General features: G+C 40.9%; 46 protein-coding genes (1 of these 46 only partly in view). 29 read left to right on the forward strand and 17 right to left on the reverse strand.

Annotated features, from left to right (window positions below; translation table 11 throughout):
* From PE36_RS05375 to hppD, 3 genes are all read right to left on the reverse strand, one after another.
* On the reverse strand, positions 1-947 hold the 5' portion of the coding sequence (locus PE36_RS05375) for a fumarylacetoacetate hydrolase family protein (protein ID WP_006030945.1). The gene continues 46 nt to the left of window position 1, outside the view; only the first 947 of its 993 coding nucleotides appear in the window; the start codon lies at positions 945-947; its stop codon lies off the left edge, out of view.
* Between the two features lie 63 nt (positions 948-1010).
* Positions 1011-2135, reverse strand: a complete 1125-nt coding sequence (locus PE36_RS05380) for a homogentisate 1,2-dioxygenase (protein ID WP_006030946.1) — start codon at positions 2133-2135, stop codon at positions 1011-1013.
* 24 nt (positions 2136-2159) lie between these two features.
* Entirely contained in the window at positions 2160-3248 is a 1089-nt protein-coding gene (hppD, locus tag PE36_RS05385) for a 4-hydroxyphenylpyruvate dioxygenase (protein ID WP_006030947.1), read from the reverse strand.
* A 415-nt stretch (positions 3249-3663) separates the two neighbouring features.
* Between hppD and PE36_RS05390 the strand changes: the two genes are divergently transcribed.
* The gene (locus PE36_RS05390) at positions 3664-5541 is read left to right on the forward strand and encodes an RNA-binding domain-containing protein (protein ID WP_006030948.1); all 1878 of its coding nucleotides are present in this window, start codon (positions 3664-3666) and stop codon (positions 5539-5541) included.
* A 68-nt stretch (positions 5542-5609) separates the two neighbouring features.
* Here PE36_RS05390 and PE36_RS05395 read toward each other — a convergent pair whose 3' ends face one another.
* The gene (locus PE36_RS05395; RefSeq protein WP_006030949.1) at positions 5610-6473 is read right to left on the reverse strand and encodes a YicC/YloC family endoribonuclease; all 864 of its coding nucleotides are present in this window, start codon (positions 6471-6473) and stop codon (positions 5610-5612) included.
* Positions 6474-6594: 121 nt separating this feature from the next.
* Between PE36_RS05395 and rph the strand changes: the two genes are divergently transcribed.
* Both rph and pyrE read left to right on the forward strand, forming a co-directional pair.
* Positions 6595-7326, forward strand: a complete 732-nt coding sequence (rph, locus tag PE36_RS05400) for a ribonuclease PH (protein ID WP_006030950.1) — start codon at positions 6595-6597, stop codon at positions 7324-7326.
* 143 nt (positions 7327-7469) lie between these two features.
* A complete protein-coding gene (gene pyrE, locus PE36_RS05405) occupies positions 7470-8111 on the forward strand; it encodes an orotate phosphoribosyltransferase (RefSeq protein ID WP_006030951.1) in 642 nt (213 codons plus the stop codon).
* A gap of 146 nt (positions 8112-8257) precedes the next feature.
* On the opposite strand, the gene slmA is transcribed toward pyrE, so the two are convergent.
* The 3 genes from slmA to coaBC form a co-directional block, all read right to left on the reverse strand.
* Complete coding sequence (gene slmA, locus PE36_RS05410) at positions 8258-8851, reverse strand: nucleoid occlusion factor SlmA (protein WP_006030952.1); 594 nt, start codon at positions 8849-8851, stop codon at positions 8258-8260.
* A 28-nt stretch (positions 8852-8879) separates the two neighbouring features.
* Complete coding sequence (dut, locus tag PE36_RS05415; RefSeq protein ID WP_006030953.1) at positions 8880-9335, reverse strand: dUTP diphosphatase; 456 nt, start codon at positions 9333-9335, stop codon at positions 8880-8882.
* A gap of 93 nt (positions 9336-9428) precedes the next feature.
* Complete coding sequence (gene coaBC, locus PE36_RS05420; RefSeq protein ID WP_006030954.1) at positions 9429-10646, reverse strand: bifunctional phosphopantothenoylcysteine decarboxylase/phosphopantothenate--cysteine ligase CoaBC; 1218 nt, start codon at positions 10644-10646, stop codon at positions 9429-9431.
* Between the two features lie 213 nt (positions 10647-10859).
* Between coaBC and radC the strand changes: the two genes are divergently transcribed.
* From radC to mutM, 5 genes are all read left to right on the forward strand, one after another.
* Positions 10860-11534 (forward strand): DNA repair protein RadC, encoded by a 675-nt coding sequence (radC, locus tag PE36_RS05425; RefSeq protein ID WP_006030955.1) that lies wholly within the window; start codon positions 10860-10862, stop codon positions 11532-11534.
* Positions 11535-11685: 151 nt separating this feature from the next.
* Positions 11686-11922, forward strand: a complete 237-nt coding sequence (gene rpmB, locus PE36_RS05430; RefSeq protein WP_006030956.1) for a 50S ribosomal protein L28 — start codon at positions 11686-11688, stop codon at positions 11920-11922.
* An 11-nt stretch (positions 11923-11933) separates the two neighbouring features.
* A complete protein-coding gene (gene rpmG, locus PE36_RS05435; RefSeq protein WP_006030957.1) occupies positions 11934-12089 on the forward strand; it encodes a 50S ribosomal protein L33 in 156 nt (51 codons plus the stop codon).
* Positions 12090-12242: 153 nt separating this feature from the next.
* Positions 12243-12707: a hypothetical protein gene (locus PE36_RS05440; RefSeq protein ID WP_006030958.1), complete on the forward strand. Its 465-nt coding sequence runs from the start codon at positions 12243-12245 to the stop codon at positions 12705-12707.
* An 85-nt stretch (positions 12708-12792) separates the two neighbouring features.
* The gene (gene mutM / locus PE36_RS05445; RefSeq protein ID WP_006030959.1) at positions 12793-13605 is read left to right on the forward strand and encodes a bifunctional DNA-formamidopyrimidine glycosylase/DNA-(apurinic or apyrimidinic site) lyase; all 813 of its coding nucleotides are present in this window, start codon (positions 12793-12795) and stop codon (positions 13603-13605) included.
* A 12-nt stretch (positions 13606-13617) separates the two neighbouring features.
* Here mutM and coaD read toward each other — a convergent pair whose 3' ends face one another.
* The 3 genes from coaD to PE36_RS05460 all read right to left on the reverse strand — a co-directional run bounded on the left by coaD (position 13618) and on the right by PE36_RS05460 (position 16248).
* Positions 13618-14112, reverse strand: coding sequence for a pantetheine-phosphate adenylyltransferase (gene coaD / locus PE36_RS05450; RefSeq protein ID WP_006030960.1), 495 nt, complete (start codon positions 14110-14112; stop codon positions 13618-13620).
* Positions 14109-15158, reverse strand: coding sequence for a CDP-glycerol--glycerophosphate glycerophosphotransferase (locus PE36_RS05455; RefSeq protein WP_006030961.1), 1050 nt, complete (start codon positions 15156-15158; stop codon positions 14109-14111). Before PE36_RS05455 ends, coaD begins: the two co-directional genes overlap by 4 nt.
* Positions 15159-15246: 88 nt before the next feature.
* Positions 15247-16248, reverse strand: coding sequence for a glycosyltransferase family 9 protein (locus PE36_RS05460; RefSeq protein ID WP_043993991.1), 1002 nt, complete (start codon positions 16246-16248; stop codon positions 15247-15249).
* Positions 16249-16341: 93 nt separating this feature from the next.
* Here PE36_RS05460 and PE36_RS05465 point away from each other — a divergent pair, with 93 nt between their 5' ends.
* The gene (locus PE36_RS05465; RefSeq protein WP_006030963.1) at positions 16342-17049 is read left to right on the forward strand and encodes a 3-deoxy-D-manno-octulosonic acid kinase; all 708 of its coding nucleotides are present in this window, start codon (positions 16342-16344) and stop codon (positions 17047-17049) included.
* 94 nt (positions 17050-17143) lie between these two features.
* Complete coding sequence (locus PE36_RS05470) at positions 17144-17809, forward strand: TetR/AcrR family transcriptional regulator (protein WP_006030964.1); 666 nt, start codon at positions 17144-17146, stop codon at positions 17807-17809.
* Positions 17810-17900: 91 nt separating this feature from the next.
* Here the strand turns inward: PE36_RS05470 and waaA are convergent, their stop codons facing one another.
* The gene (waaA, locus tag PE36_RS05475; RefSeq protein ID WP_006030965.1) at positions 17901-19208 is read right to left on the reverse strand and encodes a lipid IV(A) 3-deoxy-D-manno-octulosonic acid transferase; all 1308 of its coding nucleotides are present in this window, start codon (positions 19206-19208) and stop codon (positions 17901-17903) included.
* A 133-nt stretch (positions 19209-19341) separates the two neighbouring features.
* Here waaA and glpE point away from each other — a divergent pair, with 133 nt between their 5' ends.
* From glpE to hldE, 3 genes are read left to right on the forward strand one after another with little or no spacing between them, the layout of a single operon-like run.
* A complete protein-coding gene (gene glpE / locus PE36_RS05480) occupies positions 19342-19662 on the forward strand; it encodes a thiosulfate sulfurtransferase GlpE (RefSeq protein WP_006030966.1) in 321 nt (106 codons plus the stop codon).
* A gap of 8 nt (positions 19663-19670) precedes the next feature.
* Complete coding sequence (glpG, locus tag PE36_RS05485) at positions 19671-20519, forward strand: rhomboid family intramembrane serine protease GlpG (RefSeq protein WP_006030967.1); 849 nt, start codon at positions 19671-19673, stop codon at positions 20517-20519.
* A 17-nt stretch (positions 20520-20536) separates the two neighbouring features.
* Positions 20537-21958: a bifunctional D-glycero-beta-D-manno-heptose-7-phosphate kinase/D-glycero-beta-D-manno-heptose 1-phosphate adenylyltransferase HldE gene (gene hldE / locus PE36_RS05490; protein ID WP_006030968.1), complete on the forward strand. Its 1422-nt coding sequence runs from the start codon at positions 20537-20539 to the stop codon at positions 21956-21958.
* 87 nt (positions 21959-22045) lie between these two features.
* Here the strand turns inward: hldE and PE36_RS05495 are convergent, their stop codons facing one another.
* Positions 22046-22444, reverse strand: a complete 399-nt coding sequence (locus tag PE36_RS05495) for a flagellar basal body-associated FliL family protein (protein ID WP_006030969.1) — start codon at positions 22442-22444, stop codon at positions 22046-22048.
* A 173-nt stretch (positions 22445-22617) separates the two neighbouring features.
* On the opposite strand from PE36_RS05495, the gene PE36_RS05500 reads away from it, so the two are divergent.
* Together PE36_RS05500 and ubiA are read left to right on the forward strand one after the other, a co-directional pair.
* Entirely contained in the window at positions 22618-23214 is a 597-nt protein-coding gene (locus tag PE36_RS05500; RefSeq protein WP_006030970.1) for a chorismate lyase, read from the forward strand.
* A 17-nt stretch (positions 23215-23231) separates the two neighbouring features.
* The gene (gene ubiA, locus PE36_RS05505; RefSeq protein ID WP_043993993.1) at positions 23232-24092 is read left to right on the forward strand and encodes a 4-hydroxybenzoate octaprenyltransferase; all 861 of its coding nucleotides are present in this window, start codon (positions 23232-23234) and stop codon (positions 24090-24092) included.
* A gap of 108 nt (positions 24093-24200) precedes the next feature.
* Here the strand turns inward: ubiA and plsB are convergent, their stop codons facing one another.
* The gene (gene plsB / locus PE36_RS05510; RefSeq protein WP_006030972.1) at positions 24201-26636 is read right to left on the reverse strand and encodes a glycerol-3-phosphate 1-O-acyltransferase PlsB; all 2436 of its coding nucleotides are present in this window, start codon (positions 26634-26636) and stop codon (positions 24201-24203) included.
* Between the two features lie 197 nt (positions 26637-26833).
* Between plsB and lexA the strand changes: the two genes are divergently transcribed.
* The 10 genes from lexA to fghA all read left to right on the forward strand — a co-directional run bounded on the left by lexA (position 26834) and on the right by fghA (position 36618).
* Positions 26834-27457 (forward strand): transcriptional repressor LexA, encoded by a 624-nt coding sequence (lexA, locus tag PE36_RS05515; RefSeq protein ID WP_006030973.1) that lies wholly within the window; start codon positions 26834-26836, stop codon positions 27455-27457.
* A gap of 245 nt (positions 27458-27702) precedes the next feature.
* The gene (locus tag PE36_RS05520; protein ID WP_006030974.1) at positions 27703-27990 is read left to right on the forward strand and encodes a lipid asymmetry maintenance protein MlaB; all 288 of its coding nucleotides are present in this window, start codon (positions 27703-27705) and stop codon (positions 27988-27990) included.
* A 9-nt stretch (positions 27991-27999) separates the two neighbouring features.
* Positions 28000-28362 (forward strand): response regulator, encoded by a 363-nt coding sequence (locus PE36_RS05525; RefSeq protein ID WP_006030975.1) that lies wholly within the window; start codon positions 28000-28002, stop codon positions 28360-28362.
* Positions 28363-28364: 2 nt separating this feature from the next.
* Complete coding sequence (locus tag PE36_RS05530) at positions 28365-30413, forward strand: chemotaxis protein CheA (RefSeq protein ID WP_006030976.1); 2049 nt, start codon at positions 28365-28367, stop codon at positions 30411-30413.
* 17 nt (positions 30414-30430) lie between these two features.
* On the forward strand, positions 30431-30967 hold the full coding sequence (locus PE36_RS05535; protein ID WP_006030977.1) for a chemotaxis protein CheW: 537 nt from the start codon (positions 30431-30433) through the stop codon (positions 30965-30967).
* Entirely contained in the window at positions 30960-31808 is an 849-nt protein-coding gene (locus PE36_RS05540) for a protein-glutamate O-methyltransferase CheR (RefSeq protein ID WP_006030978.1), read from the forward strand. The genes PE36_RS05535 and PE36_RS05540 overlap by 8 nt, the downstream gene beginning before the upstream one ends.
* Before the next feature lie 46 nt (positions 31809-31854).
* On the forward strand, positions 31855-32919 hold the full coding sequence (locus PE36_RS05545; RefSeq protein WP_006030979.1) for a chemotaxis response regulator protein-glutamate methylesterase: 1065 nt from the start codon (positions 31855-31857) through the stop codon (positions 32917-32919).
* A complete protein-coding gene (locus tag PE36_RS05550; protein WP_006030980.1) occupies positions 32906-34117 on the forward strand; it encodes a methyl-accepting chemotaxis protein in 1212 nt (403 codons plus the stop codon). Before PE36_RS05545 ends, PE36_RS05550 begins: the two co-directional genes overlap by 14 nt.
* Before the next feature lie 466 nt (positions 34118-34583).
* Positions 34584-35714 (forward strand): S-(hydroxymethyl)glutathione dehydrogenase/class III alcohol dehydrogenase, encoded by a 1131-nt coding sequence (locus PE36_RS05555; RefSeq protein WP_043993995.1) that lies wholly within the window; start codon positions 34584-34586, stop codon positions 35712-35714.
* 58 nt (positions 35715-35772) lie between these two features.
* On the forward strand, positions 35773-36618 hold the full coding sequence (fghA, locus tag PE36_RS05560; protein WP_006030982.1) for an S-formylglutathione hydrolase: 846 nt from the start codon (positions 35773-35775) through the stop codon (positions 36616-36618).
* 58 nt (positions 36619-36676) lie between these two features.
* Here the strand turns inward: fghA and trmL are convergent, their stop codons facing one another.
* Positions 36677-37141, reverse strand: coding sequence for a tRNA (uridine(34)/cytosine(34)/5-carboxymethylaminomethyluridine(34)-2'-O)-methyltransferase TrmL (gene trmL, locus PE36_RS05565; RefSeq protein WP_006030983.1), 465 nt, complete (start codon positions 37139-37141; stop codon positions 36677-36679).
* 79 nt (positions 37142-37220) lie between these two features.
* Here trmL and PE36_RS05570 point away from each other — a divergent pair, with 79 nt between their 5' ends.
* Positions 37221-37457 (forward strand): hypothetical protein, encoded by a 237-nt coding sequence (locus PE36_RS05570; protein ID WP_043993996.1) that lies wholly within the window; start codon positions 37221-37223, stop codon positions 37455-37457.
* Between the two features lie 40 nt (positions 37458-37497).
* On the opposite strand, the gene PE36_RS05575 is transcribed toward PE36_RS05570, so the two are convergent.
* Positions 37498-38790, reverse strand: coding sequence for an ATP-binding protein (locus PE36_RS05575; RefSeq protein WP_006030985.1), 1293 nt, complete (start codon positions 38788-38790; stop codon positions 37498-37500).
* Between the two features lie 104 nt (positions 38791-38894).
* Entirely contained in the window at positions 38895-39578 is a 684-nt protein-coding gene (locus PE36_RS05580; RefSeq protein WP_043994001.1) for a response regulator, read from the reverse strand.
* A gap of 426 nt (positions 39579-40004) precedes the next feature.
* Between PE36_RS05580 and PE36_RS05585 the strand changes: the two genes are divergently transcribed.
* The 3 genes from PE36_RS05585 (at position 40005) to PE36_RS05595 (ending at position 42097) form a co-directional block, all read left to right on the forward strand.
* Positions 40005-40895 (forward strand): cation diffusion facilitator family transporter, encoded by an 891-nt coding sequence (locus PE36_RS05585; RefSeq protein ID WP_006030987.1) that lies wholly within the window; start codon positions 40005-40007, stop codon positions 40893-40895.
* Positions 40896-40932: 37 nt separating this feature from the next.
* Positions 40933-41712 carry a serine O-acetyltransferase gene (gene cysE / locus PE36_RS05590; RefSeq protein ID WP_006030988.1) on the forward strand — a complete coding sequence of 260 codons (780 nt, stop codon included), beginning with the start codon at positions 40933-40935 and terminating at the stop codon, positions 41710-41712.
* 160 nt (positions 41713-41872) lie between these two features.
* Entirely contained in the window at positions 41873-42097 is a 225-nt protein-coding gene (locus tag PE36_RS05595) for a cell division protein ZapB (RefSeq protein ID WP_043994012.1), read from the forward strand.
* A 50-nt stretch (positions 42098-42147) separates the two neighbouring features.
* On the opposite strand, the gene rraA is transcribed toward PE36_RS05595, so the two are convergent.
* Positions 42148-42633 carry a ribonuclease E activity regulator RraA gene (gene rraA, locus PE36_RS05600; RefSeq protein ID WP_006030990.1) on the reverse strand — a complete coding sequence of 162 codons (486 nt, stop codon included), beginning with the start codon at positions 42631-42633 and terminating at the stop codon, positions 42148-42150.
* Between the last annotated feature and the right edge of the window lie 13 nt (positions 42634-42646).

Genomic DNA, 42646 nt, shown 5'->3' on the forward strand with positions numbered 1-42646 from the left:
AAAATGGATCGTCCGGTCTTATCCAGCATTTCAATTTTTACCTTGTCACCCTCTTGGAGAAAGGGTGTGCTGATTTCCCCTGAGGCGATTTTTTCTAACATTCTTTTTTCTGCGATACAGGATGAACCTACTGTGCGATCACAATTAGACACAGTGCCTGAACCGATAATGGTGCCCGCTGTTAAGGTGCGGGTTTTGGCTGCGTGCGCAATTAAGCGCGGGAAATCAAATGTCATATCCGTGCCTGCGTCAGGTTTGCCAAATAAGGTGTCATTGAGATAACTGTATAGCGGTAAATGTAATTTAGCGCCGTCCCAGGCATCGCCGAGTTCATCTGGGGTAACGGCAACGGGAGAGAAGGCGGTGGAGGGTTTACTGTGAAAGAAGCCAAAACCCTTGGCTAATTCATTGGGGATCAAATTACGTAATGATACGTCGTTGACTAAGGTAATTAATAAGATGGCCTGACTGGCCGCGGCGGTGCTTACGCCCAGTTTTACATCACTGGTGATCACGGCTACCTCACCCTCAAAATCCAGCCCCCAATCTGAGTCTAGCAGGGGGATATTGTCTTTAGGACCTAAAAAACTGTCACCACCGCCTTGGTACATTAACGGATCTGACCAAAACGATACTGGCATTTTAGCGCCTCTGGCTTTACGCACTAACTCGACATGATTAACGTAAGCACTGCCATCAGCCCATTGGTATGCTCTGGGCAGTGGCGACTCCAGTTGGCAATGTGAGAACTGAATAATATCGTCTAATGCCCCGTTATTTAATTGCGCATAATGAGCTTGTAACTGGGGTTCGATAGTCGGCCAATTCTCTAACGCCCATTGTAAGTTTTCCGCTATCGATGCAACACACACTGCCGTTTGTAAGTCTTTACTGACGAGATATAAGCAGCCATCTCTAGAACCATTTCGTAATGTTGCTAATTTCATCTCAACCTCTCGCCAATGTGTTCGTTAAGTGTTTTATCTGTTATAAGCGTATTTTTAATAACGTCATTCTTTCCAGCTATCGACATAACCGTGCCATTCCACATCTTGCATCAGGGAGCCAATATCCAGGCCATCGCGAGTATCTATCATCACTGCTACTTCATCTGTTGCTTTGCGCTGAGACTTACAACCTGCGCGATAGGCTTTAGGATGAGGGCCATGAGTAAAACCACAAGGGTGGAAGGTCAACATACCGGGTTCAATATTGTCGCGGCTAAAGAACTCGCCTTGGTGATAAAAGATAACTTCATCAAAGTCATCATTACTGTGGTAAAAGGGCACTTTCAATGCGCCCGGATCGGTTTCTATTGGTCTGGGCACGAAAGTACACACCACAAATCGACTGGTTACAAAAGTGGAATGCGCGGAGGGTGGCAGGTGAAAACGGTGGCTCATTAACGGGCGAATATCTTGCCAGTTGATCCTGACTACCGACACATCGCCATGCCAGCCAACCACATCAAGCGGGTTGAAAGGGTACTCAATAATCGACAGTTCATTAAAACGTTTAAGCACCACTTGCCACGGCTGTTCATCTTGTTGTTGCAGGTAGGCTGCGTCTATTTCTGGGGTATCCAGTACCGCTTGATCAAATATCGCATGCTGGCCGACGATAGTTTTATCAGGTAAACCATAATAATCATTGGTGGCTTCGATCATCAGTAATGTGATGGGTTCGGCAGGTTCTAAGCGCCATAAACAAGAACGTGGAATTAATACGTAATCGCCTTGTTTAACACTCAAATGACCGTAATCACAAAACAATTCGCCGTGGCCTTGATGGATAAATAACAGATCATCCCCGTCAGCATTTCTGACTAAGGTTTGCATGTTTTCGTTACATCGCCAGAAGCGGATCTGACAATAGGCATTATGTAACAGTAATGGCGCATCCCAAGGCGATATTTGCGAGTAGGACAGCTTTAATAGGTTATATGCCCTAGGCCTGTGATTACCTGACCATTCACTCCAGCCTGTCGGTGGATGTTTATGATGCAGGTGTGTTGCGGGTCCATAGAAACCTTCCCGACTGACTTCTCGCTCAAATATACCTTGTTCAGGCAGGTCTGCATGCGCCTGCCGAGAATAGGTGCCTTTGCGTAGTGGAAAGCTGATCCTACGGTTCATATTTTTCCCTCTTGAGCGCTGTGGTTATTTATTTTTTGCCGAAAGCACACCGCGCGCGAGCTGGTCTCTTTCAATGGATTCGAATAAAGCTTGAAAATTACCTTCGCCAAATCCTTCATCGCCTTTACGTTGGATAATTTCGAAGAAGATAGGGCCGATTAAGGTCTTGGTGAAGATTTGCAGTAATAGGACTAATTTGCCAGATTCGATATGACCATCAATGAGAATACGATTTTTTCTTAGTTGCTCAATCGCTTCATGATGACCAGGTAAACGTTCTGTGATCATGTCGTAATAGGTGTCGGGTATATCCAAAAACTCAATACCGCTAGCCCTTAACGTTGAAACAGTCTGATAAATATCATCCGTGCCTAAGGCGATATGTTGGATCCCTTCGCCGTGGTACTCCTGCAAGAATTCTTCAATTTGTGACTTGTTATCGCTGCTTTCATTAATGGGAATGCGCAGATTTCCGCACGGGCTGGTCATGGCGCGGCTGCGCAACCCAGTCATGGTGCCTTTAATATCAAAATAACGGATTTCTCGAAAGTTAAAGATGCGTTCATAAAATTCAGCCCACGGATCCATATGCCCACATTGCACATTGTGAGTGAGGTGGTCGATATAAGTGAGTCCTGCCGATTTAGACTGGTCTTCAGTTTCGCCAGTTAATTGAAATTGTTCCTGATAAAGCCGCTTCCTGACATCATCATCGACCAAATACAGCAGGCTTTCGCCAATACCGTAAATAGCCGGTACACCGAACTCAAGAATTTTACGCTCACACGGTTTGGCTTCACGGTTTAACGCATGTTGATAGGCTTTATTAGCATCGGTGACTTTAAAACCCATGGCACAGGCGGAAGGACCATGTTGCTCAGCAAATTCAGAGGCGAAACCACGACCTTCTGTACTGACTAAAAAGTGGATATCACCTTGTTTGAACCAAGTTAACGGGCGTGTTTTGTGCTGGGCATGAGGATGAAACCCCAACTGTTGGAAAAGCATAGCAAGCTGTTTTGGATCGGGAGACGAGAATTCGACAAATTCGAAGCCTTCGGTCCCCGCAGGATTACTAAACAGCTGTTTAGTATCATCGTACGCGTGGTCCATTTTGACCTCCTTTGCAGACTATCGAGTTGCAAAAAGCCTACAAATTTAAAAGGAACTTAGAAGCTAGTATGGATGATTTATGGTGGTTCTGCTTGAGGGTGGTGCCGAAAAAATCGGATTCAGCTATTTATCAGTCTTTTAGTTATTTATGAGCTGGTATTATTTTTTTCGCTAAAAACAGTTGCTGGTTACGTGTAGATTTCTGTGATTCGAGGTTAGGTGATTATGATGAAATATTAAATGAAAAGCAGTATGATGCATGGTATTCAACTCGATAAATCTAATGGAAACGTATCACTTAATGCCAAATCTTATTTTAAACGAATTATCTGATATCGAGTTATTACAAGAAAGCTGCTAGGTTGAATGCAAGCTTGCTGGTGGCCGAGATGGCTGTGGTGCAGTCCCTGGTGACATGTGGGAAAGCTATAGTGCATTTGCCAATACCCGTGGCGGCGAGATATTACTTGGCATTAAAGAGAAGAAAGGAAAATTTACTCTCGAAGGCATTAAGAACCCTGCGCCTTTAGTTAAAAACATTTGGGATACGGTTAATAACACCAATAAGGTGAGCCATAATTTACTAAATGAAGTCGATGTTTCTGTTATTACGATAGCTGAAAAACAGCTTATTAGAATTTTAGTGCCCCGTGCACCAAGAGAAATTCGTCCAATTTATATTAACGGTAATCCACTCGCGGGCTCTTATGTTAGACGCTATGAAGCCGATCAAAAGTGCTTGCCTGACGCTGTAACTCGTATGATAGCTGAACGCGAAGATGTACGAGATAACCGTATTTTAGAAGGTTATGGCTTAGATGATATCGACGCCGAGTCATTGCGAATATATCGCCAAATGTTTATCGATGCGAAACCACAAGGTCACCCATTTTTAGAACAGGATACAGCGGGCTTTCTACGAAGCATTAAAGCATGGAGAAAAGACCGAAAGACTCAACAAGAAGGTTTAACCTTAGCGGGTTTAGTAATGTTTGGTACTTGGGATGCGATTCAAGACGCCTTGCCTAATTACTTTGTTGATTACCAAGAAAAAGACGACAGCTCACATCGCTGGATTGATAGAGTATTTCCTGATGGTTCTTGGTCGGGTAATATTTTTGATTTCTATCGCAAGACTTTTCGTAAACTGACCGCTGATTTTAAAATAGGTTTTCAGTTGAAAGATGGACAACGCATTGATGATACGCCAGCGCATGAGGCAATTCGTGAAGCCTTGGTTAATATGCTCGCGCACGCTGATTACACCAGTGATAGCTCATTGTTTATAGAGAAACATCCCGACTTTATTGGTTTTCGTAACCCCGGTTTAATGCGCGTTCCGGTTAAAGATGCGATTGCTGGTGGTGATAGCCTTTGTCGTAATCCTGCGATCCATCAAATGTTTCTCAACATTGGTTTAAGTGAAAAAGCAGGCTCGGGCATACCTAAAATTTACAGTAATAGTCGCAGACAGAATTGGCAAATACCTAACCTTTATGAAAAAGACTCGCCAGAACAAACCCTGTTAGAGTTGAGAATGGTTAATTTGGTCTCTGAAGAGATGCACTCTAATTTAATTGAACTCTTTGGAGCTAGTTATAATGCACTTAGCGAGCTAAAACGTTCGATTCTAATCACTGCATCTACCGAGTCTTGGTTTAACCATGAGCGAATTTGCTCGTTAACATCAAAGCACACAAGAGATATCACCTTAGCCCTATCACAACTTGTAAAAGGTGGCTATTTGGCATCTGGTGGTAACCACAAGGGTAAGGTTTACCACCTAAAAGGTGTTGATGTCCCGACACCAGATAATGATGCAGGAAAAGGTATTACATTTGTGTCTTCCCCCGATCTTTCACAATTATCACTGTTTGGTGAAAATGAAGAATTTGATAGCAAAAGCCCGGACCTAAACGTCGAAAGCCCGGACTTTGATAGCAAAAGCCCGGAGCTAAGCTTTGAAAGCCCGGACCTTAATATTGAAAGCCCGGACCTCGACGAAGAAAAACAGCTATGGCAAGAACTACTTGAAATTGCGTCGCCGATTCGAAATGGGTCATATCGAGCCAAACGTAACGATATCGAAAAAGTGATAATTCAACTATGCGAAAAATCTGATCAGAAGTACTTAGGGCTGACTGATATAGCAAAACTATTAGGCCGAAATACGGATACATTAAGAAAAAGTTATCCCAGTCCAATGTTAAAAAATCAGCAATTGACGTTAGCGTATCCAACTAAACCAAATCATCCAAATCAGGGCTATAAGATTAAAAAAGGAAGATCATGATAACAAAAGTGCCACGTAATAACGTGGCATTTCAGTGTGTTGAATTCTATTGGATGCGTATCAAAACATCATTCTATGTTCTGTAACTGCTCACGCATTTGCTCAATTAAAACTTTAAGCTCTACAGCTGACTTAGTAATATCTGTACTAATCGATTTTGAACCTAAGGTATTTGATTCACGATTGAATTCTTGCATCATAAAATCAAGACGACGGCCACAAGCGCCACCTTTTTTAAGAATGCTGTGGGTTTCTGTTACGTGGGCATTTAAGCGATCGATTTCTTCTGCCACATCTAATTTTTGCGCCATTAAAATAAGTTCTTGTTCAACGCGGGTTTCATCAAGTTCGATTTTCGCATCAGCGAATTTCTTTTGAATGCGCTCACGTTGCCATACGATGATCTCTGGCATTTTACTGTGCACAAACGCCGCTTGTTCAGTGATACCGGCTAAACGTTGTTCTAGCATCGCTTGTAGTTTTTCACCTTCTGACGCGCGAGACTCTAAAAATTCAGTCAGGGTTTCGTTGAAAAAGCTTAATAGGTCGGTTGATAACTCGCCCATGTCTTTTTCTTCGGCTTCCATAACGCCAGGCCAGCGTAGAATATCAACCGGGTTTAGTTTGGCTTTACCGGCCTTTTTCGATACCCAGTTTGCGCTTTCAATTAATTTCTCGGCTAATGCTTCATTGAGTTGTAATGCGCCGCTGTTTGCTGAGCTGGCTTCAAAACGCAGGTTACATTCTACTTTGCCGCGTTGTAATTGTTTACGGAAACGCTCACGTAGTACCGCTTCTAAACCACGAAATTGCTCTGGTAATCGGATGTACGTTTCCAGATAACGTTGATTAACCGAACGGATCTCCCATACAGCTGTACCCCAATCGCCTTTAAACTCTTTACGGGCATATGCCGTCATACTATGAATCATGTTAAATCCGTTAATTAAGTAAATTAAGCTAATTATACCTGTAGGTTATTACAACTTGCTATAGCGATAGTTTAGCTTAGCTCATATAATATTGGCCAATCATCATTGAAGAGTCAAAATAATGCGTCCAAGTCAAAGAACATTAGGTCAAGTTCGACCTGTAACAATTACCCGTAACTTCACCGCGAATGCAGAAGGTTCTGTCTTAGTTGAATTCGGTGGTACGAAAGTATTGTGTACTGCGACTGTTGAAAAGGGTGTACCACGTTTCTTAAAAGGCAAAGGCCAAGGTTGGGTGACAGCTGAATACGGCATGTTACCGCGCTCTACGCACAAACGTATGCATCGTGAAGCTGCACGTGGCCAACAAACTGGACGTACGATGGAAATTCAACGCCTGATCGCGCGTTCATTACGTGCTTGTATCGATCTTGAGTCATTAGGTGAACACACAATTATCATCGATTGTGATGTTATTCAAGCTGACGGTGGCACGCGTACGGCTGCTATTACAGGCGCTTGTGTGGCATTGGCGGACGCGATTGAATTTCTGATCCGTAAAGGTAAATTAACTGTCAGCCCAATCAAATTTATGATCGCAGCTGTGTCTGTGGGTATCTATAAAGGTGAAGCGGTTTGCGATTTAGATTACGCAGAAGATTCAGACGCTGAAACAGACATGAACGTAGTGATGACTGAAACCGGTAAATTCATCGAAATTCAAGGTACTGCGGAAGGCGTGCCGTTTAGCCACGAAGAAATGTTAGACATGCTGGCGTTAGCGAAAGATGGTATCGAGATGATCATTATCGAACAAAAGAAAGCACTCGGTGATAGTTTAATTAAAGCGTAAAGCTTGTTAGAATGGCGGCGCTTATCGTTAGCCGCTCACGCTAACAATATTAATTGCCTAATAATATGCCCCATATTATTAGGCTTTTTAGGTGAAGTGGCTTTTAGCCTCTAACATCTAATTAATCATAATAGGGGAAAACGATGAAAGATTACCAACGCGAATTTATTGAGTTTGCTTTAGAAAAAGAAGTGCTTAAGTTTGGTGAGTTCACTCTAAAGTCTGGTCGTACTAGCCCTTATTTCTTCAATGCTGGTTTGTTTAACACGGGTCGTGATTTATCCCGTCTTGGTCGTTTCTATGCCGCTGCTTTAGTTGATTCTGGTATCGAATACGATGTGGTATTTGGTCCTGCCTACAAAGGTATCCCAATTGCGACGACAACTGTTGTGGCGCTGAACGATCATCATGATATTGATGCACCTTATTGCTTTAACCGTAAAGAGAAAAAAGACCACGGTGAAGGTGGTACATTAGTCGGCGCTGCGCTTGAAGGTCGTATTATGCTGGTTGATGACGTGATCACTGCGGGTACAGCAATCCGTGAATCAATGGACATCATCCAAGCCCATAACGCGGAACTTTCGGGTGTGTTAATTGCGCTAGACCGCCAAGAAAAAGGCAAAGGCGAGTTATCTGCAATCCAAGAAATCGAACGTGATTATGGCTGTAAAGTATTATCAATTGTGACATTAGGTGATCTTGTTTCTTTCTTAGCGGATAAGCCAGAAATGCAACAGCATCTTGAGACTGTAAAAACATACCGTGAAAACTACGGTATCTAATCAGCATCTTTAACCGCAAGGTTAGACGTTGTTCGTTAGACATGAGCAGTTATGAATATAGCTGTTATAAAAAATAAAAGGCTACCTCGGTAGCCTTTGTTGTTTTTACACTTTGCAATTGGTATTACACATTAACGTTGTAACGATTAACTTTGTAATAGCTGCTTGTGTAAGAAGTCCCACTGCTGATCAAAGTCTGTGGTTGGTTTTAACGCAAAGCGGGTTCGTACATATTGATTAATACGCCCTTCGGCATACGCCAGTAATAAGTTTGCCAACATACTTTCATCTAAATTAAAGCCAGTGCCGTCACGCATTTTCTTTTCACGTAGCACTTGTTTTAAATGGGTTTCAATCTTGGCGTACAGTATGCTGATCTGCTGGCTAAGACGCTCGTGTTCACCTTGCAGTGCATCGCCAGTCATAATACGGGTGATGCCGGGGTTACGCTCGGTAAAGACCAACAGCAGATGCAGGATGTGATGACAACGAGTAATGGTATCTTTCTCTTCATTTAATATTTGATTAATACCGGCTAATATTGAATCTTCGATAAAGGTAATTAAACCTTCAAACATACGCGCTTTACTTGGGAAGTGGCGATAGAGGGCTGCCTCTGATACGCCGACTTCTTTCGCGAGTTTTGCGGTCGTGATACGCTGACCTGGATGGGTTTCCAGCATATGTGCTAACGCTTGTAAAATCTGTTCTCGACGATTCTTTTTAGTGCTTGTTGACATCTTTTTCATCCTAGAATGGTGTTAACCGTTATTGCTTACCCGAATGGCCAAAGCCACCTTCGCCGCGTTCACTACTATCAAACTCTTCAACTATGATGAGTTCTGCTTGGATCACTGGCACTATCATCATCTGAGCAATACGATCGCCCGGTTGAATAATGAAGCTATCTTGACCGCGATTCCAACATGAGATCATTAACTCACCTTGATAATCGGAATCAATTAAACCCACTAAGTTACCCAATACAATACCGTGTTTATGGCCTAAGCCTGAACGCGGTAAAATGGTTGCTGCCATGCTTGGGTCGGCAATATGAATGGCAATACCCGTTGGGATCAAATGTGTTTCGCCTGGGTTAACCGTTAATGGTTGTGCAAGGCAAGCACGCAGATCTAAACCCGCCGAACCCGGTGTTGCATAACTTGGTAATGGAAATTCGGTACCCACGCGTGGATTTAATATTTTAACTTCTATTTTTTTCATTGTTTGCTTCACTGAATATATCAATTGATGGCTCGACAGTGCCTTGCGTTAGCGCAACACACTGTAAACTTCTGAGTATAATTTTAATTATGGCTAGGTATTCGCATTGAACTGCGTGGCAATTAACTGTAATAACTGTGCTGCCACATCTTGTTTGCTCGCTAATGCAATTTGCGTCATACCTTGGGGCCAGAATACGGTTAATGCGTTGTTTTCGGCATTAAATCCTTGGCCGGATTGTGACACGTCATTTGCGGCGATCATAGCAAGATTTTTACGTTGCATTTTGTCGCGTGCATAATGTTCAACATCTTGTGTTTCTGCAGCAAAACCGACAGTAAAAGGAGAATTTTCGAGCGCTGCCACACTGGCAACGATATCGGGATTTTTGATCATGCGCACGATCATTTCGTCGCTATTGGTTTTTTTGATTTTTTGTTCGGCAATTGTTTCTGGGCGGTAATCTGCTACCGCTGCACACGCAATGAAAATGTCTTGCTGACGAATATCAGACATAACGGCATCGTGCATATCCAGCGCACTGATCACTTTAACCAGATTACATTCGGCAGGTGCGGCTAGTGCCACTGGACCGCTTACGACGGTCACATTGGCGCCGAGTGAACGCGCGGCTTGGGCAAGGGCATAACCCATCTTACCGGAGCTATGATTACTGATATAACGCACCGGATCAATCGCCTCGCGAGTTGGCCCTGCGGTGATCATGACATTTTTACCCGCTAATAATTGCGGTTGTGCTTGTTGGATAAAGTAATCAACAACCGCGGTCACGAGCTCATCTGGATTAACCATTCTACCGGGTCCCACATCACCACAAGCTTGCACGCCTGCGGCTGGGCCCCAAAGCGTTACTTGGCGCTGTTTGAGTGTGGCTAAGTTCGCTTGGGTTGCTGGCGCTTGATACATCACTTGATTCATCGCTGGTGCAATGGCAATCGGTGCTGGCGTCGCTAAGCATAATGTTGAGAGTAAATCATCGGCAATACCGGCGGTCAACTTGGCGATAAAATTAGCGGTTGCGGGCGCGATCAACACTAAGTCTGCCCATTTAGCTAATTCAATGTGGCCCATACCTGCTTCAGCTGCTGGGTCGAGTAAACTATGTGAAACGGGGAATCCAGAGACTGCTTGCAGGGTAAGTGGCGTAATAAACTCTTGCGCCGATTGGGTCATTACGACGCGGACTTGTGCGCCGCGTTCCGTTAATCGACGGGTTAATTCCGCACATTTATAAGCGGCTATGCCACCTGTAATACCGAGCAAAATGCGTTTGTTGGCAATAGCAGTCATTGTGTATTCCACGTTAAAATCTGAAAGGATATTCTAATAACGTAATAACAATACCATAATTAAATTCGCAGATGCTAAGGTTTGTTATTAATTTTATATGCATCATTATCAAATTCATAAGTTTGAACTATTTCACTGTTTTATCATTAACCGCCTCTTTTATTCACCTAATTACTAAGCTAACTGGATGTTATGTTAAATGGTGGGGAACAGATGAAATTAAAAGCATTACCTAGGGATGAAATGCCACGCGAAAAATTGGTTAAATTAGGCGCAACTTCATTATCGGATGCAGAATTGTTGGCGATATTCTTACGCACTGGCATCAAAGGCACCAATGTCGTTGCGCTGGCGAGTAATATATTAGCGGATTTTGGTACCTTGCGAGCGTTACTGGCGGCGAGTGAACATGAGTTCTGCCAAACTAAGGGGCTGGGGGTGGCTAAATATGTGCAATTACAAGCCGTAGTGGAAATGTCACGCCGCTTTTTAGCCGAAAAATTGGAACGGAGTAACGTGTTAACCAGCCCACAAGAAAGTCGAGATTACATCCGCGCTAAATTACGCGATCAGCCTCATGAAGTATTCGCGGTATTATTTTTAGACAATAAGCACCGAGTTATTCGCTTTGAGGAGTTGTTTTATGGCACAATAGACAGTGCTAGTGTTTATCCGAGAGTGGTGGTTAAAAAAGCGTTAGAAAGAAACGCTTCGGCAGTCATTTTTGCCCATAATCATCCCTCTGGCATTGCTGAACCCAGCCATGCCGATCGTATGATCACAGATAAACTTATCTCAGCCTTACAATTAATTGATGTTAAAGTACTCGATCATTTTGTTATAGGCGACAGTGAGATAGCAAGCTTTGCAGAGCGAGGATGGGTGTGAAATTACGATTTTCACTTATCGTTGAAATATAAAAAGCTTGCTCTATGTTTCTATTTACTGTATAAAATGCGGCCTTTAGCACGCGTCTTGGGCGACGGCCAACAAGACGCTGTATATTTGCTCGAGCAAGAAAATATTTGGAGAAGACGACATGTCTAAAGTATGCCAAGTCACTGGTAAAAAACCAGCTGTTGGTAATAACGTTTCTCACGCAAAAAACCGCACACGTCGCCGTTTTTTGCCAAACCTACATACACACCGTTTTTGGGTTGAGAGCGAAAACCGCTTTGTAAAATTACGCCTTACTTGTAAAGGTATGCGTATTATTGATAAAAAGGGTATCGATTCAGTTCTTGCTGAAATGCGTGCCCGTGGTGAGAAGGTTTAAGGAACTCTATTATGCGCGATAAAATTCGTTTGAATTCATCTGCTGGTACTGGTCACTTCTATACCACTACTAAGAACAAAAAAAACATGCCTGAGAAAATGGAGATCAAGAAATTTGATCCTGTAGTTCGCAAGCACGTTATGTACAAAGAAGGTAAAATCAAGTAATCCTTGGTTTTATGTACAGATATTTAAAACTCAGCTTTTGCTGGGTTTTTTTTTGCCTAAAATTCCTTATTCCTCGCTTGCCCAATCCGGCGTTTTCACGTAATTTGCATATACTTATTGAAAAATCCATGACTAGATGGGAAGGATTTGCGCGTGCAGTTATCACGACGAGGTTGGAATAACGTATTAATATTTGCAGTACTGACGATGATGCTGGTATTTCAATATTCAGGCAAAAAAATAGGCGGTGGTGATACTGCTAGTTATTATCAAACTGCGCTACCCCAGAATGCGATCGTATTGTCGATGCAGTTTGATAATATTCAAATTCAACGTGTTGGTAGTCAGTTGGCGACTAAACCAGAACTGGGCTTATCACAGCCGCAATTGCAGCAAATCATTAAAGCGTGGGAAACAGCAACGTTTAAACCTGTGGCTGAGGGTGTTGTCATCGCGAATCTCGCTTATGGTATTAATATTTCCTTCGAATTGGCGAACTTAGCCGAGCCTGTTACGCTGATCTTATATCAAATTAATAGCGGTTATTTGTTACAAAATTGGCAGAGTCAGTTATTGCACATCGATGAGTCTGAATTACAAGTGTTATTACCTCGTTAGTCACCTCGCTAATCGTTTTATATTGTTCTCGATTCTTTAATCGATCTCATTAGTTGATTTAGATTTTTACCTATTGGATGTCACCATGCCTGAATTACCGGAAGTGGAAGTAAGCCGTCAAGGCATTGCCCCTTATCTCGAAAACGCCCAGATCACGCAGATAATTGTGCGTAATGGGCAATTACGTTGGCCAGTGCCAATGGCGTTGCAAGATGCGGTGGGCTGTACTGTGACAAGTGTGCGTCGCCGGGCTAAATATTTATTATTAGAGACAGAAAAAGGCACAATCATCATTCACTTGGGTATGTCTGGTAGTCTAAGAGTGCTTGATTCAAGCGTAGCCGTCGAAAAACATGATCATGTAGACATAGTGTTGAATTCAGGTAAATGTCTTCGCCTGAACGATCCTAGGCGTTTTGGATCGGTGCTGTGGCAAGTCGGAGATGTACTTGAACATAAATTATTAGCCAGTTTAGGACCAGAGCCGTTAACCGATGATTTTACGGCGCAACGTTTGTTTGACCGTTCTCGTTCACGCAAGGTGCCAGTTAAGTCATTTCTGATGGATAACCATATTGTTGTGGGCGTCGGTAATATTTATGCTAATGAAGCGTTATTCTCGGCGGGGATCAATCCGAAACGGGCGGCGGGTAATGTGTCTTTACAACGTTACAAGGTACTTGTTGAAGAAGTTAAGCTGGTATTGGCCAAAGCGATTGCGCAAGGCGGCACCACGTTGAAAGATTTTACCCAGACCGATGGTAAACCCGGTTATTTTGTTCAGGAATTGCAGGTATACGGCAAAGCAGGCAAACCGTGTCCCAAGTGTGGTGAGGAATTAAAAGCGATGAAGATCGGTCAGCGCAACACGATTTATTGTAATCAATGCCAGCGCTAACCTAAGCTTTATTTAACGGGCTATATTTTCTGCAATTTTATCTAAAATGGCCTGGCACACAATGGGATCGACAAACTGAGCCACATCACCGTTGTGAATAGCAACTTCTTTCACCAGTGTTGAAGAGATAAAGGAATTCTCTTCCGATGGTGTTAGGAACACGCTTTCTAAATCAGGACTTAAGCGACGATTCATATTCGCCAGTTGGAATTCGTACTCAAAATCAGATACTGCTCGTAATCCTCGGATCAGTACTGATGCGTTATATTCTTTTGCAAAATCAACTAACAAACCGCTAAATCCGACCACTTCCACATTGTCTAAATGGGCCGTTACGTCTTTGGCTAATTGCACGCGTTCCTTAAGGTCAAAGAAGGGTTTTTTGGTTGCGTTAAAGGCGACCCCAACAATCACGTGGTCAAATAATTTTGCTGCGCGCTCGATTAAATCGGTATGACCATTGGTGACTGGATCAAATGTACCTGGGTAAATTACTTTTACTGTCATGATAGTTTCCAGTATCCTAATTTTTTTCTTAATTTCAGTTGGCGTAATAAATTTAATGGCTTGGTTTTTAATGAGTCAAAAGTGAAATTATCAACTGCATCTAATACTCTGGCACTTGAATTACCATCTGTATACGCATGAATATATTTTATGTAATCATCAATGTGTTGCATGAGCTCATCCGGCTGTTTCAGCGCGTCGATTAACGCCGATTCAATCTGTTCTGGCGAACTTACATTGATGAGGTGCTCTCCTTGCTGGTTACCTTTAAAGGTGACTACTGGTTTTCTCTGTAACAAAAACATTAATAATACCGAGGATGTATCACAAAGCATCACATCGGCACTTTTTAATAATGGGATGACATTATCAGTTTCAATGAAAGTTAAATTTTCACTTTCTAACTGTTTATATTTATTAACAATATCGGCACCCATTTTAGGATGGAATTGCACTAACCAGCGCCATTTTCCTGATTCTGATAATTTTTTTATAGCATCAAAAATATGTGGTGCACAAGAAAATCGAGGGGAAAAGGTTGAACAAAATAATACTGTTGGTCTGTTGTCCTTGTTGCTAATGTAAGGGTTCAATGCTGTATCTGTAGTGAATAATGGGTCTAAAGCAGGCCATCCTGTATCCACTACTTTAAATGTTTTGTATGTTTCTGCCAGTGCATCAAATTGTTTGGTCATGTCTTTGCCATATGAACAATGCAGATCAAAACAACCCCTGACTCGGAAGTGGGTATTTTTTCCTTTCCAATCAAGTTTACCTGCATCAAAACCATGAAATACAGTTACTTTAATACCAGGAATAAAACTAGGAACTACATTACCTGGGACAAATACAGCAAAAGGATTAAAGACTTGTACTGCTTCCACTGTGGTTAACTGTTCTTCATCTGTTGCTAAGTAACTCGCGTTCACATTGGGTTCTAGATACCACTTTACATCACCGCCTCGACGTTGAATTTCGGCTTGTAAAGGTCTTAATATTGCGAAGCTGTAATTTTGGCTAATGTAAAAAAGATATTTTTTTGGCATGATCACATAACTCGTATTCTGATTATTATTTGTGAGTAATCTATAAGGTACAGCTGAATTCTATATTATTCTAATATAAATTTGCTATTTAAAGCCATGTTTGTAAACGAGACTTTACTTGAGCAACCGAAATGTCATCCATTAAATTAGGACCTTTCGCTCGTTGTCCCCATTCACTGTTGGGTAAATGTTGGTGATAGACTTCTGCGACATCGTTAAGGTTATTGTAAGGGCCTGTGCGACCTGGATTGCTGTGCGCATATAATCCAATCACAGGTGTACCAACTGTGGTACTCATGTGTGCAGGGCCGGTATCCGGTGCTAATACCAAGTCGGCATGTTTTAAAATAGCGAGTAATTGTTTTAACGATGTGTCACCAACAAGGTTGTTAATCGGGGCCGTCGCAATCTGAATGATATCTTTAGCAAGTTGTTTTTCGCTGTCTGTTGGGCCGCCACAGATAGATACTTGATAATTATTTTCATGCATATAATTGGCTATTTCAGCATAACCTTTGGTCGACCAATTACGTTCTGCTTTACTTGCTGATGGGCAAATAATAAAATTTTTCTTTTCGTGGCTTAACTGCGAATGCGCCCATAAATTATCTTGGGTTGAAAGCGGGATGTTCCATTGTGGTGGCGCGACTGGGACACCGATTGCTTCGGCAAATGCCATAAATCCATCGAGTACATGCGGTTGTGATTGGGATTTTATTTTATGGTTGGTAAATAACCACTGGCCTTCTTTGGCTCTGGCTTTATCAAAACCCCAGCGCTGTTTGGCTTTAATGCATAAACTCGCTATGCTGGCTCTGAGTGCGACTTGCATATGCAGTAGTATATCAAATTGACGGTTATTTAATTTTTTACGCAGATCTGAATAACCTTTTAAACCCGTTTTTTTATCAAAAATAATGAATTCTACATTGTCGATGTCCCCAACTAACATGGCTTCAATTTTTCCGATAACCCAAGTGATCTTTGCGTTAGGGTATTGTCGCTGAATTGCTTGTACAACAGAAACAGCATGGCAAACATCACCAATTGCGGAAAAACGTAAAATACAGATACTCTGTGGAGGGGTCATATTCATCATTTCTAGTAGTTGAATGTAAAAGGCTATTATGCAAATCGTTTGAGGTAATGTAAAATTTATCGGTGAATTATTTTTGGAGAGCATATGTTAATAAAGACACAAGGCGATCGAGTCTTATTTTTTCAGGATGAATTAAAAGATGAGATCACCCCAGAATATTTTGACGGGGCACATTGGCAACATAACAATGCGATAATTGGATCCGCGTTTGGTCGCGGTATTACCTGGTTTTTTAAAATAAACAATGATGAGTTTGTACTACGCCATTATCACCGTGGTGGCCTTATTGCCAAGTTGATTAAAGATGCCTATGTTTATACTGGACTCAAAAATACCCGTGCATACCAAGAGTTTGTTGTTACGCAGCAACTGGTAGATAAAAATTTACCAGCGCCAAAGCCCGTTGCCGGTCAGGTCATTAAACAAGGGCTGTTTTATCAAGCTGATTTGATTACCGAGATGATCACTGGTGCTAAAGATTTAGTCGCTGTGTTAAAAGAGCGTGCGTTGAGTGATGTTGATTATCAGCAGATTGGTATTATGATCAAACGCTTTCATGATGTTAATTTATGGCACGCTGATTTAAATACCCATAATATTATTCTCGATGGGCAAGGTAAGTGGTGGCTGATCGATTTTGATCGCTGCAAGTTTAAACCTGCTGCAGATACCTGGAAACAAGCCAATCTAGCTCGGCTTAAACGTTCTTTTGTGAAAGAACAAACTAAAGACACTGCGTTCAAATGGCAGTTGTCTGACTGGGATTTGTTAATCGCAGGTTATCAAAGTTGAGCGAATGTTCTAACAATGAGATATTACACTGTGTCATTTCGCACTAAATGTGCGAGTATTAAGAAATCTATTATAAATCAAAGCGGTCATTTCCATGAAAACCAGAGATAAGATCATTCATGCGGCACTTGAGTTGTTTAATGAATGTGGAGAGCGTAATGTCACTACCAATCATATTGCCGCGCATTTAGGCATTAGCCCTGGCAATCTTTATTATCACTTTCGTAATAAAGAAGACATTATTGACTCAATTTTTGATCAGTATGTGAATTATTTAGCTGACCATTTTCAACCTCACAGTGAAGGTGAAGTGACATTGGAAGTGATGATGAGCTATTTAGATTCAATGTTTGAAACGATGTGGCGTTTTCGATTCTTGTATTACAGTTTACCGAGCTTGTTATCTCGAGACCCGAACTTACATAAGAAGTATTTAAAATTTCAAGAAATTTCTGCGCAGCGTGAAGTTGATCTGCTATTTTCTTTACAGAAAAATAATGTGGTCAATATCCAGATGGAAGATCTGGACGAGTTGGCCAATTCAATTAAGGTTGTACTGGTTTCGTGGGTAAGTTATCGCACCACAATCAGTAAAGATGCAAAAGTATATAAGACTGATATTTATCGCGGAATTCTGAAGTCACTCTTTATGATGAAACCCTATTTCACTGAGCAAGCCCTTGTTGATTATAAGCATATGCGTGAATATTATTTACGCTTAGCCACGGCTGAAACAGTTGTCCCTGATATTAATGGTTAATTGTTTTAACGCTAGTAGATAGATGTACAATATGGTTTTTCTTATCGCTAATAATGTTGTCGATTAAGATAAACCATATTGATGATAGCCACTATTTGGTATTGGCTTGATTGATCGTTTGGTTGATGTAATAGGTTAGTGTTTTCATGATCTTGCTTAGTGCGCCTTTGTTCTTCTCCACGACATTATTTGCTTGTTGACCCATCGTTACTGCAATCTCTGGTTGTGACATCAATTCATTTATCTTATTGGCCAATTCAAGCTCATCATCGACGACCGCAACGCCATTACAATCGAGTAATTGCGCCGTTACATCAGCAAAGTTAAAATAACTTGGACCGGTAATACAGGCTTTTGATAGTGCAGCTGGTTCTAATAAGTTATGTCCACCGACTTTATCACCAATTAAACTGCCGCCCATAAAGCAGATATCACTAGCAGCGAGTAGGATCGGCATTTCACCCATACTATCCCCTAAATAAACATCGGTATTGCTTAGGTCATCAGTGGCCTGACTTTGGCTTCGTCGCTGAGTTTTCGGGAACTTACTTAAGCACAGGGTCGCAACATCATCAAAGCGTTCTGGATGGCGAGGCACTAATATTAAAACAGCATTAGTATGTTGCTGTTTTACTTTTTCAAATGCCGCCAGGACTATCTCATCTTCACCTTTATGTGTACTTGAGGCGATGACGACTGGACGTTGTTTGCCAAGTTGTTGGCGCAGTGATAAGCCGTTATTGATGATGCTCTCTGAGAATTGAATATCAAATTTAACGGTACCTGTGACAGAAAGTTGGGATTGGCTTAAGCCTAACGTTTTAAAGCGACGCTGATCATTTTCATCCTGACATAATATATGGGTTAACTTTTGTAATGGTGCTGAAAACAATGACTGAAAACGCTGGTATTTTTGTTGCGATTTTTCAGACAAGCGCGCATTAACCACTATGGTCGGAATACCTTGGTCTTTACAAATAGTCAGCATATTAGGCCATAACTCGGTTTCCATGATTAAACACAGTGCTGGTTTCATACGGCTAATAAACTGCTTTACCGCACAAGGATAATCAGCAGGGAAGTATCTGTGTTCAATATTGCCTGTTAAAGCTGCTACACGCTCTGCACCAGTACTTGTGGTCGTGGTGATAAGCAATGGTAGCGCTGGATACTGCTGTTGCAAGGCGTTGATAATGGGCGTTGCTGCAATCACTTCCCCAACTGACACCGCGTGGATCCAGATTGGTTGCTGTGATTGGGCTAATTCAGGCGCGATACCGACAAACTCTTTCCAACGATCACCAATGGGCGGTTTACCTTTCTTAGTTTTTAACAATAAAGAAAATATCAACGGTGAAGTTGCATAAAGTAGCGTGGTGTAAAGTGAGCGGCTAAGCATCTGGTATTCCCTTCTGTATCAATATGAGCAATGTGATAATATCATCATAAACTAATAGTTCGTTCTTGAATCATTAAATTCAATGTTTAGTGTGGACCTCATCGAACGAAAAAAATTATATTTAAGGTGTAGCATGGATAGTTTTAAGCATATTTCAATTAATGAAGTTCAACAATTAGTCAGCAATAGTACAGGGGTTAAAATTGTCGATATTCGCGACCCTCAATCATTTACAGATGCACATATTGAAGATTCATTACATCTCACTGACTCAGCGTTAGGTAACTTCATGCAGCAAACTGACTTTGATGTGCCTGTTGTGGTGGTTTGTTACCATGGCCGTAGTAGCCAAGGCGCTGCGCAATATTTAGTGGAACAAGGTTTTGAAGACGTGTACAGCATGGACGGCGGGTTTGAAGCTTGGCGTCGAGAATGTGCGTTTGTGACAAAATAGGTAATAGCATGATTGAGATTGGCGTAATTAATAATCCGCGTATGGCGCAGGCTTTTGTGGATTATTTAGCAGTGCAAAAAATTGATGCGAAAGTCGCACAGACAGACGATGGTTTTGCGATTTGTTTACCTGCGATGACCCATGTTGAAGTTGCATCGCAAGAACTTGATTTGTTTTTGGCTGATCCTTACCAAGATAAATACCAAGCGGCCTCTTGGGATGTTGCTGATACGCGTACCGCGAACTTCAGTTATGGCTCGGGTAATATGTTGTCCAACTTTTTGATGCATGCAGGTAAAGTGACCCTCACTATTTTTGCCTTAAGTGTGACTGTTTTTGTGGCGATGTATTTTAGTATGTTGACGCAAAATGAATTTATCTATGCTGCACTGCATTTTCCTTTTGAGTTAAGTGCCAGCTCACTGAGTGAAGTTTGGCGTTTATTTACGCCTGCGATCATGCATTTTTCAGTCTTACACCTGGTATTTAATTTATTATGGTGGTGGTATCTTGGTGGCCAGATTGAAAACAAGCTAGGCAGTAAAAAGTTGTTACTGTTGTTTTTAGTTGCCGCGTTAATACCCAATATCGGTCAGTTTTTATTATCCGGTCCTAATTTTGGTGGTTTATCGGGTGTGGTTTATGCGCTGGTCGGTTATATTTGGTGGACTGGTTGGTTAGCGCCCGCACAAGGTATTCATTTACCTAAACCTTATGTTGGTTTTATGCTGGTTTGGCTGGTATTGGGTTTTTTCCCTATCTTTGGCCTTAATGTTGCGAATGCCGCACATGTACTTGGTTTAATGGTTGGTTGTGGCCAAGCATTTTTAGACCATAAATTTAAATCTTCTAATTAGAAATTATCGAGAGAATAATGGAAATCATTTTACCTGACTTTAACAATGCAAAAATATTAGTCGTTGGCGATGTAATGTTAGATCGTTATTGGACGGGCGATTCGAGTCGTATTTCTCCAGAGGCACCAGTGCCTATTGTTAAAGTGAATAATGTTGAAGATCGTCCTGGTGGAGCCGCTAACGTGGCGCTTAACCTGGCGGCTTTAGGCGCGAGTGCAAAACTTTTAGGCTTGACTGGTAATGATGAAGCTGCACAAGCGCTATGCGGTAAAATGAATGCTGTCGATGTTATTTGTGATTTTTTGCAATTAGATGATTACCCAACGATCACTAAATTACGGGTATTAAGCCGTGGCCAGCAAGTGATTAGATTAGATTTTGAAGAATCTGTTGCGGCGGTGGATACACAACCGCTTGTTGCTAAAACCATCGCTAACTTAGTCGAATATTCTGTGATGATTGTGTCGGACTATAACAAAGGCGCGTTGGTTGAAGTGCAACAAATGATCCAGGCAGCAAAGCAACAAGGCGTTAAAGTTTTTGTTGATCCAAAAGGCTGTGATTTTGAAAAATACCGTGGTGCGACTTTGCTAACGCCAAATTTATCGGAGTTTGAAGCGGTTGTTGGGCATTGTAAGAGTGAACAAGAACTGGTTGAAAAGGGCCGTCAGTTAATTGCGCAACATGATTTTGAAGCATTACTGGTTACGCGTAGTGAAAAGGGCATGACGTTAATTCGTGCAGAGCAAGATGAGTTTCATTTACCTGCATTAGCACAAGAGGTGTATGACGTGACGGGTGCGGGTGATACGGTTATTTCAGTATTAGCTGCGGCGGTATCAGCCGGGTCATCACTCGAAGAAGCTTGCGCATTAGCAAACGCGGGGGCTAGTGTTGTGGTTGCTAAAATTGGTACGTCGACGGTAAGCCCGATTGAATTAGCTAACTCTGTTTACGGTTCTCATGAAAGTGGCTTTGGTGTATTAAGCGAAGAACAGCTAAAGATTGCGGTTAAATCGGCTAAGTTACGTGGCGAAAATATTGTCATGACCAATGGGTGTTTTGATATTCTGCATGCGGGTCACGTGTCTTATTTAAATTCGGCGCGTAAATTAGGCCAACGTTTAATTCTGGCGGTTAATTCCGATGCTTCTGTGCGAGGGTTGAAAGGCTCTGGTCGTCCGATCAATACTTGTGACCGTCGTATGACGGTACTTGCTGCTTTAGGTGCTGTGGATTGGGTTGTTGAATTTACAGAAGAAACACCTGAGCGCTTAATCTCTGAATTACTACCTGATGTATTAGTTAAAGGTGGCGATTACAAAGTGGAAGAGATCGCTGGACATAAACAAGTATTAGCGAATGGTGGCAAGGTTAACATCTTACAATTCGAAGATGGTTGCTCTACGACTGCGATCATTAATGCGATTAAAGGTTAATACGATTAAAGACAATGAGTGACTAGCTGATTGTTGTGACGACGTAAATGGATAAAGGAGTAGGCTACGCGGCGTACTCCTTTTTTATTACATTAATAAATATTTGGTAAATAATAGATTTTCAATAACGGCTTTACCGGTCTCTTGTTTCAGTAAGCTGTTCACTTCATTTTGGATCTCTTTTCTGATCTCTTCTCGACCAGTCAGTGAACGTAAATGCTGAGGTGATTGTTGACCCAATAGTGAAATTATTTTATCTCTGATCAAGGGTTCATGCATTTCAATAATATCCAAACCGTCATTGTCAGCCAGCATAAATTCTACAGAAACACTGATAAAACCAATCTTGTTAGTTTCACTGGTATAGTTAGTAATAATATCGGGTTCTAAACCGAAATAAATATACACAGGTTGGTGATCGTTAGCTGATACGGCGGTGGAGAGTGAAGCTGTGACCATACTTAATAGCCAGAATAATTTATTCATTTACCGTATCCTTAGTAAAATGAGAGATGAAAAAACAAGGTTGTGACTCAGTATACTCATTTTCAATTGATTAATTAAATAAATCAGCCAACAAGTTGCGTCCTTGCTTACAATCTTGAGCTGAATAGCAGATAATTACGCCAGATCTTGTTGTTAAAAAAGTAATTTATACTATGCCTGAAAATATAAATAATAAGCGAATAAGTTCGTTGTCGTTACCAAACTATCCGATTGGCTGTGAGTCTAAATGGCTATGGCCTACCATATTAGAAGATAGACTATCTGCGCGCCTTTATGATTGGTTAGTTGATACTGGTTCACTAACAGCAAGACTGAAACAATATTGTCAGGAATTTACTGTTGAAATATTAACGGAAGGCAATTATCCATTATCTGATGATGAAAAGATAAAATTAAATTTAGTTGAAAATGTCGGCTTTGTGCGTGAAGTATTGTTAAAACTGGACGGTACCCCTTGGGTTTTTGCGCGTAGTGTGATGCCGATTAATATGTTGACCGCGCCTGGTGGTGAATTAGAGAAATTAGGCAACCGTTCATTGGGTAGTGTGTTATTTAGTGCGCCAGATATGCAGCGCAGTGAAATTGAGATTGCTGAGTTTGATGCTCAGAGTAACGTATATGGCTTATCTTGCCAGCTAACGTCAAGCCTGAAAACATCATTATTTGGTCGGCGTTCATGTTTCCTGCTCGGTGGGAAGTCATTACTGGTATCCGAAGTGTTTTTACCTGATGCACTGGCATATAAATAAAAAAGGACGTTAAGTATATGTCGTTCATGACTGTAAAAATGAAAGATTACATCCAGCTTACTCGTGTGGATAAACCAATTGGTACCTTGCTGTTATTGTGGCCTACGTTGTGGGCGCTGTGGATAGCGGCTGAAGGATTACCAAAATTAGATGTATTGCTGGTATTTACCTTGGGTGTGATCTTAATGCGCTCGGCAGGTTGTGTTATCAATGATTTTGCCGATCGACGTGTTGATGCTCATGTAAAACGTACTGAGAATAGACCGATTGCCGCTGGACGTATATCGAGTCGTGCGGCGTTGATATTTTTCTTTGTCTTGACCTTATTGGCATTTTTACTCGTACTCACCATGAATAAATTGACGATAATATTATCGTTTGTGGCAGTGGGTCTTGCCGCGTGTTATCCGTTTATGAAGCGCTATACGCACTTGCCACAAGTGGTATTAGGTATGGCTTTTGGTTGGGCTATTCCGATGGGGTTTGCGGCGCAATTAGATACAGTGCCTAACTATGCATGGTTATTATTTGTCGCTAATATTTTATGGACCGTGGCGTATGACACCTTATATGCCATGGTTGATCGTGATGATGATTTAAAAATTGGTATTAAGTCTACGGCGATATTATTTGCCGAAAATGACAAATTGATTGTCGGTTTATTACAGCTATCAGCATTATTATGCCTTGGTATGCTTGGCTGGATATTAGTATTACCTAGCGTGTATTTTATGGGGTTAACGATAGTCGCTGGCTTGTTTGTTTATCAGCAGAAATTGATTGTTGATCGTGACAGAGAATCTTGTTTTAAGGCGTTTTTACATAATAATTATGTTGGTATGGTTATGTTTGTGAGTCTGTTTTTAAGCTACTTGTAAGCGTTTAATGCATATCATACACAATAACAAAAAAGGAGCTGCAGCTCCTTTTTTGTTATTGGCAATAAGCAATCAAAGATCGCGTTATATCAACGAAATTCCCATCGCTTAGACTTCGCTAGATTGCTGACTCAGCATCACATCCGATATTGTTTGTTTTACTTCGAGGGTTGTTAAACCTCGCACAACATTCGCTAACGAACTGATCTTATCTGCTTTTACTGTACCAGTATCAGACAAGTAATGTAATTCTTGCAGTTTATTGATAAAGATAGCGAATACTTTTTTATCAAAGAACTCTGGCGCACTGACGCCATTAAGCGAGGATAAACGTTCTGCAATCAGCTGGCTGCGATCTTCAAGTTTTGTTCTTTCAATCACTTGGTCATGCTCTAACACGGTCAGTACAATGGCATAACGTTGTAATGTTTCTTGAATACTTGCTGCAAGTAATTTTATCGACATCAGGCGTTCAGTTACAGGTGTGATCACCCCTTCTTGATTACGGATTAAACCTTGTTGTTGCATTTCAGCTAATGTGTCAGAGATACACGTACTCAATTCATCTGCTGCATATTTCAAGAATAGCTCAGCTTGAATTAAGGGGTACAGTTGGCAAACCTTGGCATTAATTTCTTCTATACTAGTTTGCGCTTTCTCTGTCACTATCGCGGCGATTAATGACGGGAGTGCAAACAGGTGTAAAATATTGTTACGGTAGAAAGTTAATAGCACCGCTTGTTCATATGACATAGAGAGCATTTGTCCTAAGCTATCTTCACGTACGGTGAATTTTTTCAGTGCGATCGCTTGATCAAGAATTTCTTCGGCACTGTTTTCCGGCAAGGTACTGAATTCGCTATACGGATTATTACGCAGTAGTTTTAAATAACTATCAATTTGTTTAACTAAAATTTCTCGGCTCAATGCCTTGTGTGGCGCGGCATGTAAAATTAATGCGCAAATAGTTAAGGCGTTTACTGCTGCGGCACTGTTGATATTCACCATTACTTGATTGGCGAGTTCACGGGTTGTTTGGTTTAACCAAGCTGGTTGTTCTTCAACGGGCATATTTATGTCATCACGCCAGTTTTCCACGTGTTTGTTTAAATATTGGTTAAGGTTGATCGGCTCACCAAAGTTAACAAATGCTTGGCCGTAATTTTTAAGTTTTTTGGCGATCCCAAATATTTGGAATACACTTTCTTTTTTCTTATTGGCACCGGATAATTCTTTTACGTAAGTACTAACTTCCATCACGTGATCGTAACCAAGGTATACAGGGACTAACGTAATCGGTCGGCTTTGCTCTTTTAACATCGCTTGTAATGTCATGTTAAGCATACCGGTTTTTGGCGGTAATAAACGTCCGGTACGGCTGCGACCACCCTCAGTAAAGAACTCAACAGAATAACCTTTTGAGAATAATAAGCTGAGGTACTCTCTAAAAATGGTCGCATACAGTTTGTTCCCCTTAAATGTGCGGCGTAAAAAGAATGCACCACCACGACGGAACATTGGCCCCGCAGGGAAGAAGTTAAGGTTAATACCGGCGGCAATATGTGGGGGGATCAAACCTTCATTGTAAATAACGTAAGAAATAAGCAAATAATCCATGTGACTGCGATGACAAGGCATAAAGACAATTTCATGGCCATCGGCGGCCAGTTTACGCACTTGTTCGGCGTTGTTAACCTTGATTCCACTGTAGATCTTATTCCATATCCAGCCTAGAAAATTACTGGTGTTTTTTACAAATTTATAAGAAAAATCACTGACGATTTCATCGATATAATCATTCGCCCGTTTTTCCGCTTTTTGCGCTGAAATATTTTGTTCTTCGATTTCAACTTGGATGGCTTTTTTAACTTCTGGATTACGCAGCAGTTGCTCAAATAGTTGATAACGATTCGGCAGTTTCGGTCCCGATGCGGCTAGTTTTTGACGACTGAAGTGGATCTTGGCGACTCGAATTAATTTTTGCGCAAGTTTTTCATCACTACCATGCTGATCGGCCATGAAACGTAGTGATACGGGTTTATTAAAACGGACTAAGTTGTCTTTGCGGTTAAGGCCAACAATGAGGGTTTTCCGTAAATGACTTGGAGAAATACTGTTCGCTAATGACAGTAGCGGTACTTGACCTTCTTTACCCGGTGCGCGTCCCCAAAATAATGAGACGGGCATTAACTGAATATCAAGGACTTTATCATCTTTGTGTAAGCGTAATAGCTGTTGAAATTCGTTAAAAAATACGTTTTTATCTTTTACTTTGCCAAACAGTGGCGCTGGGTTATCTAAGCAAACATAACTGGGAATGATGACTCCATTCACTTTAATTGGCGTAAGTGGGTCTGGTAAGCCTCGTTCTTTACAGGCACGTTGTAATGCGACCAGATCTGTCATCGATTTAGTTTTCAAAACATAAACAATAGGACGCATTAAATCTAACTTTAGAGCATCAACTGGGTTGTCTGGTACGTATTGAGATTTAACTAAGCCGTTAACGAAACTTCGACTTAACATTGACGGTGTTTGTTGCATAAGTGTTATCATTCTGTTGATTAAAGTGCGAGAGTGCTTACTCCAATAATATCAGATGTGTAGTCATAAATCTGTGTTTAAGCGTCGGCAAGCGATTAATTCATTATTATCCAGATATCCCCACTGCTAATATTGCAAACTTGATATTACTGTATATAATTACAAGAAACTGTATATAAAACCAGTTAGGGTTCATGATGAAAGCATTGACACAAAGACAAGCAGAAGTACTTGAATTAGTTAAACAACATATTAAAAATACCGGTATGCCACCGACCCGAGCTGAAATTGCGAAGGAACTTGGTTTTCGTTCACCTAATGCGGCTGAAGAACATTTAAAAGCATTAGCACGAAAAGGTCATATTGAAATTCTAGCGGGCACCTCACGTGGTCTTCGCTTGTTGGTTAATGCTGAAGACGCCAGCAATGATAAGGGTTTACCTTTAATCGGACAGGTTGCTGCCGGCGAACCAATTTTAGCGCAAGAGCATATTGAAGCGCACTACAATGTCGATCCATCGATGTTCACGCCAAATGCAGATTTTTTATTGCGGGTACGCGGTGAGAGCATGCGTAACATTGGTATTATGGATGGTGATTTATTAGCGGTACATAAAACCAAAAATGTCAGTAAAGGCCAAGTTGTTGTTGCACGTGTTGATGATGAAGTCACCGTGAAACGTTTTGAGCAACAAGGCAATGAAATCTTATTACATCCTGAAAATGATGAAATGAGCACAATACGTGTCGATTTAAATTTCCAAAGCTTTGATATTGAGGGGGTTGCTGTCGGTATTATTCGTAATACAGACTGGATGTAATCACACTTATCTCCGCTACTCTGAGGGTAGATAGTTAATGTTCTCACGACTATCTATCTCTATCTATCTTTTGTCCTCCTGATTATGCTGTAATTTATAGAAAACCATTTCCAATTATGCTCTCAGATCACAGTTCTCTGCATTGCCTGCTTATTTATAAAATCTTTTCCTATACTCAACACGAGTTATAAAATACTTAATGAATTTATTTTCTGCTACGCTAGCGTAAATACAGGATTAGTTTTATGGAACAAAGCCCTATCACCATGGAATTAGGTGAGAAGATCGATATCACCGCGATTGCTACACTTAAGACGACACTTGCTCAGTTACCGATCAATGCGGAACCTCAACTTCTCGATGCCAGTCATGTTACTCATATTGACAGTGCTTCTTGCCAACTTTTTTATGCTTACGCTCAACATCTTGCGATACATAACACAACACTGGTGTTTCTATCGCCATCGGATAAATTTATGGCGGTGGTGAAAGCGTTAGGATTTGACACCGACTTTAATTATGCATCAATGTAAGGATCTGTAATGAAACGAATATTAGCGGTAGATGATTCGGTATCCATTCGTGAAATGGTGCAGTTTACTTTAAAGCAGGCGGGTTACCAGGTTGACTCTGCCGTCGATGGTGTTGATGGGTTAGCAAAAGCTAAAACCGGAAACTTTGATCTTATTATTTCAGATATTAATATGCCACGGATGGACGGCATTAGCTTAATTCGTAAATTACGTAGTGAAAGTGCGTATAAATTTACGCCAATTCTAATGTTAACGACTGAATCGGGTACAGATAAAAAAATGGCAGGAAAATCTGCAGGTGCAACAGGCTGGATAGTGAAACCATTTAATCCAGAAAAACTCATTGCTACTGTCAAAAAAGTATTGAGGTAAGCATGGATATCGATCTTAAACAGTTTCATCAAGTGTTTATTGAAGAGTGTCTAGAAGGACTGGAGGTGATGGAAGCTGAACTGCTAAAGTTAAATCCTGGCTCGGTAGATAGCGAAGTCATTAATACAATTTTTAGAGTCGCTCACTCAATTAAGGGCGGTGCAGGCACATTCGGGTTTCATCAATTAACGGCATTTACTCACGTAGCCGAAACCTTACTTGATGATTTACGCGCAGAAAAACTGACCCTTATCGATGGTCATATTAACCTTTTTTTACAAACTGTAGATTGTTTAAGAGCGTGGATCCAACTGTTAGCGGATGATTCGGAATCAATTCCTGATGCGGCAGAAAGCTTAAAACAGCAATATAATCAATTCTTACAACTCGATGTTAATCAGGACCTATCATCTACGGGTGATGAGCCGCTAGCTAAGCCGCCAGTGATGAAGGGACTCGATGATGGTGATTGGTTGATTCACTTTGTTCCTGGGCAAGATATTTTAAAACAAGGTAACGAGCCGCGTTTAATTTTTGCTGAGTTACAAGATATGGGTGAACTTAAGGTGATGCCTAAATTTGACAATATACCTTCGTGGAATAATTTATCACCTGAAGATATCTATGTAACTTGGGATCTTGAATTAATCAGTCAGGTAAGTGAAGCACAAATAAAAGAAGCCTTTGAGTGGGTCGAAGATGAATCAACCATTATCATTACAACTCCAAGTACGCGAACTCAATCAATAGCAAGTGAGACATTGGCTACTGATAATAAGATGTTAGCAGAGTCGAAACCTTCTCCAGTTACAACAAACAAAATAACGAAGACTAAATCGCCTGAAACGAATTCAATTCGCGTATCCATCGATAAAGTCGATGCTTTAATCAATATGGTTGGTGAACTTGTGATCACGCAAGCAATGTTGGAAGAACTCGGGCAAGACTTTTCTGTTGAAAAACTACCGGAATTAAAAAAAGGACTGACTCAGCTCTCTCAACATACCCGAGAAATGCAAGATAGTGTGATGAAAATTAGGATGTTACCGATTCAATTTGCCTTTAATCGTATTCCCAGAATGGTCCGAGATTTAAGTGCTCAATTAGGTAAAAACGTCGTGCTTAGAATACACGGCGAAGAAACGGAACTGGATAAGATCATGCTGGAAAAGCTCTCTGATCCCATTGTGCATCTTGTTCGTAACGCCTTAGACCATGGCATTGAAACCATTGAAGAGCGGAAACTTGCAGGAAAAAGTGACGTCGCTTACCTTGATATTAATGCTTTCCATCAAGGTGGCGAGATTATTGTTGAGATCCGAGATGATGGCCGAGGGTTAAACAGAGATAAGATCCATGCCAAGGCTATTGAAAAGGGCATCGCGAATAAAGATCAGCGTTATAGTGATAATCAAATCGATGAATTTATATTTTCGCCTGGTTTTTCAACCGTCGAAACGGTGAGTGATATCTCTGGGCGTGGGGTCGGTATGGATGTCGTAAAGCGCAACATTGAATCGCTCGGTGGTGATATTAAAATTGAATCCACGACAGGGGAAGGCAGTTGTTTCTCGATCCGTTTACCGTTGACGCTCTCTATTATGGATGGTCAACTCGTCAAAATCGGCAGTAAAACCTATATATTACCGATCATGTCAATTATTGAATCGTTGCAGTTAAAAGATGGCATGGTGACCAAGTTGGCCGATGATACCGAGGTATTTAAACTCCGGGATGAATTCATCTCTATCATTCGCTTATACAAAGTACTGAATCATAAAACCAATCTCAAGTGTATTACCGATGGTTTATTAGTTGTTGTTGAATGTGGCAATCAAAAATATGGTTTATTGGTTGACGATTTAGCAGCGCAACAACAGGTTGTTATAAAAAATCTAGAAGAAAATTTTATGAAGGTAAGCTGTGTATCCGGCGCTACTATTTTAGGTAATGGCACGGTTGCGTTAATTTTAGATATTGCTGATATTGTAAAACGTGTGACCAATGAACGCCATCAACAGCAAGGTCCGCGTGCACATGTTGCCGCTTAAAATAGGACGGAATAGGTATGGAAAATAATAGGCTGACCGACATCGAGATGGGTGAACAATCCACGCAGTTTTTGACTTTTATAATGGCTGAAGAAGAATATGGTGTGGAAATATTAGATGTACAAGAGATCCGTGGCTGGGAGGCATGTACAGAGATCCCCAATATGCCTGCTTATGTTAAAGGCGTCATTAATTTACGCGGCACGATCGTCCCGATAGTCGATTTACGCCAGAAATTTGGTTTAGAACATATTGAATACAGTGCCATCACTGTCGTGATCGTAGTAAAAGTATTGGTCGATGACAAATCCAAGGTGATGGGACTTGTTGTTGATGCTGTTTCAGATGTACACACTATTGCACATAGTGAGATTAATTTACCGCCACAATTAGGTCCAGATAATGGCCCGAGTGTCATTCGCGGATTGGTCTCAATTAAAGATAAAATGGTGGTGTTATTAAGCTCAAGTTTATTGTTGGATTTAGAGCAATTTCAAGATATTGAAAATATGAATGTGCATAATGCACAGGCATCAATAGTTGCCAATGGTTAGTCTCGTAATACCACGATTAAGTGGCGATATTTTCGGGTTGCTATCAAATAGCCTGATTATGCAGGATGCTGAATTTCAATATCTATCGCAACTGGCTTTTCAAAAATCAGGTATTGTGATCAATGGATCCAAACGCGATATGCTTTATGGCCGAGTCATGAAAAGGATCCGTCATCTGAGATTAAGTGGATTTTCAGCTTACTGTGAGTTATTACAAGATAGTTACACTGGTGAATTGAGCGAATTTATTAATGCGATCACGACGAATTTAACCGCCTTCTTTCGTGAAGAATATCATTTTGATTTTTTACAGAAAGTGGCGTTACCAGAATTTAAGTCCAATAACACAGATAAGAAACTAAGGATCTGGTCTGCGGGTTGTTCCACGGGTCAGGAGCCATATTCAATTGCTATGAGTATTGAGAGTCAATTACCTCATTGGGATGCAAAGATATTAGCAACAGATTTAGATAGTGATGTTTTATGTCGTGCGCAGCATGGTATTTATGCTGATCTTGTGGGTATTCCAATCGCTTATCGCACCCAGTATTGCTCAGATATGAATACCCATCATCAGTATGTTATGGATGAAAAAGTGAAACAGTTGATTTCGTTTAAACAGCTGAACTTGCTAGAACCATGGCCAATGACAGGTCTTTTTGATGTAATATTTTGCCGTAATGTCTTAATTTATTTTAATGATGAAACGAAGAAAAAACTGGTGCAAAGGTTCTACTCATTACTTAAACCGGGTGGTTATCTTTTTATTGGCCATTCTGAAAGTCTGCAAAGTTATAACACCCATTTTAGTCTTGTCGGTCAAACGATTTATCAACGTTAACCTTGTTATTATTTTCATATATTAACGACACTATAAGGATCCTTTTATGCCGAAAATAAAAGTGCTGGTTGTCGATGACTCTGCATTAATGCGAAAAATATTAACCACACTACTCAGCTCTGATCTGGGGATTGATGTCGTTGGTAGCGCGATTGATCCTTTTGATGCGCGCGAAAAAATTAAAAAATTACATCCCGATGTATTAACGCTTGATGTTGAAATGCCGGGAATGAACGGTTTATCTTTTTTAGATAACTTAATGCGATTACGTCCTATGCCTGTTGTCATGGTCTCAACACTGACGTCACAAGGTGCGCCAGTGACATTAAAAGCGCTGGAGTTAGGGGCGTTTGATTTTATTGCGAAGCCTACTGATAACAGTATCCAATCATTGGGTGATTTTGGCGATGAACTTTGTACTAAAGTTAAATTAGCCTGCCGTGCAAATTTACGTGTCATGCGAGAACCGCAAACAACTTTGCTTACAAGCCAAGAAATACAAGAAGATAGATTAATCGCTATTGGTGCATCAACGGGGGGAACTGAAGCATTAAGAGAGTTATTAACCCCATTAGTACCACCTTTTCCTCCTATTGTTGTGGCTCAGCATATTCCCAAACATTTTAGCGGGGCATTCGCCAAACGCCTAAATGATAATTGCTGCTTAACTGTGATTGAAGTAACAAGTGAAGAAGTCATTAAACCTAACCATGTGTACATAGCGCCTGGAGATTGCCATTTAAAAGTGCAGCGATCCGGACTGCGTTATACTTGCCAATTAGACGATGGCCCTGCTGTAAATCGACACAAACCGTCTGTTGATGTGTTACTGGGATCTGTCGCTAAGACCTATGGTGATAAAGCCATAGGGGTGATGTTGACCGGAATGGGGAAGGATGGTGCCGGAGGATTATTGGCTATGCGTCAAGCAGGTGCTTTAACCATAGCACAAGATGAAGCGTCATCCGTTGTCTGGGGCATGCCTGGTGCCGCCGTCAGGCTTGGCGCGGCTATGGACATATTAAGCTTGCCGCTCATTGCGCCTAAGTTAGCCGCATTAGTGCAGAAGAAAACAGACAAAGTTAAAAGGGCTGCTTATGACACGATTTAGTTTATTTCAAGGTGCTGCGCTATTGCCATTATTACTCATGTTAGTTCTGCAAGAGTGGCTTGCTGCAGGTGCCGCTGTGGTGACATTAATATTTGTGTTGATAGCGGTTGTGTCAGCTAAAAAACGGTCAGAGAAGCAAAGGTTAGAGGCGCAAGATCAAGAAGTACTTGAAAATAGCACCGCAGTGAATACCAAAGCGATGTTGGTCGCTATGCTGCAGCAAGAGATCCCACCACACATTGATGAGTTAAAAAATGATTTAAATAAAACTCAGAATATTAATAGCGAATCATTTTCCACTTTAAATAGTGCTTTTTTTGAATTATTGCGCATGTCAGCAGAGCAATCCGCATCTTTACATAAAGTACTGCTCAGTATTTCTAAAGATAAAGCCTTAGCCCTAACAGGGGAGGAATATGATGATCCTGATGCTATTGATTTAAAAATATTCATTGAATCAACACACCAATTTCTCAATATTTGTTCTGATTTAATGATGGAGACGACAGCGCAGAGTAATGAGGCGGTAAATAAGATCGCAGTGATGGAAAGTCAGATGAATAATATTAATGGGCTTGTTGATAATGCACAGAAAATCGCTAGTCAAACCAATTTACTTTCCTTGAACGCAGCCATTGAAGCCGCTCGGGCAGGTGAGATGGGACGTGGTTTTGCCGTTGTAGCACAAGAAATTCGGTTATTATCTGATACTTCAAATAAATTTAATGAGCAGATCAGAGGGCAAGTGACACAAGCGATGACCACATTCGTCGAAGCGAAATCAATGGTTGAATCATTAGCGAAAGATAATGCTGAAAAGTCATCACAGACACAAGCGCGGTTACAGCAAGAATTAATTAAATTTGCGCAGTTAGAAGAAAATTTAGAAACGAACTTAGATAACCTCATGAGTTTATCTGTCGATACCCAAGCATGTGTTAATGATTCAGTTAGAAGTCTGCAGGTTGAAGATATTATCAGCCAATTATCGGAACATAATGTGTTGCAAGCGGAGAATATGAAACAAGTATTACTGGCGTGTAGCGAGTTGTTATCTGCAGAGGAAGATGCCGAACAAGATACCTTTATTGATAAACTGAAAGCTGCCGCGGAACAGCTCAAGCAGCAGTCACTGCAAGTGCAAAACAAGACGATTAGCTCGGGGTCTATGGATGAAGGTGAAATTGAACTGTTTTAGACGATCCGGTAAATAACCCCTGTAAATAATTATATGCGTAACAGCATGTTGTGTTGTTTGTATCTCTTACCCACCTATGTTATTAGCAGTGGATTAGGTAATCATGCTTTGTGGCTGGCAATGAATACCTTTTATGCTTGCTCGCGGTTTATCACTTGCTTGGTTGCTATACCCGTCGCTACAAGAGAAGACCATGTCATAAATCCTATCGACTATACTGAATAAGTTTAAATCTTGCTGATAATACAGCACTGTTATCAAGCTCGTTATTAACGAAAAGGAAAGATGAAATTACCGCGGTATTTTTGTTTTTCTTTTCTATTGTTACACCAGGGTAAAAGTAATTTGTGTTTCAAGGGTATTATCATTTCTGTGCAAATGAATATAATGAACGCCATACAGTATGACTGGCCGAATACATAGATAGGTATTACGGCATATTAATTTTATCCCAATGGAGATGAACATGACTGACAAATTTATTAAATCTAAAGCCGCGATTGCTTGGGGCCCAAACCAACCACTATCCATCGAAGAAGTGGATGTAATGTTACCAAGAAAAGGTGAAGTGTTGGTTAAGGTTATCGCTTCAGGTGTCTGTCATACCGATGCATTCACATTATCGGGTGACGATCCAGAAGGTATCTTCCCTGTCATTCTTGGCCACGAGGGTGGTGGTATCGTAGAACAAATAGGTGAAGGTGTGACGAGCGTGCAAGTTGGCGATCACGTTATTCCCTTATATACACCAGAATGTGGCGAATGTAAGTTCTGTAAATCAGGTAAAACAAATCTTTGCCAACAGATCCGTGAAACACAGGGTAAAGGTTTAATGCCTGATGGCACGACACGTTTCTATAAAGACGGTCAACCAATCTTCCATTATATGGGTTGTTCAACATTTTCTGAATACACAGTATTACCAGAAATTTCGTTAGCTAAAGTGAATAAAGAAGCCCCGCTTGAAGAAGTATGCCTCCTTGGTTGTGGTGTCACAACGGGGATGGGCGCGGTAATGAATACGGCGAAAGTGGAAGAAGGCGCAACCGTTGCTATCTTCGGCTTAGGTGGTATCGGCCTTTCTGCTGTTATCGGCGCGACTATGGCGAAAGCGAGTCGTATTATTGCTATCGATATTAACGAAAGTAAATTCGAATTAGCGAAGAAATTGGGTGCAACAGACTTCATCAATCCAAAAGATTATGACAAGCCAATTCAAGACGTTATTGTTGAACTAACAGACGGCGGTGTCGATTACTCGTTTGAATGTATTGGTAACGTTGACTTAATGCGCTCAGCATTAGAATGTTGCCATAAAGGTTGGGGCGAATCAGTCATTATCGGTGTAGCCGGTGCAGGCAAAGAGATCTCAACCCGTCCATTCCAACTGGTAACTGGTCGTGTATGGCGTGGCAGTGCATTCGGTGGTGTTAAAGGCCGTACAGAGCTACCTGATTACGTTGAACGTTACCTACAGGGTGAATTCAAGTTAAGTGATTTCATTACCCATACTATGGGTCTTGAAGATATCAACGAAGCATTTGATTTAATGCATCGCGGTGAAAGTATTCGTAGCGTTATCCACTTCGATAAGTAATTAAAATATGCCCCGCTATTGAGCATCTAAATAGCGGGGCGACGAGTAAAGGTTTGTCATGTCTATAGAAGTGGTTAGTAGTAATAAAATGTTTGGCGGTTGGCAGCATCAATATAATCATGCGTCGAGCGTGTTAAATTGTCAGATGCGTTTTGCTGTGTATTTACCACCGCAAGCATCAAATATGCGTAAAGTTCCTGTGATGTATTGGTTGTCTGGCCTGACGTGTACGGATGAGAACTTTATGCAAAAAGCCGGCGCTCAGCGTATTGCTGCAGAACTGGGTATTGCGATTGTGGCACCGGATACGAGTCCGCGTGGTGAAGGTGTACCTGATGATGTTGACCAAGCGTATGATTTCGGTTTAGGTGCTGGATTCTATGTGAATGCCACACAGGCACCGTGGAATACGCATTATCAAATGTATGACTATGTGCTCAATGAATTACCAGCATTAATTGAAGCTAATTTCCCGGTGACACAAAAGCGTGTAATCAGTGGGCATTCGATGGGTGGACATGGCGCGTTAGTGATAGCATTACGCAATCCAGAACGCTATCGCTCGGTGACGGCATTTAGTCCGATTAGTAATCCAATCAATTGTCCTTGGGGACAAAAAGCATTACAAAATTATCTCGGTAAAGATAAAGCAACGTGGCAACAATACGATGCGAGTTTACTGATGGCGGAAGCGGATAAATTTGTACCTGCGATGGTTGAGCAAGGCAAAGATGATTCATTTGTGGATGAGCAACTTAAACCGAACATGTTGACCGCTGCGGCGGAGAAAAAGGGTTATCCTCTGACGCTGGAAATGCATGATGGTTATGATCATAGTTACTATTTCATCGCCACATTTATTGAAAAACATATGCGTTTTCATGCGGCTAATTTAGCGAAATAATGATTGTACATAATCTTATGATAAGGGTGATGGAGCTTGTATCTATCACCCTTTCTTTTTATTTTGAACCGGCAAAACCCAGTTGGCGCCAGCTTTCATAGATAAACACAGATACCGCGTTCGATAAATTCATACTGCGACTCTCTGGTAGCATCGGAATTCTTACCTTTTGCTCTTGTGGCAATGTATCGAGCACTTCTGGCGGTAGACCACGTGTTTCAGGTCCAAATAATAACACATCACCTGCTTGATATTGCGCTTCATGATGGTATTTCGTGCCTTTGGTGGTACAGGCAAAAATACGCGCATCCCCCACACAATCTAAAAATGCTTGATAATTAGCATGACGTTTTACGTCTGCAAATTCATGATAATCCAGTCCCGCACGTTTTACCCTTTTATCATCCCACTCAAAGCCAAGCGGCTCGATTAAATGCAATTTGAAACCAGAGTTGGCACAAAGGCGAATGATATTACCTGTATTAGGTGGGATCTCAGGTTCAAATAGTGCTATTTGTAACATAATAAAGTCTCAGTTCAGGGTTATATAACGTGGGTACTTTGCGTAGAATAGCAAATTTAACAACCTAATGGTAAAAGTGATGAAAAAGCGTAGTACTTTGATCGTAGCAGGCTTGATTATATTAAGCGCGATACCTTTTAGCTTAAATATTTTGATTAATATGTTCTTTGCAGATCTGGATACAGAAATGTATGAGAAGAAAAAGGCCCGGGTGGAACAGCGTCGACAAATAGAAAAGATGTTCCCTGAGTTAAATACTAAAGATCCATTACGTCCGCAATTCACTATTGATAACGTAGCAGAAGAGAAGCAATAATCGACTTCTCTTCTGTATTTTTTAAATATGGATGTAGATGTTAGCTGATTGGTATAGTGATAGTGATTTGCAAGCCGTGAGTTTCTCTATTGCTTGCCACTATCTTACCATGATGTTGCCTGATCGCATTTTCTGTAATAGCCAGTCCCAAACCTGCACCGCCTGATTCACGGTCTCGGGCTTGTGATACGCGATAAAAAGGTTTGAAGATCTGCTCAATTTCGTCTTCTGGTACGCCTGGGCCATCATCTGTGATCACAAACGTTATCTTATCGGTGTCGCTGCTGATAGCTAAATTAACCTGTTGGTTGGCATAGCGTAATGCGTTGCGAATGACGTTTTCTATGGCGCTGCCGAAAAGTGCAGGGAAACCTTTGATATTTAGATCTGGAATCGATTGATGGCTGAAACTTTTGTCTAATTGTTCCGCTTCGAAAATGGCATCATCGCAAATAGGCTGTAACAGTGAGTCAAGATTAAATGATTCTTTGGTTGTGGCATTTAACTGGGTTTTCGATAAGTTTAATAGCGCTGAGATCATTTCTTCTAAACGTTGCGATTCGTTATCGATACGTAAGATCTCTTTGGTCTCTCCATAATGGCGTTTAGATAATGCCACTGACATTTTTAACCGCGTTAAGGGCGATCTCAACTCATGAGAAATATCACTCAATAAACGATGCTGAAGTGAAATATGTTCACGAATAGAGAACATCATAGTGCGTAAACTTCGCGCTAATTCACCAATTTCATCTTGTCTTTGAGTCGCTGGCACGACGGCATCTAAATTACCATCGGTGATCTCGGCTGCGGTTCGTTGTAACTTTTGTAATGGTTTCGAAATATGCCATGCGAGTGACGCACATAATGGCATACTGACAAACATCGTAATGAAAAGTAATAGAAATGGTCTATCTAAGACATTAATTAACCATATATTGTGCTCTGCCGGTAACTGTTGTGCGGCATACAATTGGAATGGTTCACCACGTAGTTTTATGGGGATCGGTCCGGTCATTAACCAGTTTTTATATTGTTTTACTTTCGGTTGTGGCGATTCTTCACTTTGCAAAATAAAGCGGCGAATAGCCTTAGAGGCTTTGCTACTTGAAATGATATCGCCATTCATACGGACTAAATAAAAATGTTTTGTTTGTGCTTCTTTAGGGGTTATTAACACTTGTAATGGGATGGTCGGATAGCGATCAGCTGAGCTGGCAATATTATGTGCAATGCTATTTAAAATGCTGACTGAGCGCGGGTCGAGTTGTCTCATGACTCGGCTATCTAACGTCGGTAGTGCTATAACGACGGCAACAACGAGTAGTAGCATACACCAAAACCAAACAAAAATTTTAACGAACAGTTGATTCAATTTGCGTCTAAGCACGTGTTAATAACCTTATTTCAAAAATGATAGAAGTGTAGCGGGTTTGATTATGTATCTAACCACATATAACCACGGCCACGAAGTGTGCGAATGCGCATTTTTTCATCTTTTCTTTCTGGTAACTTTTTACGTAAGTTACTTAAATGCATATCAATACTACGGTCAAACGGCGTCAGTTTTTTCCCCAGTACTTGCTCGCTTAAATCGGCTTTGGTTAGGATCGTACCTGGAGACGAGATGAGTGCTTCTAATAACATCAGTTCGGTGCTGGTTAGGTCAAGCAGAATGGTTTGACACCATGCCTCTTGGGTTCGGCTGTTTATTTCAATATCTAAGTGTGTCAGCAATTCTGTTTTTTTAGTTGTTGGTGGTTCGATGCGACGTAATACAGCTCTAATTCGTGCTAATAATTCACGTTCACTGAAGGGTTTTGGTAAATAATCATCGGCACCCATTTCTAAGCCAAGTACGCGGTCAATCTCATCACCTTTCGCTGTTAACATTAAGACTGGAATATTGTTATCAACACGCAGTTTTTTTAATACTTCAAAGCCGTTTAGTTTTGGCATCATGACATCTAAAAGGACCATATCATATTGATTGCCTCTGATTGCGGCTAAACCGGCTTCACCATCATGCACCATATCGACATCGAAATCTTCGAGACTCAAAAATTCGGCTAGCAGTTCGGCCAATTCTCTATCATCATCAATTAATAATAGTTTAGTCATATTAGGTACTCTGTTAAGTGTTCTTATGGTATAGGATACTGGGTTAAGCAGTAAATAATTTGAAGATTTACTTTGTTTTACATTTTTTGGCGCAACAACAAATTGGTGATGCCTTGTCAGTTTAACTAAGATAGTATAATAAACAATGCTATCTGCAACTAAAGGGGCGGAGATTGTGACCACTACATGATGGCTTTATTTATGATGAGAAGTTAATTACGTAATATTTGTTACTATTATTTTAGATGAAGAGGCTAGTATAAAGTCTTATTTATATCTATATGCCTTTGCTATCCATAATAACAACATAATGTTTTTATTATGTCTATTTTCTTTGATTTTCAGCTGGTTTAGATGAATAACTTGACGTTGTTTTTCTACTGCCTCGGTTTATAATAAACGCAAGAGAATGTAAAAGGTAAGCTTGTGATAGATTCTGATCATGAACAGTTAGTCAAACGTGCGAGTTATGCATCGGTCGCAACTGCTGTTATTTTATTATGCAGTAAATTATTTGTCTGGTTTGCGACGGGGTCATCGTCGATACTCGCGTCATTGACGGATTCTTTTTTAGATATTGGTGCGTCCATTATTAATGTGTTTGCGATTAAATACGCATTAGTACCCGCTGATGAAGGGCATCGTTTTGGCCATGGTAAAGCTGAATCTTTGGCTGGGTTGGTGCAATCAGCATTAATCGTTGGGTCTTCGATTCTATTGATGTTACATGGTATTAGCGCCTTATTAGATCCGCAGCCAATTGTACGTTCAGAACTTGGTATCGCAGTCTCGATTTTTGCATTATTACTTACTTTTGTATTAATACGTTATCAAACATTTGTAGTCACTAAAACTGGCAGTATTGCGATTAAAGCGGATTCACTCCATTACAAGTCAGATTTATGGCTTAATGCTGCGGTATTAATTGCACTTAGCTTATCTGCTTATGGCTTTTATTGGGTTGATGGTTTGGCGACAATCTTGATATCCTGTTACATATTATACAGTGCGTATGAGATTGGTATGGAATCAATTCAGATGCTTCTGGATCATGAATTAGCGGCTGAAGATATTACTAAAATAACGACTATTGTTGCGAATACAGAAAATGTACTGGGATTACATGAGTTACGGACTAGGCAATCAGGTTATATGCGTTTTATTCAATTGCATATTGAACTTGATGACCACCTTACGTTGTTCCAAGCGCACGCTATTGCTGATAATGTAGAAACTAATTTACTCCGTGAATTTGCGAATACGGAAGTGCTTATTCACCAAGACCCGATTTCAATTGTAAAGACGAAAAATGATTAATATAAACGTGAACTCTAAATGTTGTAGAGGAATGAACATGGAAGATAAACTTTCAATGTCTTGGCTTAAAATTAGAGGTGAGGCTAAATTATTAGTTGAACAGGAACCTATGCTCGCGAGCTTTTTCCATTCAACAATACTAAATCACGATAGTTTAAAATGCTCATTGAGTTTTCAATTAGCAAATAAGCTCGGTAGCGCGACAATGCCTGCTATTTTATTACGTGAAGTGATTGAAGAAGCATTAAAAGCTGAACCGGATATTTTACATGCGGTTGCTGCTGATTTATGTGCAGTACAGGAACGAGATCCGGCGGTAGAATATTTCTCGACACCGCTCTTATATCTGAAAGGATTTTTGGCCTTGCAGTCGTATCGAATTGCGCACTGGCTCTGGAATCAAAAGCGTGAAGCATTAGCGATTTATTTACAAAACCAAATATCAGTGGTGTTTGCTGTTGATATTCATCCAGCTGCTCGAATAGGCAAAGGTATTATGCTTGATCACGCAACCGGTATTGTGATTGGCGAAACGGCAATTATAGAAGATGATGTGTCAATTTTACAAAGTGTCACGCTTGGTGGTACCGGTAAAGAAAGTGGCGATCGTCATCCGAAAATTAGAGCCGGAGTGATGATTGGTGCTGGCGCGAAAGTGCTGGGTAATATTGAAGTCGGCAGAGGGGCTAAAGTCGGTGCTGGTAGTGTGGTACTAGAGTCGGTACCGGAACACACGACAGTCGCAGGTGTCCCCGCTAAAGTTGTTGGTAAACCGGATTCTGATATGCCTTCATTAGCGATGAATCAAACAATTTGATGCATAAATGTCAGGGCTCACAATCAAAAACTAAATTCTGCTTGGGCGCATCATAAATTAACTAATAAGACTTGTTGTCGGTTAACTAGCGTTGTATTCTTCTAGTTAAGGGATAAGCCCTCTCAGCACAATATTGAATTCTTAAATCATGGGTGAAAAAATGAATTTTGACGTATTAGATAAATTAGAAAGTAAAGTTCAAACAGCAGTTGATACCATTACCCTTTTACAAATGGAATTAGAAGAGCTAAAAGAAGAAAACAACCAACTATTAGCGGATAATTCTGAACTTAAAAGCCAGCAAGACGTGTGGCAAGATCGTTTACGTTCATTGCTAGGCAAAATGGATGAAGTTCAAGAACTAGAAGAGCTAGAAGAAGTATAATTTGATTCAGAGGTATGGTTGAGAAAACCGATACCTCTGTTTCGATCCATTTATTCAATATCAAGTGGATCAGGGGATAATATAATACCTGTGCTGTCTGCATAAACATGATCTTCAGGTAAGAATGTCACGCCGCCAAAGTTAACCGCCACATCGAGTTCCCCAGTACGATTATCGTCTGCACCAACTGGAATAGAAGCAAGACTTTGAATACCGATATTGATGTTGTCTAATTGTTCGACTTCTCTAATACTACCGTAAACTATAATACCTTCCCATTCATTCTCAAATGCTGTCTGCGCAATATCAGAATCAATCAATGCTCTTCTTAGCGAACCACCACCGTCAATAAGTAACACCTTACCCAACCCTGGCAGCTGAACGGTTTCAGCGATCAGCCCTAAGCTTTCAAAGCATTTGATAGTGGTGATTTTACCGCCGAATGATGACTTACCACCGAAATTCATAAACATAGGTTCAACAACATCAATCATATCAGCGTAAATGTCGCATAGTTCAGAAGTATTGTATTCCATGAGCAGCACCTTT

This window comes from Moritella sp. PE36 (assembly GCF_000170855.1).
Lineage (GTDB): Bacteria > Pseudomonadota > Gammaproteobacteria > Enterobacterales > Moritellaceae > Moritella.

What these genes read in the sequence shown, in the direction of transcription:
- PE36_RS05380 (WP_006030946.1), bottom strand. Translation starts at nt 2,135, where the DNA reads ATGAACCGTAGGATCAGCTTTCCACTACGCAAAGGCACCTATTCTCGG.
- hppD (WP_006030947.1), bottom strand. Translation starts at nt 3,248, where the DNA reads ATGGACCACGCGTACGATGATACTAAACAGCTGTTTAGTAATCCTGCG.
- PE36_RS05390 (WP_006030948.1), top strand. Translation starts at nt 3,664, where the DNA reads ATGTGGGAAAGCTATAGTGCATTTGCCAATACCCGTGGCGGCGAGATA.
- PE36_RS05395 (WP_006030949.1), bottom strand. Translation starts at nt 6,473, where the DNA reads ATGATTCATAGTATGACGGCATATGCCCGTAAAGAGTTTAAAGGCGAT.
- rph (WP_006030950.1), top strand. Translation starts at nt 6,595, where the DNA reads ATGCGTCCAAGTCAAAGAACATTAGGTCAAGTTCGACCTGTAACAATT.
- pyrE (WP_006030951.1), top strand. Translation starts at nt 7,470, where the DNA reads ATGAAAGATTACCAACGCGAATTTATTGAGTTTGCTTTAGAAAAAGAA.
- slmA (WP_006030952.1), bottom strand. Translation starts at nt 8,851, where the DNA reads ATGTCAACAAGCACTAAAAAGAATCGTCGAGAACAGATTTTACAAGCG.
- dut (WP_006030953.1), bottom strand. Translation starts at nt 9,335, where the DNA reads ATGAAAAAAATAGAAGTTAAAATATTAAATCCACGCGTGGGTACCGAA.
- coaBC (WP_006030954.1), bottom strand. Translation starts at nt 10,646, where the DNA reads ATGACTGCTATTGCCAACAAACGCATTTTGCTCGGTATTACAGGTGGC.
- radC (WP_006030955.1), top strand. Translation starts at nt 10,860, where the DNA reads ATGAAATTAAAAGCATTACCTAGGGATGAAATGCCACGCGAAAAATTG.
- rpmB (WP_006030956.1), top strand. Translation starts at nt 11,686, where the DNA reads ATGTCTAAAGTATGCCAAGTCACTGGTAAAAAACCAGCTGTTGGTAAT.
- rpmG (WP_006030957.1), top strand. Translation starts at nt 11,934, where the DNA reads ATGCGCGATAAAATTCGTTTGAATTCATCTGCTGGTACTGGTCACTTC.
- mutM (WP_006030959.1), top strand. Translation starts at nt 12,793, where the DNA reads ATGCCTGAATTACCGGAAGTGGAAGTAAGCCGTCAAGGCATTGCCCCT.
- coaD (WP_006030960.1), bottom strand. Translation starts at nt 14,112, where the DNA reads ATGACAGTAAAAGTAATTTACCCAGGTACATTTGATCCAGTCACCAAT.
- PE36_RS05455 (WP_006030961.1), bottom strand. Translation starts at nt 15,158, where the DNA reads ATGCCAAAAAAATATCTTTTTTACATTAGCCAAAATTACAGCTTCGCA.
- PE36_RS05460 (WP_043993991.1), bottom strand. Translation starts at nt 16,248, where the DNA reads ATGACCCCTCCACAGAGTATCTGTATTTTACGTTTTTCCGCAATTGGT.
- PE36_RS05465 (WP_006030963.1), top strand. Translation starts at nt 16,342, where the DNA reads ATGTTAATAAAGACACAAGGCGATCGAGTCTTATTTTTTCAGGATGAA.
- PE36_RS05470 (WP_006030964.1), top strand. Translation starts at nt 17,144, where the DNA reads ATGAAAACCAGAGATAAGATCATTCATGCGGCACTTGAGTTGTTTAAT.
- waaA (WP_006030965.1), bottom strand. Translation starts at nt 19,208, where the DNA reads ATGCTTAGCCGCTCACTTTACACCACGCTACTTTATGCAACTTCACCG.
- glpE (WP_006030966.1), top strand. Translation starts at nt 19,342, where the DNA reads ATGGATAGTTTTAAGCATATTTCAATTAATGAAGTTCAACAATTAGTC.
- glpG (WP_006030967.1), top strand. Translation starts at nt 19,671, where the DNA reads ATGATTGAGATTGGCGTAATTAATAATCCGCGTATGGCGCAGGCTTTT.
- hldE (WP_006030968.1), top strand. Translation starts at nt 20,537, where the DNA reads ATGGAAATCATTTTACCTGACTTTAACAATGCAAAAATATTAGTCGTT.
- PE36_RS05495 (WP_006030969.1), bottom strand. Translation starts at nt 22,444, where the DNA reads ATGAATAAATTATTCTGGCTATTAAGTATGGTCACAGCTTCACTCTCC.
- PE36_RS05500 (WP_006030970.1), top strand. Translation starts at nt 22,618, where the DNA reads ATGCCTGAAAATATAAATAATAAGCGAATAAGTTCGTTGTCGTTACCA.
- ubiA (WP_043993993.1), top strand. Translation starts at nt 23,232, where the DNA reads ATGTCGTTCATGACTGTAAAAATGAAAGATTACATCCAGCTTACTCGT.
- plsB (WP_006030972.1), bottom strand. Translation starts at nt 26,636, where the DNA reads ATGCAACAAACACCGTCAATGTTAAGTCGAAGTTTCGTTAACGGCTTA.
- lexA (WP_006030973.1), top strand. Translation starts at nt 26,834, where the DNA reads ATGAAAGCATTGACACAAAGACAAGCAGAAGTACTTGAATTAGTTAAA.
- PE36_RS05520 (WP_006030974.1), top strand. Translation starts at nt 27,703, where the DNA reads ATGGAACAAAGCCCTATCACCATGGAATTAGGTGAGAAGATCGATATC.
- PE36_RS05525 (WP_006030975.1), top strand. Translation starts at nt 28,000, where the DNA reads ATGAAACGAATATTAGCGGTAGATGATTCGGTATCCATTCGTGAAATG.
- PE36_RS05530 (WP_006030976.1), top strand. Translation starts at nt 28,365, where the DNA reads ATGGATATCGATCTTAAACAGTTTCATCAAGTGTTTATTGAAGAGTGT.
- PE36_RS05535 (WP_006030977.1), top strand. Translation starts at nt 30,431, where the DNA reads ATGGAAAATAATAGGCTGACCGACATCGAGATGGGTGAACAATCCACG.
- PE36_RS05540 (WP_006030978.1), top strand. Translation starts at nt 30,960, where the DNA reads ATGGTTAGTCTCGTAATACCACGATTAAGTGGCGATATTTTCGGGTTG.
- PE36_RS05545 (WP_006030979.1), top strand. Translation starts at nt 31,855, where the DNA reads ATGCCGAAAATAAAAGTGCTGGTTGTCGATGACTCTGCATTAATGCGA.
- PE36_RS05550 (WP_006030980.1), top strand. Translation starts at nt 32,906, where the DNA reads ATGACACGATTTAGTTTATTTCAAGGTGCTGCGCTATTGCCATTATTA.
- PE36_RS05555 (WP_043993995.1), top strand. Translation starts at nt 34,584, where the DNA reads ATGACTGACAAATTTATTAAATCTAAAGCCGCGATTGCTTGGGGCCCA.
- fghA (WP_006030982.1), top strand. Translation starts at nt 35,773, where the DNA reads ATGTCTATAGAAGTGGTTAGTAGTAATAAAATGTTTGGCGGTTGGCAG.
- trmL (WP_006030983.1), bottom strand. Translation starts at nt 37,141, where the DNA reads ATGTTACAAATAGCACTATTTGAACCTGAGATCCCACCTAATACAGGT.
- PE36_RS05570 (WP_043993996.1), top strand. Translation starts at nt 37,221, where the DNA reads ATGAAAAAGCGTAGTACTTTGATCGTAGCAGGCTTGATTATATTAAGC.
- PE36_RS05575 (WP_006030985.1), bottom strand. Translation starts at nt 38,790, where the DNA reads ATGCTACTACTCGTTGTTGCCGTCGTTATAGCACTACCGACGTTAGAT.
- PE36_RS05580 (WP_043994001.1), bottom strand. Translation starts at nt 39,578, where the DNA reads ATGACTAAACTATTATTAATTGATGATGATAGAGAATTGGCCGAACTG.
- cysE (WP_006030988.1), top strand. Translation starts at nt 40,933, where the DNA reads ATGGAAGATAAACTTTCAATGTCTTGGCTTAAAATTAGAGGTGAGGCT.
- PE36_RS05595 (WP_043994012.1), top strand. Translation starts at nt 41,873, where the DNA reads ATGAATTTTGACGTATTAGATAAATTAGAAAGTAAAGTTCAAACAGCA.
- rraA (WP_006030990.1), bottom strand. Translation starts at nt 42,633, where the DNA reads ATGGAATACAATACTTCTGAACTATGCGACATTTACGCTGATATGATT.